Origin of the sequence: Alkalimonas sp., from assembly GCF_020831925.1 — a bacterium.
Taxonomy (GTDB): domain Bacteria; phylum Pseudomonadota; class Gammaproteobacteria; order Enterobacterales; family Alteromonadaceae; genus Alkalimonas.
Genome location: NZ_JAFIFQ010000032.1, coordinates 1 through 44,297 on the forward strand (window position 1 = coordinate 1; position 44,297 = coordinate 44,297).

General features: G+C 51.5%; 43 protein-coding genes, 1 pseudogene and 1 other annotated feature. Of the genes and pseudogenes, 34 read left to right on the forward strand and 10 right to left on the reverse strand.

The window, feature by feature from the left end; translation table 11 throughout:
* Positions 1-39: 39 nt before the first annotated feature.
* The 3 genes and pseudogenes from JJU14_RS10875 to JJU14_RS10885 form a co-directional block, all read right to left on the reverse strand.
* Positions 40-1,257, reverse strand: a pseudogene (locus JJU14_RS10875) (IS3 family transposase).
* Positions 863-979, reverse strand: a sequence feature (AL1L pseudoknot). It overlaps the preceding pseudogene by 117 nt.
* Before the next feature lie 463 nt (positions 1,258-1,720).
* On the reverse strand, positions 1,721-1,966 hold the full coding sequence (locus tag JJU14_RS10880) for a hypothetical protein (protein ID WP_228613445.1): 246 nt from the start codon (positions 1,964-1,966) through the stop codon (positions 1,721-1,723).
* A 116-nt stretch (positions 1,967-2,082) separates the two neighbouring features.
* A complete protein-coding gene (locus tag JJU14_RS10885; RefSeq protein WP_228613448.1) occupies positions 2,083-4,029 on the reverse strand; it encodes a hypothetical protein in 1,947 nt (648 codons plus the stop codon).
* A gap of 412 nt (positions 4,030-4,441) precedes the next feature.
* On the opposite strand from JJU14_RS10885, the gene JJU14_RS10890 reads away from it, so the two are divergent.
* Positions 4,442-5,086, forward strand: a complete 645-nt coding sequence (locus JJU14_RS10890; protein ID WP_228613451.1) for a hypothetical protein — start codon at positions 4,442-4,444, stop codon at positions 5,084-5,086.
* Positions 5,087-5,119: 33 nt separating this feature from the next.
* On the opposite strand, the gene JJU14_RS10895 is transcribed toward JJU14_RS10890, so the two are convergent.
* The 5 genes from JJU14_RS10895 to ycaC form a co-directional block, all read right to left on the reverse strand.
* On the reverse strand, positions 5,120-6,196 hold the full coding sequence (locus JJU14_RS10895; RefSeq protein WP_228613453.1) for a glycerol-3-phosphate dehydrogenase/oxidase: 1,077 nt from the start codon (positions 6,194-6,196) through the stop codon (positions 5,120-5,122).
* Positions 6,197-6,207: 11 nt separating this feature from the next.
* Positions 6,208-7,122 carry a pirin family protein gene (locus JJU14_RS10900; RefSeq protein WP_228613455.1) on the reverse strand — a complete coding sequence of 305 codons (915 nt, stop codon included), beginning with the start codon at positions 7,120-7,122 and terminating at the stop codon, positions 6,208-6,210.
* A 44-nt stretch (positions 7,123-7,166) separates the two neighbouring features.
* Complete coding sequence (locus JJU14_RS10905; protein ID WP_228613457.1) at positions 7,167-7,871, reverse strand: pirin family protein; 705 nt, start codon at positions 7,869-7,871, stop codon at positions 7,167-7,169.
* A 141-nt stretch (positions 7,872-8,012) separates the two neighbouring features.
* Positions 8,013-8,579, reverse strand: coding sequence for an antibiotic biosynthesis monooxygenase (locus JJU14_RS10910; protein ID WP_228613459.1), 567 nt, complete (start codon positions 8,577-8,579; stop codon positions 8,013-8,015).
* A gap of 61 nt (positions 8,580-8,640) precedes the next feature.
* A complete protein-coding gene (gene ycaC / locus JJU14_RS10915; protein ID WP_228613463.1) occupies positions 8,641-9,267 on the reverse strand; it encodes an isochorismate family cysteine hydrolase YcaC in 627 nt (208 codons plus the stop codon).
* 142 nt (positions 9,268-9,409) lie between these two features.
* On the opposite strand from ycaC, the gene JJU14_RS10920 reads away from it, so the two are divergent.
* The 23 genes from JJU14_RS10920 to rpoS all read left to right on the forward strand — a co-directional run bounded on the left by JJU14_RS10920 (position 9,410) and on the right by rpoS (position 29,030).
* Complete coding sequence (locus JJU14_RS10920) at positions 9,410-10,318, forward strand: LysR family transcriptional regulator (protein WP_228613466.1); 909 nt, start codon at positions 9,410-9,412, stop codon at positions 10,316-10,318.
* A 155-nt stretch (positions 10,319-10,473) separates the two neighbouring features.
* On the forward strand, positions 10,474-10,923 hold the full coding sequence (locus tag JJU14_RS10925; RefSeq protein ID WP_228613469.1) for a DoxX family protein: 450 nt from the start codon (positions 10,474-10,476) through the stop codon (positions 10,921-10,923).
* Between the two features lie 65 nt (positions 10,924-10,988).
* A complete protein-coding gene (locus tag JJU14_RS10930) occupies positions 10,989-11,870 on the forward strand; it encodes a LysR family transcriptional regulator (RefSeq protein ID WP_228613471.1) in 882 nt (293 codons plus the stop codon).
* Between the two features lie 69 nt (positions 11,871-11,939).
* Positions 11,940-12,485, forward strand: coding sequence for a DUF924 family protein (locus JJU14_RS10935; RefSeq protein WP_228613473.1), 546 nt, complete (start codon positions 11,940-11,942; stop codon positions 12,483-12,485).
* A 145-nt stretch (positions 12,486-12,630) separates the two neighbouring features.
* Entirely contained in the window at positions 12,631-14,052 is a 1,422-nt protein-coding gene (locus tag JJU14_RS10940; protein WP_228613475.1) for a GAF domain-containing sensor histidine kinase, read from the forward strand.
* A 183-nt stretch (positions 14,053-14,235) separates the two neighbouring features.
* A complete protein-coding gene (locus JJU14_RS10945) occupies positions 14,236-14,793 on the forward strand; it encodes an NAD/FAD-utilizing enzyme (RefSeq protein WP_228613477.1) in 558 nt (185 codons plus the stop codon).
* A gap of 253 nt (positions 14,794-15,046) precedes the next feature.
* Positions 15,047-16,423, forward strand: a complete 1,377-nt coding sequence (coxB, locus tag JJU14_RS10950; RefSeq protein WP_228613479.1) for a cytochrome c oxidase subunit II — start codon at positions 15,047-15,049, stop codon at positions 16,421-16,423.
* Positions 16,423-18,186 (forward strand): cbb3-type cytochrome c oxidase subunit I, encoded by a 1,764-nt coding sequence (locus JJU14_RS10955; RefSeq protein WP_228613481.1) that lies wholly within the window; start codon positions 16,423-16,425, stop codon positions 18,184-18,186. The genes coxB and JJU14_RS10955 overlap by 1 nt, the downstream gene beginning before the upstream one ends.
* Positions 18,183-18,863 (forward strand): cytochrome oxidase subunit III, encoded by a 681-nt coding sequence (locus JJU14_RS10960; RefSeq protein ID WP_228613483.1) that lies wholly within the window; start codon positions 18,183-18,185, stop codon positions 18,861-18,863. Before JJU14_RS10955 ends, JJU14_RS10960 begins: the two co-directional genes overlap by 4 nt.
* A gap of 10 nt (positions 18,864-18,873) precedes the next feature.
* Positions 18,874-19,554, forward strand: a complete 681-nt coding sequence (locus JJU14_RS10965; RefSeq protein WP_228613485.1) for a cytochrome c oxidase subunit 3 — start codon at positions 18,874-18,876, stop codon at positions 19,552-19,554.
* Positions 19,555-19,562: 8 nt separating this feature from the next.
* Positions 19,563-19,886 carry a cytochrome C oxidase subunit IV family protein gene (locus JJU14_RS10970; protein ID WP_228613487.1) on the forward strand — a complete coding sequence of 108 codons (324 nt, stop codon included), beginning with the start codon at positions 19,563-19,565 and terminating at the stop codon, positions 19,884-19,886.
* Positions 19,887-19,898: 12 nt separating this feature from the next.
* Positions 19,899-20,564, forward strand: a complete 666-nt coding sequence (locus JJU14_RS10975; RefSeq protein WP_228613489.1) for an SCO family protein — start codon at positions 19,899-19,901, stop codon at positions 20,562-20,564.
* A gap of 15 nt (positions 20,565-20,579) precedes the next feature.
* Positions 20,580-21,320: a transporter substrate-binding domain-containing protein gene (locus JJU14_RS10980; protein WP_228613491.1), complete on the forward strand. Its 741-nt coding sequence runs from the start codon at positions 20,580-20,582 to the stop codon at positions 21,318-21,320.
* A 74-nt stretch (positions 21,321-21,394) separates the two neighbouring features.
* Positions 21,395-22,054, forward strand: a complete 660-nt coding sequence (locus tag JJU14_RS10985) for a hypothetical protein (RefSeq protein ID WP_366914898.1) — start codon at positions 21,395-21,397, stop codon at positions 22,052-22,054.
* A 61-nt stretch (positions 22,055-22,115) separates the two neighbouring features.
* On the forward strand, positions 22,116-22,448 hold the full coding sequence (gene ftsB, locus JJU14_RS10990; RefSeq protein WP_228613495.1) for a cell division protein FtsB: 333 nt from the start codon (positions 22,116-22,118) through the stop codon (positions 22,446-22,448).
* Positions 22,445-23,140, forward strand: a complete 696-nt coding sequence (gene ispD / locus JJU14_RS10995) for a 2-C-methyl-D-erythritol 4-phosphate cytidylyltransferase (RefSeq protein WP_228613497.1) — start codon at positions 22,445-22,447, stop codon at positions 23,138-23,140. Before ftsB ends, ispD begins: the two co-directional genes overlap by 4 nt.
* Entirely contained in the window at positions 23,137-23,619 is a 483-nt protein-coding gene (ispF, locus tag JJU14_RS11000) for a 2-C-methyl-D-erythritol 2,4-cyclodiphosphate synthase (RefSeq protein WP_228613499.1), read from the forward strand. The genes ispD and ispF overlap by 4 nt, the downstream gene beginning before the upstream one ends.
* Positions 23,619-24,671, forward strand: coding sequence for a tRNA pseudouridine(13) synthase TruD (locus tag JJU14_RS11005; protein ID WP_228613501.1), 1,053 nt, complete (start codon positions 23,619-23,621; stop codon positions 24,669-24,671). Before ispF ends, JJU14_RS11005 begins: the two co-directional genes overlap by 1 nt.
* Positions 24,671-25,423, forward strand: a complete 753-nt coding sequence (surE, locus tag JJU14_RS11010) for a 5'/3'-nucleotidase SurE (protein WP_228613503.1) — start codon at positions 24,671-24,673, stop codon at positions 25,421-25,423. The genes JJU14_RS11005 and surE overlap by 1 nt, the downstream gene beginning before the upstream one ends.
* Complete coding sequence (locus JJU14_RS11015) at positions 25,424-26,062, forward strand: protein-L-isoaspartate(D-aspartate) O-methyltransferase (RefSeq protein ID WP_228613505.1); 639 nt, start codon at positions 25,424-25,426, stop codon at positions 26,060-26,062.
* 26 nt (positions 26,063-26,088) lie between these two features.
* Positions 26,089-26,973 (forward strand): DUF368 domain-containing protein, encoded by an 885-nt coding sequence (locus JJU14_RS11020; RefSeq protein WP_228613507.1) that lies wholly within the window; start codon positions 26,089-26,091, stop codon positions 26,971-26,973.
* Positions 26,974-26,983: 10 nt separating this feature from the next.
* Entirely contained in the window at positions 26,984-27,922 is a 939-nt protein-coding gene (locus tag JJU14_RS11025) for a peptidoglycan DD-metalloendopeptidase family protein (protein ID WP_228613509.1), read from the forward strand.
* A gap of 112 nt (positions 27,923-28,034) precedes the next feature.
* Positions 28,035-29,030 (forward strand): RNA polymerase sigma factor RpoS, encoded by a 996-nt coding sequence (gene rpoS / locus JJU14_RS11030; RefSeq protein ID WP_228613511.1) that lies wholly within the window; start codon positions 28,035-28,037, stop codon positions 29,028-29,030.
* Positions 29,031-29,079: 49 nt separating this feature from the next.
* Here rpoS and mutS read toward each other — a convergent pair whose 3' ends face one another.
* Positions 29,080-31,656, reverse strand: coding sequence for a DNA mismatch repair protein MutS (mutS, locus tag JJU14_RS11035; protein ID WP_228613513.1), 2,577 nt, complete (start codon positions 31,654-31,656; stop codon positions 29,080-29,082).
* 32 nt (positions 31,657-31,688) lie between these two features.
* On the opposite strand from mutS, the gene JJU14_RS11040 reads away from it, so the two are divergent.
* The 5 genes from JJU14_RS11040 (at position 31,689) to metH (ending at position 38,097) form a co-directional block, all read left to right on the forward strand.
* Positions 31,689-32,189, forward strand: coding sequence for a CinA family protein (locus tag JJU14_RS11040; protein ID WP_228613515.1), 501 nt, complete (start codon positions 31,689-31,691; stop codon positions 32,187-32,189).
* Between the two features lie 55 nt (positions 32,190-32,244).
* Positions 32,245-33,291, forward strand: coding sequence for a recombinase RecA (gene recA / locus JJU14_RS11045; protein ID WP_091343258.1), 1,047 nt, complete (start codon positions 32,245-32,247; stop codon positions 33,289-33,291).
* A gap of 184 nt (positions 33,292-33,475) precedes the next feature.
* Positions 33,476-34,399, forward strand: a complete 924-nt coding sequence (metA, locus tag JJU14_RS11050) for a homoserine O-succinyltransferase (protein WP_228613517.1) — start codon at positions 33,476-33,478, stop codon at positions 34,397-34,399.
* A gap of 6 nt (positions 34,400-34,405) precedes the next feature.
* Positions 34,406-35,473 (forward strand): homocysteine S-methyltransferase family protein, encoded by a 1,068-nt coding sequence (locus JJU14_RS11055; protein ID WP_228613519.1) that lies wholly within the window; start codon positions 34,406-34,408, stop codon positions 35,471-35,473.
* Complete coding sequence (metH, locus tag JJU14_RS11060; protein WP_300976219.1) at positions 35,473-38,097, forward strand: methionine synthase; 2,625 nt, start codon at positions 35,473-35,475, stop codon at positions 38,095-38,097. Before JJU14_RS11055 ends, metH begins: the two co-directional genes overlap by 1 nt.
* A gap of 10 nt (positions 38,098-38,107) precedes the next feature.
* Here the strand turns inward: metH and JJU14_RS11065 are convergent, their stop codons facing one another.
* Positions 38,108-38,896, reverse strand: coding sequence for a transporter substrate-binding domain-containing protein (locus tag JJU14_RS11065; RefSeq protein ID WP_228613523.1), 789 nt, complete (start codon positions 38,894-38,896; stop codon positions 38,108-38,110).
* 103 nt (positions 38,897-38,999) lie between these two features.
* On the opposite strand from JJU14_RS11065, the gene JJU14_RS11070 reads away from it, so the two are divergent.
* The 5 genes from JJU14_RS11070 to csrA all read left to right on the forward strand — a co-directional run bounded on the left by JJU14_RS11070 (position 39,000) and on the right by csrA (position 44,142).
* Positions 39,000-39,752, forward strand: coding sequence for a transporter substrate-binding domain-containing protein (locus JJU14_RS11070; protein ID WP_228613525.1), 753 nt, complete (start codon positions 39,000-39,002; stop codon positions 39,750-39,752).
* Positions 39,753-39,862: 110 nt separating this feature from the next.
* The gene (locus JJU14_RS11075) at positions 39,863-40,612 is read left to right on the forward strand and encodes a hypothetical protein (RefSeq protein WP_228613527.1); all 750 of its coding nucleotides are present in this window, start codon (positions 39,863-39,865) and stop codon (positions 40,610-40,612) included.
* 3 nt (positions 40,613-40,615) lie between these two features.
* On the forward strand, positions 40,616-41,062 hold the full coding sequence (locus JJU14_RS11080; RefSeq protein WP_228613529.1) for a regulatory protein RecX: 447 nt from the start codon (positions 40,616-40,618) through the stop codon (positions 41,060-41,062).
* Positions 41,063-41,068: 6 nt separating this feature from the next.
* On the forward strand, positions 41,069-43,699 hold the full coding sequence (alaS, locus tag JJU14_RS11085; protein ID WP_228613533.1) for an alanine--tRNA ligase: 2,631 nt from the start codon (positions 41,069-41,071) through the stop codon (positions 43,697-43,699).
* A gap of 251 nt (positions 43,700-43,950) precedes the next feature.
* Positions 43,951-44,142 (forward strand): carbon storage regulator CsrA, encoded by a 192-nt coding sequence (csrA, locus tag JJU14_RS11090; RefSeq protein ID WP_228613531.1) that lies wholly within the window; start codon positions 43,951-43,953, stop codon positions 44,140-44,142.
* Positions 44,143-44,297: the final 155 nt, after the last annotated feature.

The following is a 44,297-nucleotide window of genomic DNA, read 5'->3' on the forward strand; positions in this document are numbered from 1 at the left end:
TGAATCGTACCGGTAAATTCGGAGGCGGATTTGTTTGAGTCATGCTGCCGTATCTTGGGTTAATTGTCGATAGTAGTTTTCCTCATATTCAGCAGGCGGGATATCGCCAATTGAACTCAGCAATCGTCTGTTGTTAAACCAGTCAACCCAGTCCAGCGTTGCAAGCTCAACCTGCTCCAGCCCTCTCCACGGGCCGTCTTTATAAATCACTTCGGCTTTGTACAGGCCGTTAATCGTTTCAGCCAAGGCATTGTCATACGAGTCGCCAACACTACCAACAGAAGCTGTAAAGCCTGCTTCTGATAACCGTTCAGAGTAACGTATCGAGACATACTGACTTCCTCTGTCGCTGTGATGAATGACGCCTTTAGGCTTGCCTCTGGCCCATAAGGCTTGCTCTAATGCATCCAGAATCAACTGTGTCTGCATCGTCTTCATCACACGCCAGCCCACGATTTTTCGGGAGAACACATCGATTACGAAGGCAACGTAAACAAAGCCTGACCACGTAGCAACATAAGTGATATCTGCAACCCACAGTTGGTTTGGCCGGCTGGCACTGAACTCCCGTTTCACCAGATCCAATGGCTTAGCAGCGCTATCGTCAGGGATCGTCGTGATACAACGACGGCCTCGGCGAACCCCTTAGATCCAAAGCGTACTCATCAGTCTGGCAACCGTGCAGCGAGCCACCGTGAAGTCTTCACGCTTCAGTTGCTTCCAGACCTTCCTGATGCCATAGCATTGCCGATTATCCTGCCATACACGCAAGATCTCAGGCTTCAGAGCCATCATCCTGATGGTAACGCTGACAGCGTCGCTCAGGCTGCGCTTCAAGTGACTTGCACCGGTAATACGTTGATGGCGCGATCTGCAACACACGGCACATCGGCTCGACACCATGCAACGCTCGGTGCGAATCAATAAACTGGACTATTTCTTCGGTTTGCGGTCGAGCTCCGCCTGGGCAAAAAATGCAGCGGCCTTCTTCAGGATCTCGTTTTCTTGCTTGAGCTCTTTGTTTTCTCGTTCAAGCTGCTTGATCTTGGCTGCTGCATCCGAAGTAACACCGGGCCTTTTGCCTGAGTCTACTTCGATTCGATTAACCCAAGCCCTCAATGTCTCAGGTGTACAGCCAATTTTTGATGAAATAGACACCAGTGCAGCCCACCGGGATGGGTGCTCATGCTCTGAGGTCAAAACCATGCGAACTGCACGTTCGCGGACTTCTGCGGAATAAGTTGTTCTTTTGTTCATGTGCTAATTCTCTCAAGAAAATTAGCCTCCGACAAACCCGGTGTGATTCATTAAGTGGTGTGGTAAATGAACTAGAGCAAAGCGCACAGGAACTTAAACGACTGTTGTCTCAATTTAAAGTGTAAAAAACATTTTTAAACAACAGCCTGCAACCACGGTGCTTTAGTGAGGTTTTACCTGCTTCTATAGACTCGAATTACTGGTATATACTGAAATCTCGATTGCAGCCAGTTAATTGACTGGTGCTAGACAGATCATTTTCTCAGAGGACAGCCATTGATTAAGAGTGCAAGAGATGAACAGGATGTGCAGCAGCAATTTCTGAACACCTACATTAGCCTGTCAAAAAATGCGGGCGATGAATAAATTTTATAGATCAAAAAGCCTAGATGCCGCGATGAGCCGGAATACATCTTTCATTCAAAAAGTGAGCTTCTGGTGAATGATTCACCAGCTCATTTTACTACCAGAAAAAGAATAAAACAGCGATAGCGGCAAGAGCCACAAAAATCCAGCCCATACGGCGTAAATCACCAATAATCACCTCTTTTTGCGCTAGCAGCTCGCGTAGCTCCTGACTATCCAGGGTGCCACAATCCGGGCACTTGGCTTTTATGTGGTGGTTATATAGCAAGCCGCAGCGCTTGCAGGGGCTTTTTTGGCGCATTTCGCGCATCCAGCGTAGCCGGTCTTCAATGTATAGTGGCATCCTTTTTCTCCATCAGGCTGACAGGCTTTATCATACTGGGGTAGGTTGTAAGCGCAAGGGGTTACCAGGCACAGGCTTACTTGACGGATTGCTGCAGCTCCCTATTTTATCTGGATTTATGGCGTGGCCGGCTTTTCCCTGGTAATGCTCTGATCCTGCTGCAGCAACTCTGGAGAAAGCGCATACACCGGGCAGATGGCTGAGATGTCTTGCCAGAGTTGTTGTTTCTCTTCCTCTTTATCCACTGTACCCAGTAACCAGGCAAGGTGGGTTTTTGCTTGCAGACCGAGATCTTCCTGATCCGCTAAAAACAGCTCAACTTGTTGTGACAGGCTTGCAGGAAGTGATGCTTCTGTTGTCAGCTGCTGCAGTTTGGTTTGGTAGTACACTTTGTGCAACTGGTCACTGAGGGATATATTACCCAACAGCTCATCCCGCTCAATCAGGGTCAGGGCGTGGCTGTAATGCTGTTTTGCAGGCTCGTGATCACCCTGCAGCATATACAGCTCGCCTAAGCTACTCCATACCTGATGAATCGCCACCTCGGGCTGTTTGTCAATTGCGAGCAGTTTGTGCTTAATGGCTTTGTCATAATCCTGTTGCATGTGGTAAAGGTTGCCTAAATTTTCATGCCCGAAATGTGCGTAATCGAAGTGGTTGATTAATGTCTGATAGGTTTGTTCAGCCTGCTCCAGTTCACCATAGCACATTTGCAGCGTACCCAGGTTGGCCAGGATCACTTCATGTTGCTGGCTTGCTTTTGCAAACTGCGCTTTGGCCTGCTGAGAGTCGCCCAGCATAAAATACAAGTTACCTAAACTATTATTAGCCTGCCAATGGCCAGGGACCAACTGAACCGCTTGTTTGGCATAGGCTTCTGCAAGTGGCCCCTGAGGTTCAGGATCGTCCTCACCAAGGCGCGCCATGTGCACTGTGGCTCTGACGGTGAGGGCATCCGCATCGACGGTAGTTAAGGTGACATACTCACTTAGGAGATCTAACGCTTGTTTGGCACGCCCTGTACGTGCCAGTAACTCTGCCTGAGCGGTGATCACTTCCAGTAGCTCTGGTTGTTGTTCTGCGGCCAGCTGGCAGAAGGTGGCTGCTTTCTCAAGCGACGGTGTTTCATCCTGGATCCAACTACTGCGAACATAAATGCGGCATAACTCGGCATTGGCTGCGGCGAAGTTTGTATCCAATTCCAGAGCTTTAAGAAAATGCGATTCAGCGAGCACATAACTGCTGGCTGAATGGCTGATAAATAGCTTATTTTTCCCCTGCAAAAAATGGCCCAGTGCAACGCTGGAGTTTGACAAAATCGGGGCGAGTGGCTCGCCATCAATAAAACGCTGGCTTTGTGTGACAATCGCATCGCGTATCGCTGCGCTTTGTGCTGCAAATTCTGCGTGGTGAAATACGCTTTGATCGATAGTCAGGCTGTGCTGATGTGATGTCAATGTCGCTGTAATGGCCGCGTAAAATTGATCTTTGTGGTGGGCAAGGTGCAAAACGCCATGGGCCTGCCAGCTGCTTAGAACCTCCGTTGCCGGCAGCTGATAAGTCTCTGGCCTACTCAAGACTATGGCTCGGATGGTATCTTTTTCAGACATTTGGCTAGCAACTTGCTCAGCAAGTGGATGTAGGTTGGCTGGAGCCTGCAACACAATTAACACCTTACCTATTGGTGAGATCAACTTGGTGCTGGCTGGTTGCTGAGAAGTATGATCTGCATTGCTCTGTTGCCACCAAATTAGGCCTCCTAGCAGGATCACCAACGCTGGCAGGGCCAGCCAGAGATTATTCTTTGAACGACTGGTTAAAAGGGGCTGTGCGATAGGACTCTGGCTGGAGATTACTTCAGTGAACGGATTGTCATCTTTAGAGAGGTAAATAGTGTGAGCTTCAACCTGCAACGCGTGAGCAATACGGGCCAAATTATGCGGGGATACGGCTTGTTCCCGAAAGACTTTACTGACTAAATCGCAGGGTGGTTTTGAGATGCCTTCATTCTGCGCTATTTGCTGTGCCAGTTCGGCTTGTGTTTCAAAGCCACTCGCCAACATAGCAGCTTCCAGTTTTTCTCTGGATGCTCTGATTCCGCGTTTCCGTTTTCTACCATCCATGTTGAGCTAGTGTGCAGCAAGCAGGTGTTCTGATAGTAGCGAAGCACTGCGCAAATTGCACGTTTACTAACCAAATTTAACCGTCAGTAACTGATCCTTCGTCACTAAGCGCCGGTTAATGGTACTTAAGATCCGATCGAGCCTGATTACGGTTGCATCATCTTAATGATGACTTAAGAATCACCTATGTTGTTTACCAAAACCGCGCACTCTAGTGGCCTTAGATGATTAAGCACAGTTAGTAAACGCAATGCACTAATCAAAAGAAACACTGGGGATGTGTTTACGTTCAATAGGGATATTGGTTGTTGTTTTTGTAGTTGCCAACCCCACTACAAATAGGTGAAATATTATGTTCACATACAGAAAACTCGTTCTTTCGTTGTTCCTTGCATCGCTTGCTTTTGTTTCATTGCCGTTTTCTGGTCCGGCACAAGCCGGCTGGGGTGCAGAAGAAGTCGTTATTTATATTAAAAGGATCCGTGATGAGCAAAATAACTATCTTCGAGACGTAACGCTGGCCACTGCTCGTGCTGTTTCAGAAAGCGGTGAGTTCAAAGCGCTGCCTCATAAGCGTAATGCTAAAGGTCCGGTTATTGAGGTCAGTCCTCCTACTTTTAACTATGCCCAATACCAAGGAGGCATGAATGCAAGAGAAATGACCACTGCCGGCTTAAGTGTTGTTTCCGATGTGAGCAATTTATTTGGATTTGGAAATAGAACCCGGAGATTGAATGAGGTGAACGCACGTTTAAATCGAAACAGTGCAATCCTTGATGCATGGGGCGACAATGATCAGGTTATGGTTACGATGCAATCTCGTGTTTTGCTGTTTGATCAAGTTGCTGGAGTCGAAATCGCTCGTGCTATTGATTATGAAAAAGTGTTTAACTCTAAAAGTGAGTTCCTAGCGCAAAAAGACTCGCTGATTCAAGAGGCTGTGGTAAGTGAGGTTAAAAAAGTGCTGGTTGAGTATTTAGAGGACTCAGGTTTTTAATCGCGGCACCTGAGCACTACCAGCGGATACTATTTATTTCGTGGACTGCCGTACCTGCTTAGCGACTTGCCTGGCAAGCGCCCGTGCTGTGGTCCACTTGCCACCACTGACTGTTAACACTTGCTGTTGCCAGTGCAGGCTATATTCCCGGCTGGCGCGGCTGCTATCGGTACTGCTCTTTAATAAGGGCCGTACACCGGCAAAACTATCCAGAACATCGACTGGCTGTACCTGAGGGTGAAAGTACTGGTTGTACACTGCCAGCAACTCATCGCGCTCTGCTTCAGAGCAGGCAATCGGCTCATGCAGCTGTTGCCGGACCTCCGTCGTGCCCAGCAGGCACTGGTGCTTATAGGGTAAGGCAAAGACGATGCGACGACTGCCCGGTACCTCCAGCATATGGCCGTAGCGACCTAAGGTCGGCAGCAGCAAATGACTGCCGCGCACCAGATCCAGCGATTGCTGCACCGGCAAGCCGGATTGCTGCAGCAAAGCTTCGCTCCAGGGGCCGGCCACATTGATGATGCGGTCAAAGGACTGCCAGCCTGTGCTAAGTAGCAGATCGCCGCTGGCGGCCAGTTTCAGTACTGGTTGGTGCTCAAAAATATCGACCCCGGCTTTGCGACACTGAGCTGCGACCCAAAGTCCTAGCTGATAGTCGTCCATCTGACCATCGAAAAACAAGTAAGCCCCTTGCAAGCCCTCGGCTGTCAGCTGAGGTGAGCAGCGCAGCGTTTGTGCTGCCGTTAACCAGCGGTGGCGACCAATGCCTTTGCGACCGGCAAAAAAGTCATACAGCATAAGGCCAATTTTCAGTTGCCAGCGCGGGCGTCGGCCCTGGCGATACAGTGGGTACAGTAACGGAATGCGGCGGGTCAGCTGGCTGGTCTTATTGAGCCACCAGCGTCGCTCCTGCAGCGCTTCCTGTACCAGACGGAATTCGCCTTGTTCAAGGTAACGCAGGCCGCCGTGCAGCAGCTTGGATGACGCCCGGCTGGTTGCCTGCATCAGTGCATCGCGCTCGAACAATTGCACCTGATGGCCGGCTTTTGCCAATTCCCAGGCCGTGCATAAACCATTGATACCGCCGCCGATCACTGCAATGCGCATGGTGTGTCCAATTACGTTGGGAATGGGATCCATTCCTCTTCATCGCCCGGTACTTTTGGAAAGCGACCTTGCTGCCAGTCTTGCTTTGCCTGTTCAAGCCGCTCTTTGCGGCTGGAGACAAAATTCCACTCCATATAGCGCTTGCCAATGGCTTCACCACCAATCAGGGCGATACGGCTGGGCTTAGTTGCGGTGATCTGCACCCCGTCAGCTGCGCCCAGCACCACCAACTGGTGAGCCGTCACGACAGTATCTTGCAGCTGCAGCTCGCCGCTGGCAAGGTAAAGCCCCCGCTCTGGGCTGCTTGGCAGCGTCAGGCTTTGGCCTGCTAGCAACTCAGCTTCCAGGTAGAGCGTTTGATAAAAGGTTTTGACCGGGGAGTTCAAGCCATAGGCACTGCCAATTAACACCCGCACCGGCACACCATCAATGTGGGTGGCAGGGATGGTGGCCGAGGGGTAATGGTGAAAGGCCGGCTCGGTTTCCTCGTCGGCTTCAGGCAATGCCATCCACAGTTGCAAGCCATGCAGCCGGTGATCGCGGGCGGTCACTTCCGGTCGTTCGCGCTCGGAGTGCACGATGCCTTTGCCAGCCACCATCAGGTTGATATCGCCTGGCGTTATCGGCTGATAGCTGCCGAGAGAATCGCGGTGCAAAATCTCACCTTCAAACAGATAGGTCACCGTTGCCAGATTGACGTGCGGATGCGGCCGCACATTGATGCCGCTGCCAGCGGCAAATTCGGCCGCACCCATTTCATCAAAGAAAATCCAGGGGCCAATGCTGCGCCGCTCACGCACCGGCAGGCTGCGCCGAACAGAAAAGCCTCCCAGATCTTTGGGCTTAGGGTAAATAATCAGCTCGATAGCGGCGCAGCCGTGCTGCACACTGCAATCGGACTCCAGCTGTTTACTTGCTGTACTCATACCATCCTCACTCTCTGTGCTGCGTGAACAGCGGTTGCTTAAATTTAGGTGCTAAGGCCGGGCAAATCAAACCATAAGGCATGCACCGAGCCAGAGCCAGCGATGGCTGTGGCTGGCGACGGATGCATCAGCTTGATGCCATCACCAGGCTGCAGTTGCTCGCCAGCAAGGCTCAGCTCGCCTGTTATCAGATGCAGGTAATAAGCTCTGCCTGATTGCATAGGAAGCTCCAGTTGCTGCTGCTCAGTAAGCCGTAGCTGCGACAGACTGGTATCTTGCCTGATCTGCAAGGTACCATCGCGGCCATCCGGCGTGATCACCGGGGTAAGACCAGGCTGCTCACCAAAGTGCTTTTGCTGATAGTCCGGCTCGCCATCAAGTTGATTGGGTTCTATCCAGATTTGCAAAAATGCCAGCTCATCGTGCTGGCTTGGATTGTATTCACTGTGGTAAATACCGCGGCCGGCACTCATCAGCTGGAACTCACCGGCCGGTAAAATCTGCTCGTTGCCTGCTGAGTCTTTATGCGCCATGGCCCCTTTGAGCACATAACTGATGATTTCCATGTTGCGATGGCCATGGGTATCAAAACCAGCACCGGCACGGACCCGGTCGTCGTTAATCACCCGCAGTTTGGAAAAGCCCATTTGCTGTGGGTTGTAATAATGGCCAAAAGAAAAGGTGTGGCGGCTTTTCAACCAGCCAAAGCTTGCGGTACCGCGTTGCTGGCTACGAATGATCTCAATCATGCTGGACTCCTAAGCTGTTGCTGCAAAGCGGTGCTTTGCGATGCATGCTACTCTAGCTTAGCTTCACGAATGAATATAACGGATAAAATCTAACATTCTGTTCGTATGTATAGAATAAATCATGGTGACCAGTGCTGGGGTTTAGCGCTTAAACAGCCAGCCGGCCAGCAAAGGCACCAATCGCGGCATAATCAGATACACCACCAGACCAACAATCACAGCGGCGCTGAGTAAATGACGCAGCCCCCAGATCCCGAGTGCAGGAGCCAGCTTAAACAGCAGTTGCAGCACCGGGGGGACCAGCATAGTTAGCAGGCAGATCACCAGCGTGGTCACCAGCCACTGCTTCCAGCGCACCGGATGCGGTGCATCGCTATCAAGCGGTTGAAACCACTGATCGATGCCGGTAGACACGCGCACATTTTCAGGTAGCTGCAGTAAGGGCGCAACCTCAGCAATCAGTTGCTGGCGTACTTGCGATTCCAGCCAGCGTCTGGCATCCGCTTCAGAGGAGAAACGGACTGCAATCTCATAATGATGCTGCCCTTTGGCGGGCTTGACGATGGTGACACCCTGATGGCCCGGAAACTCAGCAGCCGCCTGAATAATATCGGCCAGCCAGCCTTCGTAGTGAGCCATTGCATCAGGAACCACCTGATGGTGGATCAAAATCGATGCCCCGGTTGTTGTCGGTGGCTGTTTGGCCATGGTCTGCTCCAATAATACAGCCCCGCAACCGGGAGGCTGCAGGGCTGGGTAGTCAACGAATTTATTTCCCTGAGGTCAGGGTGTTGAAGCTGTTGATCAAATTGCGGTAGTCCGGAATATGGTTGGAGAACAGCTGTCCCAGACCTTTCACATCGTTTCGCCAGTCACGATGCAGCTCACAGGCAACGCCAAACCAGGTCATCAACTGGGCACCAGCATCGGACATCCGCTGCCAGGCCGAATCGCGCGTCAGCTCGTTGAAGGTCCCTGAGGCATCGGTCACCACGAAGACATCATAGCCTTCTGCCAAAGCCGATAAGGTTGGGAAGGCGACGCAGACTTCGGTGACGACACCGGCGATGATCAATTGTTTTTTGCCGGTGGCTTTAATGGCAGCAACAAACTCTTCATTGTCCCAGGCATTGATTTGGCCAGGGCGGGCAATAAAGGGGGCATCCGGGAAGGTTTCTTTTAGCTCAGGGACCAGCGGGCCGTTCGGACCATTTTCAAAACTGGTGGTTAAAATGGTTGGCAGGTTAAAGTAGGCTGCCAGATCGGCCAGTGCCAGCACATTGTTTTTGAATTTATCCGGGTCGATGTCACGTACCAGTGAGAGTAATCCGGTCTGATGATCGACCAGCAGCACCGCTGCATTGTTTTTATCCAGGCGTACATAGGGTTTGCTCATGGTTCGCTCCTTAGCAAGTCACCGGTGGCGGTAGTGCAACCGGTACATTTCGGCTTTAAAGTCTATATGCGGTATGAATGTGACGGTAGACTGCTAAACTGTGATGCAGCGTTCTATTTTAAGAACGATGGCTGGGGGGTCTATGCAGGATTTAAATGATCTTTATTACTTTGTTCAGGTGGTCGAGCACGGTGGCTTTGCACCGGCCAGCCGGGCGCTTGGCATTGCCAAATCCAAATTGAGTCGTCGCCTTGCTTTATTGGAAGAGCGGCTGGGAGTGCGTTTAATTCAGCGCTCCAGCCGGTATTTTCAGATCACCGAGGTCGGGCAGCAGTACCTGGAACATTGCCGGGCTATGTTGGTGGAGGCTGAAGCGGCGCAGCAAGCCATTGACTTCGTTCGGGCGGAGCCTTGCGGGACCATCCGGCTGACTTGCCCGGTGGGTTTGCTGCACTTTCATGTCGGGGCCATGCTGGCTGAATTTATGCTGCTTTATCCTGGCGTCACGGTGCAGCTGGAAGCGACCAACCGGCGGGTCGATGTGCTGGCCGAGGGAGTAGATTTGGCGCTGCGGGTAAGGCCCTTGCCGTTGGAAGACAGTGAGCTGGTGCTGCGGGTGCTGTCGGATCGGGGCCAGTGCCTGGTCGCCAGCCCTGAGTTGGTTGAAGCCCAAGGTGGTTTGCCGGCGGAACCTGCAGCATTAGTAAATTGGCCCAGCATGAGTCGGAGCAGACCCCAGGAAGTGCACGAATGGTGTTTGCAGCATCCGTTGCAGGGGCAGCTAAAGCTGGCATTCCAACCACGTTTTACCACCACCGATATGCTGACACTCAAAACGGCTGCTCTGGCCGGGGTTGGTGTGGCGCAATTGCCACTATTGATGTTGCAGCAAGAGCTGGCAGATGGGCGGCTGCTCCAGTTGCTACCGGAGTGGGAGCCGCGGCGGGAAGTCATTCATCTGGTGTTTCCATCTCGCCGAGGTATGTTGCCAGCCATCCGGGCTTTGATCGATTTTCTGGTAGAACGTTACGCTGAGATCATGGAAGACTGAGTATATCGCGGCTATTAATCCCATTAATTCGAATGTTTTGATTCTAATAATCCAATTTTATCATTCATTGCTCTGTTCTATGCTAGCACCATCGACAACGCATTGGCATGAACGGCCATGGGTCGACATCAATCAATCACAGTGAGGGTACGGCGATGAACAAAGCAATGACATTACTGAAAAAACTAAGTGCAACCGATGCAGGTTGGGGCGCTCTGGCGTTACGGGTTCCTGTCGGCATTATTTTTGCCGCCCATGGCGCGCAAAAGCTCTTTGGCTGGTTTGGTGGCTATGGTCTGGCAGCAACAGGTGGCTGGATGGAAAGCATTGGCCTGGCGCCTGGTGTGCTGATGGCTTTTCTGGCTGGTTCGGCCGAATTTTTTGGTGGCTTGGCACTGATTGCTGGCGTGCTGACCCGACCGGCGGCAGCGGTATTGGCACTGACCATGCTGGTCGCCATTTTCGCCGTGCATTTTGAAAATGGCCTCTTTATGAGCAACAATGGTTACGAGTTTGGCCTGGCTTTGCTGGCTGCCAGTGTCTCTCTGGCTTTCAGTGGAGCTGGCAAAGCATCAGTAGACGCAGCTCTGAGCCGTTCCAACTAAGTGTCCCTTTGAAAACAACCCGGCAAAGCCGGGTTGTTATTTTTTCCTGAAGCAAGGAGCAACACATGGCCCGTTCCACCTTAGAGCAATGGCGTATGTTTAAAGCCGTAGCTGAGCATGGCGGTTTCCATCAGGCTGCTGAAGCCGTGTTTAAAAGCCAGTCCAGCATTCATCATGCGGTGCATAAACTGGAAGATGTGCTGGGCGTCGCCTTGTTCCAAGTCGAGGGACGAAAAACTCAGCTCACAGCCGCTGGTGAACAACTACTGCGCCGCATCAACTTTTTGCTGACTGAAGCCGAGCGCATGGAACAGGTTGCTTTGAACCTGCAGGCCGGGGTCGAGTCGACCCTGAGTATTGCTGTGGATGAAGCTTTTCCACGAGACATCTTGTATCAGACGCTGGCGGCGGTATCGCACGAGTACCCTTTGATCCGCATTGAGTTGATGGAAACTGTGCTCTCCGGCGCCAATGAACTGCTGGCGCAGGGTAAAGCAGAAATAGCGGTAGCGCCTTTTACCCTGTCCGATAACCTCAGTGAAGACATTTGCCAGGTTGAATTTGTTGCTGTAGCTGGTTCGCTGCACCCACTGCATCAGTTGCTGCGTGAATTGACCCTGGAAGATTTAAAAGATTGCCGGCAAATCGTGCTGCGTGACTCCGGCAAAGCCCGTGATAAAGATCACGGCTGGTTAGGCTCGGAGCAGCGCTGGACCGTCAGTCATGTAGGCACGTCTATTGAGCTGCTACAGAAGAATCTTGGCTTCGCCTGGTTACCGCGCCATGCGGTTCAGCCCTATCTGGATACTGGCCAATTGCAGGAGCTGCCTTTACCCAGAGGTAGCAGTCGCAGTATGACCTTTTATCTGAATTTTAACGATGCCGATACCCTGGGCCCAGTGGCTCGTACTTTTTTAGGGCATTTGCGTTATTTGACACAGGGTTAGTTTCAGGCTTGCAGGCCTGGCGGATAGCACCTAGTATGGGATCCACTACCTATTTGCTTGAGGCCTGCGATGAAAACCCAGCTAAATACCGTGCTAACGTTCTGGTTTGAAGAGTTAAACCCTGAGCAATGGTTTGTCAAAGATCCTGAGCTGGATCAGCAAATCCGTGACTGTTTCTCCGGGCTGCATCGGATGGCCGCCCAGTGCGAGTTGTATCCCTGGCGCCAGCAAGCACGTGGGCGCTTGGCTGAAATCATCGTTCTTGATCAATTCTCGCGCAATATATACCGCGATAGCCCTGAGGCTTTTGCTTGCGATCCCTTGGCGCTGGGCCTGGCACAGGAAGCCATTGCCATCGGCGCCGATCAGGAACTGACCCCGACTGAGCAGAGCTTCTTATACCTGCCTTTTATGCACAGTGAGTCTCTGGCTATTCACGATGTGGCGATGCGGTTGTACGATCAGGATGGGCTGGAGGAGAACCTGCAATTTGAAATCAAACACCGCGATATTATAGAACGCTTTGGTCGCTATCCACATCGTAATGCCATACTAGGCCGTACCTCAACGGATGAAGAGCTGGTGTTTTTGCAACAGCCTGGCTCTGGTTTTTAATGGATTTATACAACCGCAGTGTTCGCTGATTAGCTACTGTATTCAGGTGCAGCGAACACCAATTTTGGGATTTTTTTGGCTCATTTTTCAAGACATGACTAAGCTTAATTGAATCGGTTGGTTCATCATCAGCTGATTATAAGCCTTGTCTTTATCGGATAGCACCAAACAAAGCATGGAACTAACGCTGGAAAATATTTTACTGGATGTATCGATGAGCCCTGTGCTGGATGCCGGAGAGCTTGAACAGGCCGAACAGCTGTTGCTGGCGGCCTGCCAGCAAGGTTTGGCTGTATGCCGTGTGGGCATTTGGTTGTATTTGCCAGCGGGTGAAGGCATTGCCTGCCGGGCCCTACTGGATCAGGGACACTGGCAGCCGGTGGAAGATTTGGTGTTAAAGCGGAACGATTTTCCAAACTACTTTAATGCCTTGGATCAACAGCGTGTGATTGCAGCCTGCGATGCCCGCTCTGATGCAGCAACCAGCGAGTTTACCGAGCCTTACCTGTTGCCGCGTGGTATTTTTTCCATGCTGGATGTCCCTATTCGCCATGCGGGTGCCATGATAGGTATTATCTGCTGTGAAGAAACAAAGCAGCCAAAGCAGTGGCTACCGGATGAAACCAGCTTTGTTGCCGCTTTGGCCGATTTGTATGGCCGTGCTTTGTCGGCCAGCCAGAGGCTGCAATACCAAAAAGAGCTGGAAGCTCTGAATGCAGAGCTTGAAGCCAAGGTGCAGCAAAGAACCCAGCGTCTTGAAGCCAATTTGGAGCAGCTCAAAGCGACCCAGGCCCAGTTGGTAGAAGCAGAAAAAATGGCTTCGTTGGGCACCTTGGTTGCTGGTGTAGCGCACGAGGTTAATACTCCGATAGGGGTTGCTTTAACGGCGAATTCGTACAGCAAGGAACTGACTGCACGGTTAGTGGAAAAATTTAAAGCAAATGAGCTGTCCCGTTCAATACTCGAAAAAAACCTGCTTGAAATTGTGGAAAGTCAGACAATTTTGGAGCGCAATCTGTTGCGAGCCGATGAACTCATTAGTAATTTTAAGCAGACTGCCGTTGATCAGGTGCACTACGAGCTGCAGTCTATTAACCTGCATGATTACATTCAGATGGTACTGGTTACCTTAAAGCCTTATACCAAAGAGTACCAGGTCGATTTTGATGTACACTGTCCGGCTGACGTCAGGCTGGTCACCTATCCTGGTGCAATTGCACAGGTGCTCACCAATCTAGTAATCAATGCCTGTGTCCATGCTTTCAGTGACCTGAGCATTCAGCCTAAGATTTTGATCCAGGTCGATCCTTACTGTGATGATCAGGTGCTTCTGGTGGTACAGGATAATGGCCATGGAATGTCGGAGCCGATCAAGAAACGTGTATTTGAACCCTTCTTTACCACCCGGCGCGGTCAGGGCGGCAGTGGTTTAGGTCTGGCCATTGTCTACAACCTGGTTACCAGTACCTTACAGGGACGCATTCAACTGGAGTCCGAATCCGGTAAGGGAGCCAGTTTTCTGATCCATCTGCCCACTCAGCTATCCTGTATCAAACAAGCAAGATAAACGTGGTTGAAGCAGCAAAGTCCGTACCTGTTTTGTTGATAATGTTGATTTTTGCTTATTTTTTCACCAATTTTGTTATTCAGGTCTATACTTGAGTCACGGACGTGGTTATTCCGATGCGGCGATCAGTCTGCAGTCTAGATCGTTACACTAACTTGTCTTTGCCAAGCAGAGGGCTGGAAGATGATAAGACGGTATTTTATAAGCGATGATTTGGATGACTTGGAAGCGATCGAACATGAGTTGGAAGCCAAAGGGATAGATACACCTCAAATTCATGTGCTTAGCGAGCAGGATGCTGAAGTGGAACTGCATCATTTGCCTGAAGTGTCGCCGGTATTAAAAAGCGATGTGGTGCATAGCACCGAAGTTGGAGCTGTGGTTGGTGTGATTCTGGCAGCTATTGTGTTGCTGGTCGCTTATTTTAGTGGCTGGACAGAAACCGCCGCAGGCTGGGTGCCTTTTATTTTTCTGGCCATCGTGGTACTGGGCTTTTGTACCTGGGAAGGTGGTTTTATCGGTATTCAGGAACCCAACATTCATTTTAAACGCTTCCAACAGGTGCTAAGTGAAGGCAAGCATGTGCTTTTTATCGACATCAATCCCGAGCAAGAAGCTGCAGTAAAAAAAGTGGTTCGCAAGCATCCAAAGCTGCAAAATGCTGGTACCGGTGCAGCTGCTCCTGGCTGGGTAGTACGGGCACAAATTTACTTTAAACGCTTTGTTAAAGCCATGCCCTGACTGCCTGCATCTCTGCACAACCAGAGCCTCTTAAAGCGGCTCTGGTTGTTTCAACTCCCACATTTTGTACAAATTTTATGCATTGGCTTGTGCAGCATGTTGGTTTATGACCTATAGTGACTGTACAGACGAAAAAGTGTTCGGTTTGCAGCCATGCGCTGGCTGTACAGTTGCATACCGTGTGTTCTGATGTCCGATTCATCTGTTGAAGTAGTGTCCTGTTACTTTTGCTGATTAAAGGATTATCTGGGTTATGGCGATTGCAATCATTATCCTGCTGCTTATCATCGGTACCGTCATTTTTCACTTCATCAGCCCCTGGTATTTCACTCCTCTTGCCTCCAACTGGTCTGCCATCGACAACACCGTCGAGCTGACATTCTGGATCACAGGGTTTGTCTTTGTGGCGGTCAATTTGTTTCTGGTGTATGTGCTGTTTCGTTACCGCAGCCGGCCAGGCCTTAAAGCGGAGTATGAACCAGAGAACAAAAAGCTGGAGGGGTGGCTAACGCTGGCAACAACCATTGGCATTGCCGCGATGTTGGCACCCGGGCTCTATGTTTGGGGGCAGTTTGTCAAACCACCGGATAATGCGATGCAGGTGGAAGCCGTTGGTCAGCAGTGGCACTGGAGTTACCGTTTTCCCGGTGAGGATGGTGTGCTGGGCAAGGTGGATACCCGGCTAGTCAGTGAAAATAATCCCTTTGGTATTGACCCATCCGATCCTGCTGGTCAAGACGACATTCTGATTTTCAGCAATGAATTGGTGTTACCACTGGAGCAGCCAGTAAAAATGCTGCTACGTTCCAAAGATGTACTGCACAATTTCACCGTGCCGCAATTTCGCGTCAAGATGGACATGGTGCCAGGCATTTCCAGTTTTTTATGGTTTACCCCAACCCGTACAGGTGTTTTCGACCTGATGTGTGAAGAGCTCTGTGGCATTGGCCATTACGCCATGCGCGGACGGGTGGTGGTGAAAGAGCCCGACGAATTTGAACGTTGGCTGGCTCGCCAGGTGACCTTTGCACAAACTCAAAGCCGTACGGCCGGGGATGCGGCGCTTGGTCGGGCGCAGTACATGGTCTGTGCCGCTTGCCATGGTACTCAGGGGGAGGGCAACGAAGGGCTGCATGCTCCTCGTCTGGCTGGCCAGGATCTATGGTACCTGCAGCGGCAGTTGAAAAATTATCAGCAAGGAGTTCGTGGTACCACGGAAGGTGATGTGTTTGGCGGTCAGATGATAGCCATGGCCAACCTAGTGAGTGATGAGCAAAGCATGCAGCATCTGCTGGCCTATATTGGTTCCCTCCCAGAGCCAGTCAGAGCAAAAGCGGACGGTGATCTTCGGCGTGGGCAGCAGTTGTATCGCAATTGCGTGCATTGTCATGGCGAACAGGCTGAGGGCAGTTTTCATATGAATGCGCCTCGGCTGGCGGGCCTGGAGCCTTGGTACCTGAGCCGGCAAATTGTTTACTTCCGCGACCGGGTTCGCGGTGGTCACCCGGATGACTTTTACGGTGCCCAGATGAGCTTGCTGGTGCAGTCCTTGCGCACGGAAGAAGACATCGATGACCTGGTCGCCTACATCAATTCATTGCAACCTGCGCAACTGGCAAGGAGAGACTGATGACACAAACAGCGATTGCCGAGCATGCCGATGAGCATCATCCAACCAGTTTTGTCAGTAAGTACATTTGGAGTCAGGATCACAAAGTCATTGCCATTCAGTACAGCATCACGGCAATTTTTGTTGGCCTGGTTGCCTTAGTCCTGTCTGGGCTGATGCGGTTGCAACTAGGATTCCCTGATCAGTTCTCATTTATCAACCCAGAGTCTTACCTGCAGTTTGTTACCATGCACGGCATGATTATGGTGGTGTATTTGCTGACCGCTTTGTTGCTGGGTGGCTTTGGCAATTACCTGATCCCACTGATGATTGGTGCCAGGGACATGGTGTTCCCGTTGCTGAATATGCTGAGCTACTGGACCTATTTGCTATCAGTTATCGTGCTGCTGGCCAGCTTTTTTGTGCCGGGCGGGCCTACTGGGGCAGGCTGGACTTTGTACCCACCGCAAGCCATTTTACCCGGTACGCCAGGGGCAGACTGGGGCATCCTGCTGATGTTGATTTCGCTCGGTATCTTTATTGTTGCCTTTACCATGGGCGGGCTGAATTATGTCTGTACCATTTTACAAGCCCGCACCAAAGGCATGACACTGATGCGGATGCCACTGACCATCTGGGGCATTTTTGTCGCCACCATTATGGGCTTGCTGGCGTTTCCAGCTCTGTTGGTTAGCGCCATTATGATGATGATGGACAAGGTGGTTGGCACCAGCTTCTTTATGCCGGCCATAATATCCATGGGAGAAACGCTGGATCACACCGGTGGCAGCCCGATTTTGTTTCAGCATCTGTTCTGGTTTTTTGGCCACCCCGAGGTTTACATTGTTGCCTTGCCGGCTTTTGGCATTGTGTCCGATATTCTGGCGACCCATGCCCGCAAAAATATTTTTGGCTACCGCATGATGGTTTGGGCCATCGTGGTGATCGGCTTACTTAGCTTTGTGGTTTGGGCCCACCATATGTATGTCAGTGGTATGAACCCTTACTTTGGTTTCTTCTTTGCCACCACGACGCTGATTATCGCTGTGCCGACCGCATTGAAGGTATACAACTGGATCCTGACGCTCTGGAAAGGCAACATTCATCTGACTGTGCCGATGTTGTTTGCAATAGGCTTTATTTTTACTTTTATCCATGGCGGCTTAAGCGGCCTCTTTCTTGGCAATGTGGTGATTGACTTGCCCTTATCCGATACCTACTTTGTGGTCGGCCACTTTCATATGGTGATGGGCTTATCACCAATCCTGGTGCTGTACGCTGCTTTGTATCACTGGTTCCCGAAAGTCACTGGCCGTATGCTGCATACCGGCCTGGGCAAGATCCATTTTTGGACCACCTTAGTAGGTGCCTACTCAGTGTTTTTACCGATGCACTATCTAGGTATTCTTGGCGTGCCAAGGCGCTACTTTGGTATGGCTGGTACCGACTATATTCCTGAGTCGGCACAGCTGCTCAATGCCAATATCACTGTAGCTGCGATCATTGTTGCTGTGGTGCAGTTGGTATTCATTGTTAATGTCATCATTAGTTTGCGTTCAGGCGAAAAAGCGCCTGCCAATCCGTGGGGTGCAACTACGCTCGAGTGGCAAACACCGGATAACCCACCCAAGCACGGCAACTGGGGGCCGGAAGCACCGGTCGTGTATCGCTGGGCTTATGATTTCAGCGTACCTGGCGCCAAAGATGACTTTATTCCCCAGAATGTGCCCAACAGTGCAGTGGAAGTAACTGATGCTGCCGCTTTTGCGGAGGCTGGCAAATGAGTATTTTCAGTAAATTGACGGAAAAACCCTGGCTGGCTCAACCTGAAGGCATGGATCCATCCTTATTGCAGCCTGCAGCTACTTACTGGCCTGCCCGCACCGCCTTGCGATTTTTTCTCGCTACGGTAACGGTGATTTTTTTACTTTTTATTATGACGATGCTGGGTCGTTCTCAAATGGGCGATTTTCATGCCCTGGCCGGGGAGCCTTGGTTGCCTTTTGATCGACCGGTGCAGTTGTGGTGGAACACCGGCATTTTGCTGTTGAGTAGCCTAGCCATGCAGGTTGGCCTTTGGTTGGCACGCAAGGACCAATTGCAGGCATCGTTGCTGGCAGTCATGCTGGCAGTTCTCTTTGTGTTGGGATTTATGTTGGCGCAATGGTACGTCTGGCAGCAGTTGGCGCTGGCCGGTTTTGGTCTGACCACCAACCCAGCCAGCAGCTACTTTTATTTACTGACAGCAGTGCATCTGGCGCACTTATTCGGTGGCGTGGTTGCGCTTGGTGGTTTGTTGCAGCGTTACTGGCGGCGGCAGAGCAGTGACAAAGTGGTTGCCAGCCTGGCACTCTGTACCACCTACTGGCATTACTTGTTTGGGATTTGGCTGGTGTTGTTTGCCTTACTAACCAGCTCGGCCGGTACCATTGATTCACTCGCTGCCTTGTGCGGCTTCTAAGGAGGAAGCGATGAGCACTGAACCAAATCCATCGTTTTCAGACAGACCCGACGGCTGGCAGGGGGTAGTTGCCGATTGGTCGGCTGATCAGCAAGCTTTTCGGATGTCCTGGGGCAAGTTGATGATGTGGGTATTCCTGCTGGGGGATACCTTTATTTTTAGTATTTTCCTGATTGCCTATATGAATGTGCGTTGGTCTGCCGCCGAAGCCTGGCCCAATGTCAGTGAAGTCTTTGCCCTAACGGTTGCCGGGCAAACGATTCCGCTGCTGCTGATTGCCATTATGACTTTCATCTTGATTACCAGTAGCGGCACCATGGCGATGGCGGTGAGCAGCGCCTACCGGGGCATGCGCAAACAGGCAGTCTGGCTGATGCTGGCGACCGCTGTGCTGGGAGCCATGTTTGTCGGCATGCAGGTGTTTGAGTGGAGCAAGCTGATAGAGGATGGGGTTCGGCCTTGGGGCAATCCGATGGGAGCCGAGCAGTTTGGCGCTGCCTTTTTTATGATCACCGGTTTCCACGGGCTCCATGTAACGGGTGGCGTGATCTATCTGTTGATCGTGGCTTGGCGTCTGCATAAAGGGCATTACGATAAAAAGGGCTATGAGATTGTCGAGATTACCGGTCTCTATTGGCATTTCGTCGACCTGGTTTGGGTGTTTATTTTTGCATTCTTCTATCTCTGGTGAGGTGAAACATGACGCAGGACGTGAATCAACAGCATCCGGTCAGTATGTACCTGAAAGTCTGGGGCTGGCTGTTTGTACTGAGTTTTTTTTCTTACATGGTCGATTACATGGAGCTGCAGGGGCTATTACGCTGGAGTCTGATTTTATTTTTTATGGTGATTAAAGCCGGCGTGATTTTAAGTGTCTTTATGCATGTGAAATGGGAAAGCCTGAATCTGAAATTGTTGTTGATTATTCCCACTTTTGCCATTGTCGTTTTCATTGCTTTAATGGCCTTTGAGGGCGATTATGTTCTGATGAACCGGCTGCTTTACTACAGCACGGCTGACTGAGGCCAGGCCTTGATGCGCTGGAGTGTTCGACATACCTTGGTTGCAGCTATCCTGCTGGTAGTGCTGTTGGTAGCTTCGGTATTTTTTTTTTTACAGCGACAGCCAGGATCTTTGCAGTTGCAGCAGGCAGTGTTGTTAACCAACCCTCTGCCTCTGCACGACTTTGAACTTTGGGATCAGCACCGGCAGCGTGTTACCCGTGAGGATCTAAAGGGGCAATGGCACCTGCTGAGTTATGGCTTTACTTATTGCCCGGATATTTGCCCGATGACGCTGGCCAAGCTTAGTCGTTTTCAATTGGAGCTGGAGCAGCAGCAACAATACGCCGATATTCAGTTATTATTTTATACCGTGGACCCTGCTCGGGACACCCCCGAAGTCTTGCAGCAGTATCTAACATTCTTTGCAGCCGATATTCGTGGTTTGGTAGCTATTGATGGCAGTGAAAAGCACAAAAACTTTGAGCAAACATTGGCTATACTCTATGAAGCGGGTGCAGCGGATGCTTCTGATCCTATGGCTTACCAGGTAGATCATGGGGTGTTGTTGTATTTACTGAACCCAAAGGCTGAGTTGCAGGCCGTGTTTACCCCGGTAAGCCGTGTGGGGGCTGTGCCGGACTTTGATCCTGAGCTATTGTTTCAGGATTATCTGGCAATTCGCAGTTTTTTGCAGTAATTCAGGAGTCATGATTTGAAGGCAGTAAGAGCATTCTATTGGTTGATGCTCAGCTGGAGCTGCTGCGCGGCTGCTGATGAGTTGGTGCTCTATACCGAGCATTTTCCGCCTTTTAGTTATGAGCATGATGGTGTCATTACCGGCACCAACACAGAAATTGTGCGGCGCCTGTGTGAGCGTGTGACCATCAGCTGTCGCTTTGAGCTCTATCCCTGGCGTCGCGCTTTTGAACATGCATTAGCCAGTCCACAAGCAGGGCTTTACTCGACCTCTCGTAGCAAAGAGCGCGATGCCATGTTTCAGTGGGTTGGGCCGCTGGCGTATACCACTCCTTATCTTTACCGGTTAAAGAGTCGAAGCGATATCCAACTGCAGCAAGTCGAAGACGCGAAAGGGTACATGATAGCCGTGGCCCGGGGTGACGTGTTTGAAGAGTACTTTTTAGAAAAAGGCTTTCGGTATGGTCAGCATCTGCTGGACTTTGAGTCCAAGTCGGCAGCTACCCCGCTGTTTTTACAGGGGCGGGTCGATTTGATGGTATCTTCCGAACTGGTGATGCCGGTTTGGCTGGCAGACTACCAACAGACCATGGAAGTCGTTGAAGCAACGATTGCACTGGATGGGATCGCCGGTAACTTTCTAGCGCTAAATCCGGATGTGCCTGTTGAGTTGGTCGAGCAGCTGCAAGCGCAGTTGGAACTAATGCGGCAAAGTGGTGAGTTTGAGGCCATCGTGCAAAGTTTTCAGGTGAAGTAATATGGGTACTAACTCCACCATGGCGTTGTTTTTTCTTGTGCAAGCTGCTCAGCCTCCGTTACCATCAGAGCATGATGAAAGATTCAACTGAACAACCTCATTTCTGGCAGGCTTCTGGCCAGAACCAAACCTATACCGAGCTTTGCAATGCGTTGTATGAGCGCGAGTTGCTGCGCTTGTCACAGTGTCCCGCCAGTGATGTTGTCCAGCTGCCGCGTCAGCTGGCCAGCTTGCCGTTTTACATTCGCAAAGCGGCGCAGCGTATCCTTCAGGTGCAATCTCCATTGTTGTTGGACAGTCAGAATGCATCCTGGTTTGCCAGTCAGGCGGTCAGCTGTCCCTTGAACAGGCAGCGACCAGATCAAATTGCCCGCTTTTTTGAAAAAGCTGCCAAACCTGGCCTGCTGGTACCTGTGTATCAGGAGCAGCTTGGCGTAGAGCGTATTTTGCTGGATGCGATCGATGAGGTCGACATTGCCGGTCAGCGCTTACACTGCAACCAGCATGGTTGGTTTGCCTTTGCCGGTACGCCACTAAGTACTGATAATACGGATAAATTTTTGCTTCAGCCGGTAAAGGTGGTGATGACGGCGTGCTGCTGTGGTCATCAGTGGAGCAACCAAAAGCGCAGCTCGCCCCGGGCTCTTAGTCTGCGTGAGTTGCTTCTGACCACGGACCTTAACTGGAAAAATTTTGCCAAACCCATCCTGCGCGCCCCGCTTGTGACCAGTTAGCCCTTCCCTCACCGCACCGAAAGCTTCATAATAACCCAATGATGAACTCTGAGCCGGTGGCATGCGGTTACTGACAATTGCCTTATTGATTTTGTTGCTGCTACTGCAATACCGACTTTGGTTTGGACAGCACAGTGTCAGCGATTACCTGCAACTCACTCAGCAATTAGAGCAGCAGGCATTAGCCAATGAGGAATTGGCCAAGCGCAATCGTCTGTTGCTGGCCGATGTGGATGATCTGCGGCTTGGCTTGGAAGCGATTGAAGAGCGAGCCCGCAATGAGCTTGGTATGATTCGCGATGATGAAGTTTTCTTTCGAATTGTCACTGATAGCCCAAGCCTGAATGATCAGCGTCAGGGGATTACCTTGCCACTACAACCGGAGCGGAGATGACCGCTTTTAGCCTGCACCGATTGGCGGCTGTGATCCCTGCCGCAGGGATTGGCAGCCGGATGAGAAGTGAATTACCCAAGCAGTACCTCAGCTTACATGGCCGCACCATCCTGGAGCACAGTGCCGCAGCCCTTCGTCAGCTGCATCACGATCTGCCTTTGGTGATTGCACTTGGTGCAGAAGACCCTTACTTTGCCAGTACCAGCCTGGCCACAGACCCACGGGTGCGAACCGTTGTTGGTGGCCGTGAGCGTGCTGACTCGGTGTTGGCAGCGCTTGAAGCCTTGGAGCCGGCTCAGTTTGACTGGGTGCTGGTGCACGATGCAGCCAGGCCGCTGTTGCATCTTACCGATCTTAATCGCTTGATTGACAGCTGTCAGCAAGTTGGTTACGGCGGGATTTTGGCTGCTCCGGTGCGCGATACCATGAAACGTGGTGGGCCTACCATTGACCACACCGTGGATCGCACCCATCTCTGGCATGCACTGACACCACAACTTTTTCCTCTGCTGCCATTAAAACAGGCACTTCGCTCTGCACTGGCTGAGAGCGTAGTGGTGACCGACGAAGCCTCTGCCATGGAATGGGCGGGGCAGTCGGTGCTTTTGGTGGAAGGACGCAGCGACAATATTAAAGTGACCCGGCCAGAGGATCTTGCCTTGGCTGCTTTTTATTTGGAGACACAACAGTGACAGCTTTTCGCATCGGTCATGGTTTTGATGTACATGCTTTTGGAGGCGAAGGCCCGTTGACTCTGGCGGGTGTTCAAGTGGATTACCCGCAAGGACTGCTGGCCCACTCGGATGGTGATGTAGTGCTGCATGCACTGACGGATGCTATTTTGGGTGCGTTAGCACTGGGTGATATTGGTCACCACTTTCCAGATACCGACGCAGCTTATGCCAATATCGACAGCCGTTTGTTATTGCGTCAGGTGGTGGCCACCATGCAACAGCAAGGCTGGAAATTGGGTAATCTGGACATCACCATTATGGCGCAGGCCCCCAAGATTGCGCCGCATATTGCCGCCATGCGGGCCGTGGTAGCTGCGGATGTGCAGGCCGAGCTGAGTCAGGTCAATGTCAAGGCAACGACAACCGAGCGGTTGGGGTTTGTTGGCCGTAAAGAGGGCATTGCTGCTGAGGCTGTGGTGTTGCTGGTGGCTTGCTGATGGCTGCAAGCACTCAGGCCTGGTTGTATGGCCGGCCGCAAGCCAAAGCCAACATTCGTAGCCAGCCCGATGATTTTGTCGTGGATGAAGAGCTCAATTTTAGCCCCAGCGGTGCAGGGGAACATCTGCTGCTGCAGATTGAGAAAATTGGCCAGAATACTCAGTATGTCGCCAGGCAGCTGGCAGAGCGTACCGGCCTTAAAAACCGGGACATTAGTTTTGCCGGCCGCAAAGATCGCCATGCCATTACAAGGCAGTGGTTCTGCTTGCCATGGCCAATCAAAGCCGAGGTGCCTTGGCAAAGCTGGCAGGGCGAGGGCTACCGGATTATACAGGTGCAGCGCCACCACCGTAAGTTGAGGCTGGGGGCCTTAAAACGCAATTACTTCCAAATTCGCTTACGTCAGGTCGATGATATTGCTGCAGTGCTGAAGCGATTGGCCCAGGTGCAGCAGGGTGTTCCCAACTATTATGGCGAGCAACGTTTTGGCATCGATGGTGGTAACCTGGTGAAAGCCAAAGCACTCTTTGCTGGTCAGGGTATTGCTGATCGGCAGCTGCGTGGCCTGGTTTTGTCAGCGGCTCGTTCTTTCTTATTCAACCAGCAAGTTTCGGCGAGGATTGCGGCAGGTCATTTCACTACCTTGTTACGAGGTGATATTGTGCAACTGGATGGCTCGGGTTCTATTTTCAGGGCAGATGAAGGGCTGGAGGCATTGCAGCTACGTATAGAGCAAGGCGATTTGCACCCTACGGCTGCACTCTGTGGTCTGCCTGCCGCCGAGAAATCCCAGCCACAGCATCAAGCGGCCCAACTGGAAGCTGCCTGGCTGGCTGAGCATAGCGGCTTGGTACAAGGACTGATTGATTTTCGTCTAAAAGCAGAGCGTCGTTCTATTAGGTTGCTACCCCAGCAGCTTAGTGCAACGCAACAAGACGATACAATTTTGCTGCAATTTGCCTTGCCTACGGGTTGTTTTGCCACCAGCGTGCTGCGAGAATTGGTGCAGTACACCGATGCAGGCGCCAGCCAGCAGTATGGAGAAGACTAATGCGAATTTTGTTAAGTAATGATGATGGCGTCTATGCCAAAGGCATTCAGGTGTTGCAGCAAGCCTTATCGCAAATTGCTGATGTTACAACGGTTGGGCCGGATCGCAACTGCAGTGGTGCTAGTAATTCTCTTACCCTGCTAAACCCACTTCGAACCCAGCAGTTGGATAATGGCTTTATTGCTGTCAGCGGTACCCCAACCGATTGTGTGCATCTGGCCATTAGTCAGCTTTTGGACTTTACCCCGGATTTGGTGGTGGCTGGCATCAATCATGGCGCCAATATGGGTGATGATGTGATTTATTCGGGCACGGTTGCTGCGGCGACCGAAGGCCGGCATCTAGGCCTGCCTGCCATCGCTGTGTCATTGGCCGGACATGACGATGAGTACTTCGAAACCGCTGCCTATGTGACAGTACAAGTGATCAGGAAATTAAAATCGCACCCGCTACCGGCCGATCAAATCTTAAATATCAATGTACCCTCGATTCCAGTACAGCAGCTCAAAGGGGTACAAATTACCCGGTTGGGGCGTCGCCATAAAGCCGAAACCATGACCAAGGCACGCGACCCCTGGGGACGCGATATCTATTGGTATGGCTCTTTAGGGCCAGAGCTCGATGCTGGGCCTGGCACTGATTTTTATGCCATTGCCAATGGCTATGCTTCGATTACACCTATTCATGTCGATATGTCTGCTTATAAAAGCATGGAACAACTTAGTCAGTGGTTAGAAGGAATTCAGTTGTAAATGGCTGTAGCAACCCAACGCAGCGCCAGTGTGCTGGCGCAAAAGCTTCAAAGCGAAGGCATTCGTAATCAGCAGGTGATCACTGCTATCGCCAACACGCCGCGTCATTTGTTTGTTGAAACCGTGCTGGCGCATAAAGCCTATGAAAATACAGCATTGCCAATCGGTCATGGCCAAACGATTTCACAGCCTTACATTGTCGCCCGTATGACCGAACTATTGCTGGCTGGTGGTAAACACCAGCATGTGCTTGAGATCGGCACCGGTTCCGGTTATCAGACCGCAGTGCTGGCTCAGTTGTTTGATCGGGTGTGCAGCGTGGAGCGCATTAAAAGTTTGCAGTTCCAGGCCAAGCGCAGACTGCAACAGCTCGATTTGCACAATGTATCAATGAAACATGGTGATGGCTGGCAGGGCTGGCCCAGTAAGGCTCCTTTTGATTGCATTCTTGTAACGGCCGCACCCAGTGCAGTGCCCCAGGCCCTGTTGCAGCAACTTAGTGACGGGGGACGCTTGGTGATCCCAGTCGGCACCGATGAGCAGATGCTCCGGGTGATCAGCCGCCATGGCGATGAGTTTGTTGCAGAAAATGTCGAAGCGGTTCGCTTTGTCCCCTTGGTGCCAGGCGAACTGGCCTAAGTAAACTTAAATCACAGGGTGTGGTGATGTCGTATTTGATGGTGTGGTGTAAAGGATTGCTGATGGGCGCTGCCGACATTGTGCCTGGTGTTTCTGGCGGCACTTTGGCGCTGCTGCTGGGTATTTATGAGCGGCTGATCAAGGCTATTCGCTCGGTGGATCATCATGCCATTGGCATGGTGCTGCAAGGAAAGTTGAAAGCTGCCTGGCAACACATGGATGGTACTTTTTTACTGTGTCTGTTTAGTGGTATTTTACTCAGCGTCTTTTTACTGGCTAATGGCGTTAGCTGGCTGTTGGTTCATCAGCCGGTGCTGCTCTGGGCTTTATTTTTTGGTCTCATCCTATCGGCATTGCCGCATCTATGCCTGAAATTGAACTGGAACCGATTGCTTTTAGTCTTGTTATTGGTTGGGATCGGTATCGCCTTGGCCATTGGGCGTATGCAGCCAGTCGAGTTGGAACCTGAGCTATGGATGTACTTTGTAGCCGGAGCCATCGCTATATGTGCGATGATTTTACCCGGGATCTCCGGAAGCTTTATTTTGTTGTTGCTTGGGATGTATGCGCCCGTTTTGTTGGCAGTGACTGAGCTACATCTGGTGCCGCTGGTGCTCTTTGCCAGTGGTTGTGTGGTGGGATTGCTGAGTTTTTCACGCTTGCTCTCCTGTTTACTGGCGCGTTACCATGATGCTACTTTAGCACTGTTAATTGGTGTGGTGATTGGTGCCATGTATCGGGTTTGGCCATGGCAACTTGCCGGATCGCCAGTTAGCTTTGCAACCTACGCCCAGCAACATGAGTTGCAGCTGGGGTGGGCGCTGCTATTGGCTGTCGTTGGTATCCTGTTGATGCAGGGCATGCTTCGGTTGGAGCGCCAGCAAGATAGTCGTGATGATGTAAGCAATTAATGAGGCGGCGATGAGTGCACCGAGTGCCCCAGTCAGACGCAAAGGCAACCCCGCTTGGTCGTCGGGTCTTGGTGGTTTTTTGGCGGTTGGTCTGCTCAGTGCATTGCTAATCGGTTGCGCCAAACGCTCGGCACCGGCACCGGTTGCCAGTTTGCCAGTGCAGTCGGCTCAGGCGTCGCGGGGCAGTATCACCACCGATACCTATCAAGTGCAACGAGGTGACACTCTTTACTCCATCGCTTTTCGGGCCGGCCAGGATTTTCGTGAGCTGGCCCGACGTAATCAGATCAGCGCACCTTACATTATTCATCCGGGCCAGCAGCTGCGTATGACCGGGACAGCTCCCGCTGCGCGAGCCAGCACGACAACAGCACCGGCAACCTCAGTACCTGCAACAAGAGCAGCGCAACCAGCTCCGGTGACCACCCAACCAGCTACACCAGCCCCTGCGACACCAAGAACTCAGACCAATCCAAGCCCACCGGCAAAATCGGTTGCACCACGCCCACAAACGGGTTATGTTCATAATAGATCAGCACAAAACCCAGAAAAAACCGAGCACAATACCTCAGCGTCTGGTCGATTGCAATGGCAGTGGCCGGTCAGAGGCACCATTCTGGCGCGTTTCTCGCATCAGGAGCATGGCAGCAAGGGCATCAAGATCGCAGGTAATGAAGGCCAGCGTATCAATGCAGCAGCAGCAGGGCAGGTGGTCTATGCCGGTAACGCACTGCGGGGTTATGGCAATTTAATCATTATTAAACACAATGATGATTATCTGAGTGCCTATGCTCACAACAGCCGACTTCTGGTGCGTGAGCAACAGCGGGTGGAGGCTGGACAACACATTGCCGACATGGGCAGTACTGAAGCAAGTCGAACACAATTGCATTTCGAAATTCGTTTTCGAGGGCAATCAGTTGACCCGCTGCAGTTTCTGCCAAAGTAACACACGAAAAGCAACATCATAACAATAGACGTCCAGAAGGACGCATTGATGGTCAGCAACCAGGAGCCGGTCTGTCTGTACCAAATGTACCCTGAAGATGTGGGAGAAGGATATGGGATCCAAGGCAATTAATGAGCGTGATGATAGCAGCAATGATGATGTAAATGACGAATTGTCTTTGATGGACGATACAGATGAGCCAGATGCTGCCGCCCTTGCCGAAGACAATGATACTGATACCGACGATATCTTTGCGCGCGATGATAGCTACCGTGCCTTAGATGCCACTCAGATGTACCTGGGCGAAATTGGTTTTTCGCCCTTATTAAGTGCCGAGGAAGAAGTTTACTTTTCGCGGCTGGCGCTCAAGGGCGATGAAGCTGCCCGCAAACGCATGATAGAAAGCAATCTAAGGCTGGTTGTGAAAATTGCCCGCCGCTACATCAATCGGGGCCTCGCTTTGCTGGATCTGATTGAAGAAGGTAACCTTGGTTTGATCCGCGCGGTGGAGAAGTTCGACCCTGAGCGCGGTTTCCGCTTTTCAACCTACGCCACCTGGTGGATCCGCCAAACCATAGAGCGGGCCATTATGAACCAGACCCGCACCATCCGTTTGCCAATCCATGTGGTGAAAGAGCTCAATATCTATTTACGGGCGGCCCGGGAGCTTTCGCAAAAGCTGGATCATGAGCCGACTGCCGAAGAAATTGCCGCCGCGCTGGATAAACCGGTGGAAGAAGTCAGTAAGATGCTTAAACTGAACGAGCGTATTACCTCGGTCGATGGTTTAGCGGCAGGTTCGTCGGACAAACAGTTGCTGGATGTGATTGCTGACGATAAAGAGCTGGGGCCGGAGATGGAGCTGCAGGATCAGGATATCAAACAGCATCTGGTGCAATGGCTGGATGAACTGAACCCGAAGCAGCGCGAAGTTCTGGCTCGCCGCTTTGGCTTGCTGGGTTACGAGCCTTCTACTCTGGAAGATGTTGGCCACGAAATTGGCTTAACCCGTGAGCGGGTGCGGCAAATTCAGGTCGAAGCCTTGCGGCGGTTAAAAGAAATCGTCACCCATCAGGGGCTGAATATCGAAACGCTGTTTCAGGATTAATTCGACCAACCATATCAAAGCGCCCCAAGGGCGCTTTTTTTGAGTGGCATTACTCGGTCAATTGCGCTTGCAACTGGTACAGCAAGTCCAGGGCCTGACGGGCGCTGAGTTCATCCGGGTTCAGGCTGCGTAGGTGTTGCAGTACCGGATGTTCCGGGGCAAGCAGATCCAGTTGCTGCACAGCTGCTGGCTTTTTGCTGGCTGTGGCTGCTGGCTCGGCCTGCTCCAGTTGCTGCAATTTGCGTCTGGCCTGCTGGATCACTACTTTAGGTACACCGGCCAGTTGCGCCACCTGCAAGCCAAAGCTTTTACTGGCGGCACCTTCTTGTACATGGTGCATAAAGGCAATGGTATCACCGTGCTCGACTGCATCGAAATGCACATTGGCGAGACCTTCCAGCTCATCGGCCAGTTGAGTCAGTTCAAAGTAGTGGGTGGCGAACAAGGTCATGGCTTTTAACTGCCGGGCCAGATAGTCGGCGCAGGCCCAGGCCAGCGACAAACCATCGTAAGTGCTGGTACCACGGCCTACTTCATCCATCAGCACCAGGCTGTTTGGCGTGGCGTGATGCAAGATGGTGGCGGTTTCGGTCATCTCCACCATAAAGGTGGAGCGGCCTGAGGCAAGATCGTCTGAAGCGCCAACCCGGGTAAAGATACGATCAATCGGCCCTATCACCGCCCGTTCAGCGGGCACATAACTGCCAATGGCGGCCATCAATACAATGAGCGCGGTCTGGCGCATATAGGTCGATTTACCGCCCATATTGGGGCCAGTGATCAGCAGCATGCGGCGGTTGGGGGAGAGCTGCAATGGATTGGCAATAAAAGGTTCCTGCATCACCTGTTCAACCACCGGGTGCCGTCCTTGCTCGATAGCAATACCGGTCGTCGTTTGCAGCTCGGGCTGATGGTAATTCAGTACATCGGCGCGTTCGGCAAAATTACTCAGCACATCCAGCTGCGATAAGGCGGTGGCCAGTTGCTGCATCGCTTCCAGTTGTGGTAGCACCTGTTCAAACAGCGCTTCGTACAGCTGCTTTTCCAGTGCCAGGGCTTTGCTTTGGCTGCCCAGTACTTTGTCTTCGTATTCTTTTAGCTCTGGAATAATGAAACGCTCGTTGTTTTTCAAGGTTTGGCGGCGAATGTAGTCTGCCGGCACTTTATGATCCGAGCCGCGGCCAATTTCAATGTAATAACCATGTACCCGATTAAAACCGACCTTGAGCGAGCTGATGCCGGTACGCTCTTTTTCGCGGCTTTCCAGTTGTTGCAGGTAATCGGTTGCACCGGTTGCCAGCGCTCGCCAGTGATCGAGTTCTTCATGATAACCCGGTGCTATTACCCCGCCATCCCGGATCAATACTGGTGGCTGTTCAATAATGGCTCGCTCCAGTAAAGCACATAGCTCTGGTAGTGGTTGGGCCTGACTGGCCAGCCTGGTCAGCAAAGGGCTTTGCCAGCTGCTGGCCAAATGCTGCAACTCAGGCAGTTGCTGCAGTGCCTGGCGCAGCCGGGCAAAATCACGGGGCCGGGCTGAGCGCAAGGCAATACGGGCGATCACCCGCTCGATATCTCCTATTTGCTTGAGTTGCGGCTGCAGCTCGGGGTAGCAATCTGCCAGCTCAGTCACCGCCTGCAGGCGCTGTTCTATGCGTTGTTGTTGGCGCAGCGGCGCATGGATCCAGCGTTGCAATAAACGGGAACCCATGGCGGTCTGGGTTTGATCCAATACATCCAGCAGGGTGTGTTCGCGGCCACCGGCCAGGTTTTGTGTCAGCTCCAGATTGCGTCTGGTAGCCGCATCCAGCACGATGTAGTCATCGCTTTGCTCTTTGGCGATGGCGCGGATATGTGGCAACTGGCTGCGCTGGGTATCTTTGACGTACTGCATCAGGCAACCGGCAGCCATCAAACCAACAGGCGCATCCTCCACCCCAAAGCTCAGTAAGTCTTTGGTTCCAAACTGCTGGCACAATAAGCGCCGGGCGGTTTCCGCCTCAAACTCCCACACCGGGCGGCGTCGGCAGCTGCAACGCGTTGGCAGCAGGTGCTGAGCGGCCAGCTCTTCACTGTACAGTAGCTCAGCCGGTTGCAGTCGCTGCAATAAGGCCTGCACATCGCTTTCATTGCTTAGTTGTTGCAGTAAAAAGCGACCACTGCCAAGGTCGAGCCAGGCCAAGCCAAAGTGGTCTTTATGCTGCACCAGACTGCACAACAAGGTATCGCGTCGTTCCTGCAGCAAAGCCTCATCGGTCACTGTGCCTGGGGTAACAATGCGCACGACCTGGCGCTCAACCGGGCCTTTGCTGGTGGCTGGATCGCCAATTTGCTCACAAATGGCGACTGACTCCCCCAACTGCACCAGGCGGGCCAGATAGGATTCGACCGCATGGTAGGGCACACCGGCCATAGGAATAGGCTGGCCGCCACTTTGGCCGCGTTTGGTCAGCGAAATATCCAGCAAGCGAGCTGCTTTTTTGGCATCGTCATAAAATAGCTCGTAAAAATCACCCATGCGGTAAAACAGCAGAATATCCGGGTGCTGGGCTTTTAACCCCAGATACTGTTGCATCATCGGGGTATGGGGACTGGCAGCTTGCCCCAGGGCGGTGGTGGACGGCATAATGGTGTCAAATTCCTTGCATCTGGATTGCTATGAGCACCACCACCGACACCTTGCAACTGGCTCAGACGTTGGGCCAGTTATTGATCGAGCAAAAGCTGATGGTGACGGCGGCGGAATCCTGTACCGGCGGTGGCTTAGCTTACAACCTAACCGCTGTTGCCGGTAGCTCTGCGTATCTGGATCGCAGTTTTGTCACCTATAGTAACAAATCCAAACAGCAATTATTAGCCGTTGATAGCCAAACCCTGAAGCAGCATGGTGCTGTTAGCTTGCAAACCGTGCAGGAAATGGCTGCAGGGGCCGCCAAAGCCGCGGCAGCAGATATGGCCATTGCCATTTCCGGCATTGCCGGGCCGGGCGGTGGTTCTGAACACAAGCCGGTGGGCACGGTGTGTTTTGCCTTTTGGCTGCGCGGGCTTTGCACCAGCAATCAACAATTTTTTGCGGGTGATCGGGCAGAAATCCGTCAACAAGCCATTCATTTTGCGTTGCAGCAGAGCATCCGGCTGTTGACAGCATCGTCAAACTAAACTACTGTATGCTCATACAGCATTCAGACCGATTGATATTTTTTGGGAGTCATCAATGGACGACAATAAACAAAAAGCGCTGGCCGCCGCTTTAGGCCAAATTGAACGCCAGTTTGGTAAAGGTTCCATCATGCGCTTGGGTGATAGTACGGCGCTGGAAATTGACTCGGTGTCCACTGGCTCACTGGGTTTGGATATTGCGCTGGGCATAGGTGGTCTGCCTTATGGCCGTATTGTTGAAATCTATGGTCCTGAATCATCCGGTAAAACTACGCTGACTTTGCAGGTGATTGCTGAAGCCCAGCGCGCTGGCAAAACCTGTGCCTTTATTGATGCGGAACATGCATTGGATCCGATTTACGCCTCTAAGCTGGGCGTGGATGTTGATAATTTGCTGGTCTCTCAGCCGGATACCGGCGAGCAAGCACTAGAAATCTGCGACATGCTGGTACGCTCTGCGGCGGTCGATGTGGTGATTGTCGACTCTGTTGCCGCTTTAACACCAAAAGCCGAAATCGAAGGCGATATGGGCGACAGCCATATGGGCTTGCAGGCGCGCTTAATGTCGCAAGCTTTACGGAAATTGACTGCCAACATCAAACGGTCGAACACCTTGTGTATTTTCATCAACCAGATCCGGATGAAAATCGGCGTGATGTTTGGTAACCCGGAAACCACCACTGGCGGTAATGCGCTGAAGTTCTATGCCTCGGTGCGACTGGATATCCGTCGTATTGGCTCGGTGAAAGATGGCGATGAAATCATCGGCAACGAAACGCGGGTGAAAGTGGTGAAAAACAAAGTGGCACCCCCCTTTAAGCAGGCTGAATTTATCATTACCTATGGCCAGGGGATAAACAAGCAGGGTGAACTGCTGGATCTGGGTGTGCAGGAAAAGCTGGTGGATAAATCCGGTGCCTGGTATGCCTATCAGGGCAACAAGGTAGGGCAGGGCAAAGCCAATGCAATGAAGTTTCTGCTGGATAACCCAGCCATTGCCAATGAAATTGAAGCCGAATTGCGCAGCCGTTTGCTGTTAAAGCCAGAAAAAATGAAAAAAGCTGCGGTGGAAATAACAGAAGAGTTGCCAGCAGAAGAGTAAGCGATTACTGCATGAGAAAATGCCAGCCTTTGAGCTGGCATTTTTTATGGATGAATAATGGTGTGGATGCGGTTCGATAAAGCGATTGCACCTATTGGGCTAGACGTCTATACGTTTAGAAGTTGACTTTCTATTGATTTTTTCGCACACTGCACCCATTGCTTTAAGTGGGTATGGAGTCGTTATGCCAATCAAAGTTGTCGATCAGTTGCCTGCCGTAGGCGCTTTGTCAGCCGAAAATGTGTTTGTCATGACCGAAAGCCGGGCCGCCAGTCAGGATATACGGCCGCAGCGTATTGCCATTTTGAATCTGATGCCCAACAAAATTACCACCGAAATCCAGCTGCTGCGCCTGCTAGCCAACTCGCCACTGCAGGTGGACGTGGAGTTGCTGCGCTTAGACGATCACGTCAGTAAGCATACGCCGGAAAGCCATTTAAATTGCTTTTACCGGTATTTTTCTCAGGTCGCGGATCAAAATTACGATGGTCTGATTATCACCGGTGCACCGCTAGGCCTGGTTGATTACGAAGATGTGACCTACTGGGACCAGCTGGAAGGGATCCTCAGCTGGGCTGATAAACATGTCACTTCAACCTTGTTTTTGTGCTGGGCGGCGCACGCTGCTTTGTATCACTACTATGGCTTGCAGCGTGAAATTCGTGGTGACAAGCTCTCCGGTGTCTATGCCCAGCACCTCAAGCAGCCATTGTGTCCGCTGGTGCGGGGCTTTGATGATGAATTTAAAGTACCGCATTCCCGCTATGCCCAGGTCCCCAAGCAGCGCTTCTCTCAGCACGATGACTTGCATATTCTGGCTGAATCCGATGTAACAGGTCCTTATTTGCTGCAGAACAGCAGTGGTAGCCGGGTTTTTGTCACCGGCCACCCTGAATACGATGTCAATACCTTAGCGGATGAGTATCAGCGCGATCTGGCCGCTGGTTTAAGCCCAAAGATCCCGGAGCATTATTTCCCGCAGGATGATCCCGGTCAGCCCCCTTTAAAGTTATGGCAAAGCCATGCCTTTTTGTTATTCAGCAACTGGTTAAACTATTATGTCTATCAGGCCACACCTTTTGATTTGGGTGCCATTGGCCGGAAGTGAGGTTTCATGAGCAAAGCACGATTGACCCCTGAGCAGCTGCGTGCCGTGTTGAAGCAGCGGATTCTGATCCTGGATGGCGCCATGGGCACCATGATCCAGGCCCATCAGTTGCAAGAAGCCGATTACCGCGGCAGCGAATTTGCCAACTGGCCGTGCGATGTAAAAGGCAACAACGATTTGCTGGTACTGAGTCAGCCAGACATTATTCGTGCTATTCACCATCAGTATCTGCTGGCCGGCGCTGATATCGTTGAAACCAACAGCTTTAATGCCACCACCATCGCCATGGCCGATTACCAGATGGAAGCATTATCAGCCCGCATTAATCGTGAGGCGGCCAGACTGGCGCGCCAGGCCTGTGATGAAATAACTCAACAAACACCGGAGCGGCCTCGTTATGTCGCAGGGGTGCTAGGCCCGACCAACCGCACGGCATCGATTTCACCGGATGTGAACGACCCAGGCTATCGCAATGTTACCTTCGATGAACTGGTCACTGCCTACAAAGAATCGACCCACGCGCTGATTGAAGGTGGGGCCGATATCATCATGCTGGAAACCATCTTTGATACGTTAAATGCCAAAGCCGCTGCTTTTGCGGTACTGGAAGTATTTGATGAACTGGGGTATGAGCTGCCGGTAATGATTTCCGGCACCATCACCGATGCGTCTGGCCGTACTCTGTCGGGGCAGACCACAGAGGCGTTTTACCATTCGCTGGCGCATGTAAAACCAGTTTGTTTTGGCCTAAATTGTGCGTTGGGCCCGGATTTACTGCGGCCTTATGTTGAAGCTTTGTCGACAGTATCAGAAGCCTTTGTCTCGGTGCACCCGAATGCTGGTTTGCCAAATGAATTTGGCGAGTATGACTTAGGTGCTGAAGAAATGGCGGCAGAAATTGCCGATTGGGCGCGGCAAGGCTTTGTTAATATTGTTGGTGGTTGCTGTGGCACGACGCCAGAGCATATCCGCACTATTGCCGAAGCGGTCGCAGGCGTTTCGCCGCGTCAGCCGAAACCTGTCAGTCATCAGTTTAACCTGGCTGGCTTAGAAGCTTTTTCTCCGGAGTGGTAATGCAGCAACAGGCACGATTTATCAATATCGGTGAGCGCACCAATGTCACCGGCTCGGCACGCTTTAAAAAGCTGATTTTAAATGGTGATTATGAAACGGCGCTGGATGTGGCCAGGCAACAGGTAGAGAACGGCGCTCAGATCATCGATATCAACATGGATGAAGCCATGCTGGATAGCAAGGCGGCTATGGTGCGTTACCTCAGTTTGCTGGCGGGTGAGCCGGATATTTGCCGGGTACCCATTATGGTGGATTCGTCCAAATGGGACATTATTGAAGCGGCGCTCAAATGCATTCAGGGTAAAGCCATCGTTAACTCCATCTCGCTTAAAGAAGGTGAAGCACCCTTTTTAGAGCAAGCCAGACGCATCCGTCGTTACGGGGCTGCGGCTGTTGTGATGGCCTTTGATGAAGTGGGGCAGGCTGATACCAAAGCGCGCAAAGTGGAAATTTGCCAGCGTGCCTACCGTTTGCTGGTAGATACTGTGGGCTTTCCACCCGAAGACATCATCTTTGACCCTAATATTTTTGCGGTTGCCACCGGCATTGAAGAACACAACAATTATGCTGTGGATTTCATTGAAGCTTGCCGTGACATCAAGCAGCTGTGCCCGTACGCCAAGATCTCCGGTGGGGTGTCGAATATTTCATTCTCGTTTCGTGGTAATGATCCGGTGCGTGAAGCCATGCACTCGGTGTTTTTGTACCATGCCATTGCTGCCGGCATGGACATGGGCATCGTCAATGCCGGCCAACTGGCGGTGTATGATGATATTCCAGATTTGCTGCGCGAGCGGGTGGAAGATGTCATCTTAAACCGGCGCGAGGATGCCACAGAGCGCTTGCTGGAGATAGCGCCTGAATTTAAAGGCGATGGCAGTGTGGCAGAAAAACAGGATGATGCCTGGCGCAGTCTACCGGTCACCAAACGGCTGGAGCATGCGCTGGTTAAGGGTATTACCGATTTTATTGAGCAGGATACCGAAGAAGCCCGCCAGCAAGCAGACAAGCCCCTTCATGTGATCGAAGGCCCGTTGATGGATGGCATGAATGTGGTGGGCGATTTGTTTGGCGAAGGCAAAATGTTCTTACCGCAGGTGGTTAAATCTGCCCGGGTGATGAAAAAAGCCGTTGCTTATTTGCAGCCTTACATCGAAGCGGAAAAATCCGGTGGCCGAGCCCAGGGGAAAATCTTGCTGGCCACGGTCAAAGGGGATGTACACGACATCGGCAAGAACATTGTGGGGGTGGTGCTGCAGTGCAACAACTTTGAGGTGATCGATCTGGGCGTTATGGTGCCTTGCGCCAAACTGTTGCAGGTGGCCAAAGATGAAAATGTCGATGTGATTGGTTTATCTGGCCTCATCACGCCGTCCTTAGATGAAATGGTGCATGTAGCCAAAGAAATGAAACGGCTTGGTTTTGAGCTGCCGCTGCTGATTGGCGGTGCTACGACCTCTAAAGTACATACGGCCGTTAAGATAGAGCCGCATTACGAGCATGGGGTGGTGTATGTGCCCAATGCCTCGCGCAGTGTTTCTGTAGTGCAATCCTTGATCAGTGACAGCAGCAAAACCGATTATCTGGCTCGTATTCAACAGGAATACGTCACTGTGCGTGAGCAACATCAACGCAGTCGTCCGGGCCAAAAAATGCTGAGTTTAGCGCAAGCCAGGGACAATAAATTTCAGCTGGATCTAACCAAAGTAGCACCGGCACCGAAACAGCCCGGTGTGCATCTGTGGGCCGATGTGGACTTGCAGCAACTGCGAGATTACATTGACTGGACGCCGTTTTTTATGACCTGGCAGCTGTCAGGCAAATACCCGGCCATTTTGAATCATCCAGAAGTAGGTATTGAAGCACGCAAGTTATTGGCTGATGCCAATGCCATGCTGGATCAGATGATTGGCACCAAACGTATTCAGGGAAAGGCTGTGTTTGGTCTGTTTCCGGCCAACAGTGATGGGGATGATATCATTGTGTATACGGATGAAAGCCGAAGCACCGAACGTTGCCGTCTGCATCAGCTGCGCCAGCAGTTGCAATTACGCAACAACATAGCCAACAGTTGTTTGAGTGACTTTATTGCTCCTGTTGGCAGTGGTGTCGCCGATTACATCGGCGCTTTTGCGGTCAGCACTGGCTTTGGTGCCGATGAGTTTGCCGCTGAATTTGCAGCGGCGCACGATGATTACAACAGCATTCTGGTAAAAGCGCTGGCAGATCGCTTAGCTGAGGCGCTGGCCGAGTATTTGCACCTTAAAGTTCGCCGTGAGTACTGGGGTTATGCTGCCGATGAGCAACTGGAGAACGAACAGCTGATTCGTGAGCTCTATCAAGGTATCCGGCCAGCACCTGGTTACCCGGCCTGTCCGGAACATACCGAAAAAGGCACCCTATGGCAGTTGCTGGATGTGGAAGCAAAAACCGGTATGCAGTTGACCGAAAGCTATGCCATGTGGCCAGGAGCTGCCGTCAGTGGCTGGTATCTGGCGCACCCGGACAGCAAGTACTTTGCTGTTAGTAAAATTGGTCGCGACCAATTAGCAGATTACTCCAGCCGAAAGAGCTGGAGTGAACAGGAAGCTGAAAGCTGGCTGGCTCCCAATCTGAATGATTAGGTGACAACGATCAGAAAATAGCGGCAGGGGCAGGCAAAGGCAGTTCGGGCAGGTGCCTCGCCCGGATTTGCTGCAGTACGCCTTGTTGGTACAATCGTTGCCAAGCTTCATCAAGCTGAACGGCCATTTGTTCAGAGATGGTGTGGCGGCTGAAACCGAAGTAAACCGGGTTTTGGTACACTACCAGTAATTGCTGGTAACTGCGGTGCTCCATTTGGCCGGTTTGCTGCCAATGGTAGAGTGTGCTTTGGTCTTCCAATACGGCATCCACTCTGCCTGAGTCGAGTAGCGCCAACTTGTCTTCATGACTGCGAATTTCTACTAAGGTGGGACCAAAGTCAGTTCGAGCGGTCAATTGCTCAAATGCCTCGCCATAGTAGGCACCGTTTAAGATGGCCACTAAAAACTCTTTGGGCCAGGATGCCAGTTGCTCCAGCTTATGAAGCGCAGGCAAGCGCTGTGGATCGCCAATTAGAACCACAGTCTCCAGATGATGCGGCCCGATAAAGTGAAAATCCTGCTGGCGCTGTTCAGAAAACGAAAGATGACTGATCATATCCAGCTGCCCTTGAGCTATCAGTTGCAGTGAGCGGCGCCAGGGAGATTGCAGTATGGTCAGCTCACAGCCTGCTTCTTTTGCCAGCACCCGGGCAAGTTCAATCGATAAGCCCTGCCAGTCGTTGTCGCCGGGGATCAGGTGAGGCGGGAAATAGCTGTCTGCTCCCATGCGCAATTGACAACTGTGGGCTGAAAAAGATAGTAAACACGCGAGTAAGGCGCTGATGATAACTTTGTGCATCCGGGTTTTGCCAAGTTAATTTGCTTATTAAAGATAAGCTGCAATGCTTTTAAACACAATTTCTGACTATACTAATATCATCGTTATCCGAAGAGCTGCTGCAATGCGATATCTGCTTGGGATTGTATTAGTACTTTTTAGTTTATCTGCCCTAGCTGAACGTACCCTGACATTTCTGGTAGGTATGGATAAACCGCCTTATATTCAGCTGCAAGATGGTACCGGTTTTGAGCTGGAGTTACTGCGACAGGTAAGTAAGAAGATGGGGTATGAGGCCGTTTTTTTGCATGTGCCTAATGCCCGTATTCGTTATTTACTAGAGCAAGGTCATGGCGATGTCGCCACCTTACAACGCTTGACAGAGCATCCGACCGAATTATTTTACAGCCAGCCTTATGTTCGGTATCAGAATGCAGTCATTACCTTGCGCGAAAGGGAGCTCGTCATTCAGCATGCCCAGGACATGCAGCGCCTTAATGTGGTGGCGTTTCAGAATGCCAAAATCGTGCTGGGGGATGAGTTTGGCGAAATGGCGCAAAGCTCTAGCCGCTATCAGGAAACCACCAACCAAAAAACCCAGGTAGATATGCTGTTGGCTGGACGGATTGATGCGGCGGTGATGGACATTAATATTTTTCATTACTTCCGTCGGGTCAGTGATGACTCACAACCCATCCAGTTACACACCTTATTTCCACCCAGCGATTACCGGGCTGCTTTTCGAGAGCAGGAGCTGCAGCTCAGCTTTGATAGGGCATTGCAACAGTTGATCGCCAAGCCAGCTTACCCACGAATGCAACTGGAATTTTTTGGTTCCGTCAATCAATACCAACCGGGTGTTGTGAACATCCAATAACCCTGGTTTTTCCGCACTATCCCCTGACGTTGGCGCTTTTTTCCAGTATCATAGCGACCATTGATAAGCCTAAAGATATTTTCAGGTATAATGGCTGGTGAGGAGACTTCGTGCAGCATTCCGGTTCCGTGTTTGAATTGATTCGTCGTCGTCCCGTGTTATCCGCACTATTCTGGGTAAAACAGGCCTGGCAGCTGTTCCAAAAAGCCCCTTGGCTATGGATCCAGTTAGTTTCCTTTGTGCTGCTCTTGAATTTACTTGGGTCGATGAACCCGGTGTTGTTCATGGTCACCCTGTTTTTGAATCCCTTTATTACTGCCGGGCTCTATAGTGTGATTATGGCGGTTCAGCGGGGCGAGACTGCTAGTTTTGGCTGGTTATTTCGACCGCTGAACGAGTCTCAGTTCCGGCCACTTTTTTTGCAGTTGGCGGCCTTGAATTTATTGCTGGCAATTCCACTGAGCTTACTGGGTGAGCATCTGACACAACAAATGGCGGCGGAGCAACTGGATTTTAGCCTGGTTATGTTGTTTGTGTTTTGTACCGCCATGGTCTGGATGATGTTTAGCTATGCGGTGGCCATTTTGTATTTTTTACCCGAAAAGCGACTGCTACTAGCGTTAATGGGAAGTCTGGTAGCCTGTTGGCGCAACTTGCTGCCATTGATCTTGTTTGGTGTGATCGCGCTGGCACTTTGTTTGGCGACGGTACCCACTATGTTGCTGGGTATGATTCTGGTGCTGCCTTTACTGAGCATCGCTTTCTTTATTTCTTTTCAGGATATTTTCGATGTTGATCCTGGACAAGCTGGTCCATCAGATCAGCAGAACAGGCCTGATCCGGATGTGTTGGAAGTCTGAGGTATGGACCTCAATGAGTTAAAAAAGTCCGCATTGCAGTTGCTGGCACGACGTGAATACAGCACACAACAGTTGCAACAGCGTTTGCAGACCAAGACAACAGATGACCAGTTGGTTCAGCAAGTGATAGTATGGTGTCAGGCTGAGAACTATCAAAGCGATACCCGTTTTGTCGAGATGTTGCTGCGTTCGCGCCTTGGTAAGGGCTATGGCCCGCTTTACATTCAGCAGGAGTGCCGGCGTCATGGTATAAGCATGACTTTGTTGCAACAGCAGCTGGCCCAGTTAGAGCCTGACTGGCTTGAGCTGGCGCAGAGCATTTACTTGAAAAAATACGGTGGCAGTGCCATTACCAGTGCTAGCGAGCGCGCCAAGCGACAGCGCTACTTGCAGCAGCGGGGGTTTTACCCGGAAGATTGCAGCGCTGCCCTAAAAAACATCAGAAGTTAGGAAATCATCATGAGCATGACATCGTCCGCTATCCGGAATGCTTTTCTGGATTATTTTGCCAGTAAAGGGCATCACATTGTGCCGAGCGCTTCCCTGATCCCCGGCAATGATGCCACCTTGTTGTTTACCAATGCTGGTATGGTGCCTTTTAAGGATGTATTCCTGGGACAGGACCCTCGTTCCTATAGCCGGGCTACATCTGCGCAGCGCTGTGTCCGGGCTGGTGGTAAGCACAACGATTTGGAGAATGTCGGTTATACCGCTCGTCATCATACCTTTTTTGAAATGTTGGGTAACTTCAGCTTTGGTGATTACTTCAAACAAGAAGCCATCGTCTATGCCTGGGAATTTTTAACCAAAGAATTGCGCTTGCCAGCAGAAAAGCTTTTGGTCACGGTTTATGCCAGCGATGACGAGGCTTTTGATATCTGGACCAAACAGATTGGCCTGGCGCCGGAGAAAGTGATTCGTATTGGCGATAATAAAGGTGCACCTTACGCCTCGGACAATTTCTGGGCTATGGGGGATACAGGTCCGTGTGGTCCTTGTACCGAAGTATTTTACGATCACGGCGAACACATCTGGGGTGGACCGCCGGGAAGTCCGGAAGAAGATGGCGACCGGTTTATCGAGATCTGGAACATCGTCTTTATGCAGTTTAATCGCCACGCCGATGGTCGGATGGAGCCTTTGCCAAAACCAAGTGTTGATACCGGCATGGGCTTAGAGCGAATCGCGGCTATTTTGCAAGGTGTGCACAGCAATTATGAAATCGATACCTTTCAGGCCTTGATTGCAGCTGCTGCTGAAGTTACTGGTGCAAAAGATGTAAGCAATAAGTCGCTACGAGTGATTGCCGATCATATTCGTAGTTGTGCCTTTTTGATGGTAGATGGCGTACAGCCTTCGAACGAAGGCCGGGGCTATGTGCTGCGCCGTATTATCCGCCGGGCCGTGCGACATGGCCATCAACTGGGTGCTGTTGGGGCCTTTTTCCATAAGCTGGTACCTGCGCTGGTGGCTCAGATGGGAGAAGCTTACCCGGAGCTTACTGCTAAACAGGCGGTGATTGAAAAGTTGCTGCGTATTGAAGAAGAGCAGTTTGGCAAAACTTTGCAACGCGGCCTGAGCATGCTGCAGGAAGCCTTGCAGCAACTGGATGGTAAGGTATTGCCTGGTGATCTGGTGTTTAAACTGTACGACACCTATGGTTTTCCGGTTGATTTAACCAATGATGTGGCTCGTGAGCAAGGCTTTACCGTCGATCAAGCTGGTTTTGATGCGGAAATGGGCCAGCAGCGGCAACGTGCGCAGCAAGCCAGCCAGTTCGGCATGGATTACAATGCTCAGCTCAGCAGCAAGCAAATCACTGAATTTACCGGCTATCAGCATGTGCATGGCAACGCCAAAGTGCAGGAAATTCTGCGTGATGGCAAGGCTTGTCAGCAGCTGAACGATGGTGAGGAAGGGCTGGTTATTCTGAATCAAACACCTTTTTATGCCGAATCCGGTGGTCAGATTGGCGATACCGGCAGTTTAATCCTGGCTGATGGCAGCGTATTCAGTGTGACTGATACCATCAAATTAGGTAAAGCCCATGCTCATAAGGGCAAGCTTAAGGGGCAATTGGCAGTTGGGGCAGAGGTACAAGCTCAGATTGATGAAGCTCGTCGTCAGGCCATTCGCCAAAACCATTCGGCCACCCACCTGGTGCATGCAGCCCTGCGAGCGGTGCTTGGGGAGCATGTCACCCAAAAAGGCTCTTTGGTTGGACCGGATCGTTTTCGCTTCGACTTTTCGCATTACGAAGCCATCAGTGCTGCTCAACTGCAGGCGGTGGAAGTGTTAGTGAACCAGCATATTCAGGCGAACCATCCGGTGCAGACCGAGTTGATGAATCTGGAAGCAGCCAAAGCTGCCGGTGCTATGGCGCTGTTCGGTGAAAAATACGATGATGATGTGCGGGTACTGACTATGAGCCCGTTCTCGGTTGAGCTCTGTGGCGGTACTCATGTGAAGAGTACCGGCGATATCGGTTTGTTTAAGATTGTGTCGGAAGGTGGCATTGCTGCTGGGGTGCGCCGTATTGAGGCGATGACTGGTATGCAGGCTCTGTCCTGGCTGCATCAATTGGAACAACAAGCGCAAGGTGTGGCCACTGCAGTAAAAGGCGATCTGTTCTCTATTGCTGAGCGTGTGCAACAAAGTCTGGAGCGCAGCCGGCAATTGGAAAAAGACATGGATCAGCTTAAGCAAAAGCTGGCGAGTCAGGCTGGTAGCTCCCTGCTGGATCAGGTGCAGTTAATTGCGGGTAGCAAGGTACTGATTACTGAATTGCCGCAAGTAGAAGCCAAAGCTTTGCGGACTATGTTGGATGAACTAAAAAACAAACTGGGTTCCGGTGTCTTGTTGTTGGCAACCGTCAATGAAGGCAAGATCAGCCTGATTGCTGGTGTCACTCAGGATCTTACGGCCAAGGTTCATGCTGGTAAGTTAGTAGGGTGGGCCGCTGAACAGCTGGGTGGTAAAGGTGGCGGACGACCTGACATGGCGCAGGCTGGTGGCATCGATACCGATGCACTGCCTTCTGTCTTGCAGCAGGCGGCTGCATTAGTAGAGCAGCAACTCTCTGCTTAAGGTTGATCCAGAGCGGCTGGCGCGGAGTATGTAAAATATTCTGCGGCTAGCGGCGTTAATTTACATCATAGCTGCAGCATTTTTGCTACACTGATTTGGAGTGCCGGAAAGATAAGCCGTAACTGTGGTTAAATTTTGTCGTAAACCCTATGGTTGCTTTTCTTTCCGTTGTCAGCTGAGTTATGATAGAGCACTTTTTCAGGATGCCAGTAGCAGAACTGGACCGAAAACAAGGAAATAGGAGCAAACGAATGCTTATTCTTACACGACGGGTTGGTGAGACGCTGATGATTGGTGATGAAGTTACCGTTACAGTCTTAGGTGTGAAAGGAAATCAGGTACGCATTGGCGTGAACGCACCAAAAGAAGTATCCGTGCACCGTGAAGAAATTTACATGCGGATCCAGGCGGAGAAAGCGCCAGAAGACGAGGGCAATGCCTGACTATGATTGGAGCGCTACGGTGAAAGATGGCGCTTAAAACGTCTGTCTGTGGATGGATTGTTTAAAAGGTCGGCAAACAAGCTTAGCTTACCGAAAAATTGTTTGACTTATTTTCCTGAGACTTTAATATACACGCCGCAACACAGCGCGGAGAA

Bases quoted from the DNA above. Each gene is read 5' to 3' on its own strand.
- JJU14_RS10880 (WP_228613445.1), bottom strand. From the start codon at position 1,966: ATGCCACTATACATTGAAGACCGGCTACGCTGGATGCGCGAAATGCGC.
- JJU14_RS10885 (WP_228613448.1), bottom strand. From the start codon at position 4,029: ATGTTGGCGAGTGGCTTTGAAACACAAGCCGAACTGGCACAGCAAATA.
- JJU14_RS10890 (WP_228613451.1), top strand. From the start codon at position 4,442: ATGTTCACATACAGAAAACTCGTTCTTTCGTTGTTCCTTGCATCGCTT.
- JJU14_RS10895 (WP_228613453.1), bottom strand. From the start codon at position 6,196: ATGCGCATTGCAGTGATCGGCGGCGGTATCAATGGTTTATGCACGGCC.
- JJU14_RS10900 (WP_228613455.1), bottom strand. From the start codon at position 7,122: ATGAGTACAGCAAGTAAACAGCTGGAGTCCGATTGCAGTGTGCAGCAC.
- JJU14_RS10905 (WP_228613457.1), bottom strand. From the start codon at position 7,871: ATGATTGAGATCATTCGTAGCCAGCAACGCGGTACCGCAAGCTTTGGC.
- JJU14_RS10910 (WP_228613459.1), bottom strand. From the start codon at position 8,579: ATGGCCAAACAGCCACCGACAACAACCGGGGCATCGATTTTGATCCAC.
- ycaC (WP_228613463.1), bottom strand. From the start codon at position 9,267: ATGAGCAAACCCTATGTACGCCTGGATAAAAACAATGCAGCGGTGCTG.
- JJU14_RS10920 (WP_228613466.1), top strand. From the start codon at position 9,410: ATGCAGGATTTAAATGATCTTTATTACTTTGTTCAGGTGGTCGAGCAC.
- JJU14_RS10925 (WP_228613469.1), top strand. From the start codon at position 10,474: ATGAACAAAGCAATGACATTACTGAAAAAACTAAGTGCAACCGATGCA.
- JJU14_RS10930 (WP_228613471.1), top strand. From the start codon at position 10,989: ATGGCCCGTTCCACCTTAGAGCAATGGCGTATGTTTAAAGCCGTAGCT.
- JJU14_RS10935 (WP_228613473.1), top strand. From the start codon at position 11,940: ATGAAAACCCAGCTAAATACCGTGCTAACGTTCTGGTTTGAAGAGTTA.
- JJU14_RS10945 (WP_228613477.1), top strand. From the start codon at position 14,236: ATGATAAGACGGTATTTTATAAGCGATGATTTGGATGACTTGGAAGCG.
- coxB (WP_228613479.1), top strand. From the start codon at position 15,047: ATGGCGATTGCAATCATTATCCTGCTGCTTATCATCGGTACCGTCATT.
- JJU14_RS10955 (WP_228613481.1), top strand. From the start codon at position 16,423: ATGACACAAACAGCGATTGCCGAGCATGCCGATGAGCATCATCCAACC.
- JJU14_RS10960 (WP_228613483.1), top strand. From the start codon at position 18,183: ATGAGTATTTTCAGTAAATTGACGGAAAAACCCTGGCTGGCTCAACCT.
- JJU14_RS10965 (WP_228613485.1), top strand. From the start codon at position 18,874: ATGAGCACTGAACCAAATCCATCGTTTTCAGACAGACCCGACGGCTGG.
- JJU14_RS10970 (WP_228613487.1), top strand. From the start codon at position 19,563: ATGACGCAGGACGTGAATCAACAGCATCCGGTCAGTATGTACCTGAAA.
- JJU14_RS10975 (WP_228613489.1), top strand. From the start codon at position 19,899: ATGCGCTGGAGTGTTCGACATACCTTGGTTGCAGCTATCCTGCTGGTA.
- JJU14_RS10985 (WP_366914898.1), top strand. From the start codon at position 21,395: ATGAAAGATTCAACTGAACAACCTCATTTCTGGCAGGCTTCTGGCCAG.
- ftsB (WP_228613495.1), top strand. From the start codon at position 22,116: ATGCGGTTACTGACAATTGCCTTATTGATTTTGTTGCTGCTACTGCAA.
- ispD (WP_228613497.1), top strand. From the start codon at position 22,445: ATGACCGCTTTTAGCCTGCACCGATTGGCGGCTGTGATCCCTGCCGCA.
- JJU14_RS11005 (WP_228613501.1), top strand. From the start codon at position 23,619: ATGGCTGCAAGCACTCAGGCCTGGTTGTATGGCCGGCCGCAAGCCAAA.
- surE (WP_228613503.1), top strand. From the start codon at position 24,671: ATGCGAATTTTGTTAAGTAATGATGATGGCGTCTATGCCAAAGGCATT.
- JJU14_RS11015 (WP_228613505.1), top strand. From the start codon at position 25,424: ATGGCTGTAGCAACCCAACGCAGCGCCAGTGTGCTGGCGCAAAAGCTT.
- JJU14_RS11020 (WP_228613507.1), top strand. From the start codon at position 26,089: ATGTCGTATTTGATGGTGTGGTGTAAAGGATTGCTGATGGGCGCTGCC.
- JJU14_RS11025 (WP_228613509.1), top strand. From the start codon at position 26,984: ATGAGTGCACCGAGTGCCCCAGTCAGACGCAAAGGCAACCCCGCTTGG.
- rpoS (WP_228613511.1), top strand. From the start codon at position 28,035: ATGGGATCCAAGGCAATTAATGAGCGTGATGATAGCAGCAATGATGAT.
- mutS (WP_228613513.1), bottom strand. From the start codon at position 31,656: ATGCCGTCCACCACCGCCCTGGGGCAAGCTGCCAGTCCCCATACCCCG.
- JJU14_RS11040 (WP_228613515.1), top strand. From the start codon at position 31,689: ATGAGCACCACCACCGACACCTTGCAACTGGCTCAGACGTTGGGCCAG.
- recA (WP_091343258.1), top strand. From the start codon at position 32,245: ATGGACGACAATAAACAAAAAGCGCTGGCCGCCGCTTTAGGCCAAATT.
- metA (WP_228613517.1), top strand. From the start codon at position 33,476: ATGCCAATCAAAGTTGTCGATCAGTTGCCTGCCGTAGGCGCTTTGTCA.
- JJU14_RS11055 (WP_228613519.1), top strand. From the start codon at position 34,406: ATGAGCAAAGCACGATTGACCCCTGAGCAGCTGCGTGCCGTGTTGAAG.
- metH (WP_300976219.1), top strand. From the start codon at position 35,473: ATGCAGCAACAGGCACGATTTATCAATATCGGTGAGCGCACCAATGTC.
- JJU14_RS11065 (WP_228613523.1), bottom strand. From the start codon at position 38,896: ATGCACAAAGTTATCATCAGCGCCTTACTCGCGTGTTTACTATCTTTT.
- JJU14_RS11070 (WP_228613525.1), top strand. From the start codon at position 39,000: ATGCGATATCTGCTTGGGATTGTATTAGTACTTTTTAGTTTATCTGCC.
- JJU14_RS11080 (WP_228613529.1), top strand. From the start codon at position 40,616: ATGGACCTCAATGAGTTAAAAAAGTCCGCATTGCAGTTGCTGGCACGA.
- csrA (WP_228613531.1), top strand. From the start codon at position 43,951: ATGCTTATTCTTACACGACGGGTTGGTGAGACGCTGATGATTGGTGAT.